49 protein-coding genes, 1 tRNA gene and 1 pseudogene (2 of these 51 cut by a window edge) are annotated in these 57,671 nt (G+C 60.7%); 31 read left to right on the forward strand and 20 right to left on the reverse strand.

The features are described 5' to 3' along the window. Positions 1-1,015, reverse strand: the 5' portion of a protein-coding gene (gene murA / locus NZ960_02360) for a UDP-N-acetylglucosamine 1-carboxyvinyltransferase (GenBank protein MCS7176459.1). It extends 251 nt beyond the left edge of the window; the window shows 1,015 of its 1,266 coding nt (coding positions 1-1,015); its start codon is at positions 1,013-1,015; its stop codon lies off the left edge, out of view. 116 nt (positions 1,016-1,131) lie between these two features. Between murA and accC the strand changes: the two genes are divergently transcribed. From accC to NZ960_02445, 17 genes and pseudogenes are all read left to right on the forward strand, one after another. Next, complete coding sequence (accC, locus tag NZ960_02365) at positions 1,132-2,490, forward strand: acetyl-CoA carboxylase biotin carboxylase subunit (protein MCS7176460.1); 1,359 nt, start codon at positions 1,132-1,134, stop codon at positions 2,488-2,490. Between the two features lie 24 nt (positions 2,491-2,514). Beyond that, positions 2,515-2,904, forward strand: a complete 390-nt coding sequence (gcvH, locus tag NZ960_02370; GenBank protein ID MCS7176461.1) for a glycine cleavage system protein GcvH — start codon at positions 2,515-2,517, stop codon at positions 2,902-2,904. Positions 2,905-3,162: 258 nt separating this feature from the next. Next, entirely contained in the window at positions 3,163-3,840 is a 678-nt protein-coding gene (locus tag NZ960_02375; protein ID MCS7176462.1) for a hypothetical protein, read from the forward strand. 470 nt (positions 3,841-4,310) lie between these two features. Continuing rightward, positions 4,311-4,553 (forward strand): annotated as a pseudogene (locus NZ960_02380) (septal ring lytic transglycosylase RlpA family protein). Positions 4,554-4,929: 376 nt separating this feature from the next. Beyond that, on the forward strand, positions 4,930-5,826 hold the full coding sequence (gene dapA, locus NZ960_02385) for a 4-hydroxy-tetrahydrodipicolinate synthase (GenBank protein ID MCS7176463.1): 897 nt from the start codon (positions 4,930-4,932) through the stop codon (positions 5,824-5,826). After that, positions 5,823-6,410, forward strand: coding sequence for a hypothetical protein (locus NZ960_02390; GenBank protein MCS7176464.1), 588 nt, complete (start codon positions 5,823-5,825; stop codon positions 6,408-6,410). The genes dapA and NZ960_02390 overlap by 4 nt, the downstream gene beginning before the upstream one ends. Beyond that, complete coding sequence (locus tag NZ960_02395) at positions 6,407-6,907, forward strand: hypothetical protein (GenBank protein MCS7176465.1); 501 nt, start codon at positions 6,407-6,409, stop codon at positions 6,905-6,907. Before NZ960_02390 ends, NZ960_02395 begins: the two co-directional genes overlap by 4 nt. Positions 6,908-7,010: 103 nt before the next feature. Continuing rightward, complete coding sequence (gene purB, locus NZ960_02400) at positions 7,011-8,330, forward strand: adenylosuccinate lyase (protein MCS7176466.1); 1,320 nt, start codon at positions 7,011-7,013, stop codon at positions 8,328-8,330. Continuing rightward, complete coding sequence (locus NZ960_02405) at positions 8,327-9,454, forward strand: glycosyltransferase (GenBank protein ID MCS7176467.1); 1,128 nt, start codon at positions 8,327-8,329, stop codon at positions 9,452-9,454. Before purB ends, NZ960_02405 begins: the two co-directional genes overlap by 4 nt. A gap of 66 nt (positions 9,455-9,520) precedes the next feature. Further along, complete coding sequence (locus tag NZ960_02410; GenBank protein MCS7176468.1) at positions 9,521-11,968, forward strand: thiamine pyrophosphate-dependent enzyme; 2,448 nt, start codon at positions 9,521-9,523, stop codon at positions 11,966-11,968. A 33-nt stretch (positions 11,969-12,001) separates the two neighbouring features. Beyond that, a complete protein-coding gene (gene nhaA, locus NZ960_02415; GenBank protein ID MCS7176469.1) occupies positions 12,002-13,381 on the forward strand; it encodes a Na+/H+ antiporter NhaA in 1,380 nt (459 codons plus the stop codon). Beyond that, positions 13,368-14,894 carry a flippase gene (locus NZ960_02420; protein ID MCS7176470.1) on the forward strand — a complete coding sequence of 509 codons (1,527 nt, stop codon included), beginning with the start codon at positions 13,368-13,370 and terminating at the stop codon, positions 14,892-14,894. The genes nhaA and NZ960_02420 overlap by 14 nt, the downstream gene beginning before the upstream one ends. Next, positions 14,836-15,612: a class I SAM-dependent methyltransferase gene (locus NZ960_02425; GenBank protein ID MCS7176471.1), complete on the forward strand. Its 777-nt coding sequence runs from the start codon at positions 14,836-14,838 to the stop codon at positions 15,610-15,612. Before NZ960_02420 ends, NZ960_02425 begins: the two co-directional genes overlap by 59 nt. A 2-nt stretch (positions 15,613-15,614) precedes the next feature. Next, entirely contained in the window at positions 15,615-16,682 is a 1,068-nt protein-coding gene (locus NZ960_02430; GenBank protein MCS7176472.1) for a GNAT family N-acetyltransferase, read from the forward strand. Further along, complete coding sequence (locus NZ960_02435) at positions 16,646-17,284, forward strand: GNAT family N-acetyltransferase (protein ID MCS7176473.1); 639 nt, start codon at positions 16,646-16,648, stop codon at positions 17,282-17,284. The genes NZ960_02430 and NZ960_02435 overlap by 37 nt, the downstream gene beginning before the upstream one ends. Next, complete coding sequence (locus NZ960_02440) at positions 17,274-18,290, forward strand: hypothetical protein (GenBank protein MCS7176474.1); 1,017 nt, start codon at positions 17,274-17,276, stop codon at positions 18,288-18,290. Before NZ960_02435 ends, NZ960_02440 begins: the two co-directional genes overlap by 11 nt. 3 nt (positions 18,291-18,293) lie before the next feature. Continuing rightward, positions 18,294-20,249 (forward strand): TonB-dependent receptor, encoded by a 1,956-nt coding sequence (locus NZ960_02445; GenBank protein ID MCS7176475.1) that lies wholly within the window; start codon positions 18,294-18,296, stop codon positions 20,247-20,249. On the opposite strand, the gene NZ960_02450 is transcribed toward NZ960_02445, so the two are convergent. From NZ960_02450 to glgP, 11 genes are all read right to left on the reverse strand, one after another. Next, complete coding sequence (locus NZ960_02450) at positions 20,216-22,444, reverse strand: hypothetical protein (GenBank protein MCS7176476.1); 2,229 nt, start codon at positions 22,442-22,444, stop codon at positions 20,216-20,218. The two genes, NZ960_02445 and NZ960_02450, sit on opposite strands and share 34 nt — an antisense overlap. Next, positions 22,384-24,510, reverse strand: a complete 2,127-nt coding sequence (locus NZ960_02455; protein ID MCS7176477.1) for a sodium:solute symporter family protein — start codon at positions 24,508-24,510, stop codon at positions 22,384-22,386. Before NZ960_02455 ends, NZ960_02450 begins: the two co-directional genes overlap by 61 nt. Beyond that, positions 24,489-25,529, reverse strand: a complete 1,041-nt coding sequence (gene rsgA, locus NZ960_02460; protein ID MCS7176478.1) for a ribosome small subunit-dependent GTPase A — start codon at positions 25,527-25,529, stop codon at positions 24,489-24,491. Before rsgA ends, NZ960_02455 begins: the two co-directional genes overlap by 22 nt. Before the next feature lie 9 nt (positions 25,530-25,538). Continuing rightward, positions 25,539-26,264 (reverse strand): LysE family transporter, encoded by a 726-nt coding sequence (locus NZ960_02465; protein MCS7176479.1) that lies wholly within the window; start codon positions 26,262-26,264, stop codon positions 25,539-25,541. Between the two features lie 52 nt (positions 26,265-26,316). Next, positions 26,317-27,996 (reverse strand): DUF4397 domain-containing protein, encoded by a 1,680-nt coding sequence (locus NZ960_02470; protein MCS7176480.1) that lies wholly within the window; start codon positions 27,994-27,996, stop codon positions 26,317-26,319. Positions 27,997-28,176: 180 nt separating this feature from the next. Further along, positions 28,177-28,305, reverse strand: a complete 129-nt coding sequence (locus NZ960_02475; GenBank protein MCS7176481.1) for a hypothetical protein — start codon at positions 28,303-28,305, stop codon at positions 28,177-28,179. 128 nt (positions 28,306-28,433) lie between these two features. Then, a complete protein-coding gene (locus NZ960_02480; GenBank protein MCS7176482.1) occupies positions 28,434-28,580 on the reverse strand; it encodes a hypothetical protein in 147 nt (48 codons plus the stop codon). Between the two features lie 154 nt (positions 28,581-28,734). Beyond that, complete coding sequence (locus NZ960_02485; protein MCS7176483.1) at positions 28,735-32,181, reverse strand: hypothetical protein; 3,447 nt, start codon at positions 32,179-32,181, stop codon at positions 28,735-28,737. 66 nt (positions 32,182-32,247) lie between these two features. Then, positions 32,248-32,424: a hypothetical protein gene (locus NZ960_02490; GenBank protein MCS7176484.1), complete on the reverse strand. Its 177-nt coding sequence runs from the start codon at positions 32,422-32,424 to the stop codon at positions 32,248-32,250. A gap of 8 nt (positions 32,425-32,432) precedes the next feature. After that, a complete protein-coding gene (hflX, locus tag NZ960_02495) occupies positions 32,433-33,722 on the reverse strand; it encodes a GTPase HflX (GenBank protein MCS7176485.1) in 1,290 nt (429 codons plus the stop codon). Further along, positions 33,709-36,321: an alpha-glucan family phosphorylase gene (gene glgP, locus NZ960_02500; GenBank protein ID MCS7176486.1), complete on the reverse strand. Its 2,613-nt coding sequence runs from the start codon at positions 36,319-36,321 to the stop codon at positions 33,709-33,711. Before glgP ends, hflX begins: the two co-directional genes overlap by 14 nt. Positions 36,322-36,635: 314 nt before the next feature. Between glgP and NZ960_02505 the strand changes: the two genes are divergently transcribed. The 5 genes from NZ960_02505 to NZ960_02525 are packed head-to-tail and all read left to right on the forward strand — an operon-like array spanning position 36,636 to position 40,400. Continuing rightward, positions 36,636-36,977 carry a MerR family transcriptional regulator gene (locus tag NZ960_02505; GenBank protein ID MCS7176487.1) on the forward strand — a complete coding sequence of 114 codons (342 nt, stop codon included), beginning with the start codon at positions 36,636-36,638 and terminating at the stop codon, positions 36,975-36,977. Between the two features lie 55 nt (positions 36,978-37,032). Then, a complete protein-coding gene (gene ssb / locus NZ960_02510; GenBank protein ID MCS7176488.1) occupies positions 37,033-37,479 on the forward strand; it encodes a single-stranded DNA-binding protein in 447 nt (148 codons plus the stop codon). A gap of 15 nt (positions 37,480-37,494) precedes the next feature. Continuing rightward, positions 37,495-38,430 (forward strand): MlaD family protein, encoded by a 936-nt coding sequence (locus NZ960_02515; protein MCS7176489.1) that lies wholly within the window; start codon positions 37,495-37,497, stop codon positions 38,428-38,430. Continuing rightward, positions 38,431-39,090: an O-methyltransferase gene (locus NZ960_02520; GenBank protein MCS7176490.1), complete on the forward strand. Its 660-nt coding sequence runs from the start codon at positions 38,431-38,433 to the stop codon at positions 39,088-39,090. It begins immediately after the preceding gene. After that, entirely contained in the window at positions 39,087-40,400 is a 1,314-nt protein-coding gene (locus NZ960_02525; GenBank protein ID MCS7176491.1) for an OmpA family protein, read from the forward strand. The genes NZ960_02520 and NZ960_02525 overlap by 4 nt, the downstream gene beginning before the upstream one ends. Positions 40,401-40,402: 2 nt before the next feature. Here the strand turns inward: NZ960_02525 and NZ960_02530 are convergent, their stop codons facing one another. The 4 genes from NZ960_02530 to NZ960_02545 form a co-directional block, all read right to left on the reverse strand. Further along, entirely contained in the window at positions 40,403-41,746 is a 1,344-nt protein-coding gene (locus NZ960_02530; protein MCS7176492.1) for an FG-GAP repeat protein, read from the reverse strand. After that, positions 41,701-42,729, reverse strand: coding sequence for a D-alanine--D-alanine ligase (locus NZ960_02535; GenBank protein MCS7176493.1), 1,029 nt, complete (start codon positions 42,727-42,729; stop codon positions 41,701-41,703). The genes NZ960_02530 and NZ960_02535 overlap by 46 nt, the downstream gene beginning before the upstream one ends. 63 nt (positions 42,730-42,792) lie before the next feature. Then, positions 42,793-44,946, reverse strand: coding sequence for a BamA/TamA family outer membrane protein (locus NZ960_02540; GenBank protein ID MCS7176494.1), 2,154 nt, complete (start codon positions 44,944-44,946; stop codon positions 42,793-42,795). 62 nt (positions 44,947-45,008) lie between these two features. After that, positions 45,009-45,248, reverse strand: a complete 240-nt coding sequence (locus tag NZ960_02545; protein ID MCS7176495.1) for a DUF2795 domain-containing protein — start codon at positions 45,246-45,248, stop codon at positions 45,009-45,011. Between the two features lie 105 nt (positions 45,249-45,353). Between NZ960_02545 and NZ960_02550 the strand changes: the two genes are divergently transcribed. The 4 genes from NZ960_02550 to trxB all read left to right on the forward strand — a co-directional run bounded on the left by NZ960_02550 (position 45,354) and on the right by trxB (position 49,551). After that, positions 45,354-46,607 (forward strand): insulinase family protein, encoded by a 1,254-nt coding sequence (locus NZ960_02550; protein MCS7176496.1) that lies wholly within the window; start codon positions 45,354-45,356, stop codon positions 46,605-46,607. 65 nt (positions 46,608-46,672) lie between these two features. Further along, on the forward strand, positions 46,673-47,386 hold the full coding sequence (locus NZ960_02555) for a PASTA domain-containing protein (protein MCS7176497.1): 714 nt from the start codon (positions 46,673-46,675) through the stop codon (positions 47,384-47,386). A 208-nt stretch (positions 47,387-47,594) separates the two neighbouring features. Continuing rightward, positions 47,595-48,593 (forward strand): tRNA epoxyqueuosine(34) reductase QueG, encoded by a 999-nt coding sequence (gene queG, locus NZ960_02560; GenBank protein MCS7176498.1) that lies wholly within the window; start codon positions 47,595-47,597, stop codon positions 48,591-48,593. Continuing rightward, complete coding sequence (gene trxB / locus NZ960_02565) at positions 48,574-49,551, forward strand: thioredoxin-disulfide reductase (protein MCS7176499.1); 978 nt, start codon at positions 48,574-48,576, stop codon at positions 49,549-49,551. The genes queG and trxB overlap by 20 nt, the downstream gene beginning before the upstream one ends. A gap of 33 nt (positions 49,552-49,584) precedes the next feature. Here trxB and NZ960_02570 read toward each other — a convergent pair whose 3' ends face one another. Genes NZ960_02570 through NZ960_02580 form a run of 3 tightly spaced genes read right to left on the reverse strand, consistent with a single transcriptional unit; the run spans position 49,585 to position 52,596 of the window. Beyond that, positions 49,585-50,469, reverse strand: a complete 885-nt coding sequence (locus tag NZ960_02570) for an ROK family protein (GenBank protein ID MCS7176500.1) — start codon at positions 50,467-50,469, stop codon at positions 49,585-49,587. Beyond that, positions 50,454-52,331, reverse strand: a complete 1,878-nt coding sequence (feoB, locus tag NZ960_02575) for a ferrous iron transport protein B (protein ID MCS7176501.1) — start codon at positions 52,329-52,331, stop codon at positions 50,454-50,456. The genes NZ960_02570 and feoB overlap by 16 nt, the downstream gene beginning before the upstream one ends. After that, complete coding sequence (locus NZ960_02580; GenBank protein MCS7176502.1) at positions 52,315-52,596, reverse strand: ferrous iron transport protein A; 282 nt, start codon at positions 52,594-52,596, stop codon at positions 52,315-52,317. The genes feoB and NZ960_02580 overlap by 17 nt, the downstream gene beginning before the upstream one ends. Before the next feature lie 107 nt (positions 52,597-52,703). Between NZ960_02580 and NZ960_02585 the strand changes: the two genes are divergently transcribed. Together NZ960_02585 and NZ960_02590 are read left to right on the forward strand one after the other, a co-directional pair. Further along, positions 52,704-52,776 (forward strand) — tRNA-Lys (locus NZ960_02585). Between the two features lie 22 nt (positions 52,777-52,798). Then, the gene (locus tag NZ960_02590; GenBank protein ID MCS7176503.1) at positions 52,799-53,065 is read left to right on the forward strand and encodes a DUF3098 domain-containing protein; all 267 of its coding nucleotides are present in this window, start codon (positions 52,799-52,801) and stop codon (positions 53,063-53,065) included. Here NZ960_02590 and NZ960_02595 read toward each other — a convergent pair. Beyond that, a complete protein-coding gene (locus NZ960_02595; protein MCS7176504.1) occupies positions 53,028-53,915 on the reverse strand; it encodes a polyphenol oxidase family protein in 888 nt (295 codons plus the stop codon). The genes NZ960_02590 and NZ960_02595 overlap by 38 nt on opposite strands. Here NZ960_02595 and NZ960_02600 point away from each other — a divergent pair. The 3 genes in view from NZ960_02600 to NZ960_02610 are tightly spaced (at most 1 nt apart) and all read left to right on the forward strand, a layout consistent with a single transcriptional unit that may run on beyond the window. Then, on the forward strand, positions 53,890-55,344 hold the full coding sequence (locus NZ960_02600) for an aldehyde dehydrogenase (GenBank protein MCS7176505.1): 1,455 nt from the start codon (positions 53,890-53,892) through the stop codon (positions 55,342-55,344). The genes NZ960_02595 and NZ960_02600 overlap by 26 nt on opposite strands. A gap of 1 nt (position 55,345) precedes the next feature. Then, positions 55,346-55,768: a Rid family hydrolase gene (locus tag NZ960_02605; protein ID MCS7176506.1), complete on the forward strand. Its 423-nt coding sequence runs from the start codon at positions 55,346-55,348 to the stop codon at positions 55,766-55,768. Further along, positions 55,765-57,671 carry the beginning of a choice-of-anchor D domain-containing protein gene (locus tag NZ960_02610; protein MCS7176507.1) on the forward strand. Its footprint extends 2,788 nt past the window's final position, so only the first 1,907 of its 4,695 coding nucleotides appear in the window; it begins with the start codon at positions 55,765-55,767; its stop codon lies off the right edge, out of view. Before NZ960_02605 ends, NZ960_02610 begins: the two co-directional genes overlap by 4 nt.

The following is a 57,671-nucleotide window of genomic DNA, read 5'->3' on the forward strand; positions in this document are numbered from 1 at the left end:
GCTGGAGCTCGGCGACGTGCTTAAAGCGGTCGGGGTAGATGGTATCTGTAATCCTGGAGATGCCTGGTGCTTGGAGCATTAAGGCAGTCCACTGAGCTTGGAGATCTGTCGGGAAACCAGGGTATGGTGCTGTTTGGATAGTGCTTGCTCTCGGAGAATCCTCCATGCGGAGCGTGATGGTGTCGCGAGCAATGTGGAGGAGAGCTCCAACACGCTGGAGGGACTCTATTAGTGCTCGAATGTGCTCGGGATTAACGTGGGTCAACGTGACCTCGCCTCGTGTAGCAGCGGCGGCGATCAAGAACGTGCCGGCCTCTATTCGGTCCGGGATAACCTCAATGGCGGCGGGATGCAAGCTAGCAGAACCGACGATGCGCAGCGTTGGGGTCCCTATTCCTTCGATGTGGGCGCCCATCTGGCAGAGGAATTCTGCCAGCTGCGCAATCTCAGGCTCCATTGCAGCGTTGTGCAGGTAGGTTTCGCCTTCGGCTAACGCGGAGGCCATAAGGAGATTGCCCGTCGCTCCGACACTAGGAAAGCGCAGTCGGATGGTCGTCCCGCGTAACCGTTCTGCCCGCGCATACACGCAGTCGTCGCGTAGTTCTACCGTTGCCCCTAACTGCTGCAGGCCCCAGATATGGAGGTCTACAGGTCGAGGGCCCAACGCGCAGCCTCCAGGAAGAGCCACCTCGGCGTAACCGTATCGGGCAAGGAGAGGACCTAAGACGTAAAAGGAGGCTCGCATGCGGCTTACGATCTCCCGAGGCGCCCGGAAGGAGTGCACATTGCGAGTGTCGATCCAGAGCTCGTCTCCCTGCAAGCAGCAGGAGCAACCAAGGGCCTCAAGGAGCTCCATCATCGTGAAGACATCGGTTAGCCGGGGGACGTTCCGGAGAACGTGGATGCCAGGTGCCAGGAGGGTAGCAGGAGCCAAGGCTAGGACAGCATTCTTAGCTCCCGAGATGCGGACCTGTCCTCGTAGTTCCCGTCCACCAGTGATGACCAGCTTCTCCATCCCTGGGCTCCCCAGCAGGGCACCGTGGTGCGGGCAAAAGTAGGGCCTTCAAAGCAAACAGCAATGGGGTTGTAATTTCGTGCACGCGGAGTGTGGTATAGGGCTCCGGCGGTGCCGTGTTTCGCAAAGTTCTGATTGCAAACCGTGGGGAGATTGCCCTCCGCATTATCCGGGCATGCCGTGAGATGGGGATTCGGACGGTTGCCGTGTACTCAGAGGCAGACCGATACTCCCTCCACGTGCGCTTCGCCGATGAGGCAGTATGCATTGGGCCGCCGCCGAGCAAGCAGAGCTATCTCAATATCCCCGCCATCATCGCGGCAGCCGAGGTGACGAATGCTGATGCGATTCATCCAGGCTACGGCTTCTTGGCAGAGAATGAGGCCTTCGCCGAGATCTGCCGTGATTGTGGCTTTGTCTTCATCGGCCCCACCCCCGAAGCAATAGCGAAGATGGGGAATAAATCCGTAGCGAAGGAGACGGTCAAAGCTGCTGGCGTTCCCGTTGTCCCTGGCAGCGACGGGGTTGTTAGTACTCTTAAGGAGGCCAGGGAGGTTGCTCGGGAAATTGGGTATCCGATTATGCTGAAGGCAGCGGCTGGGGGCGGGGGAAAAGGGATGCGGCTTGTAGAGAGCGATGAGGGACTGGAACGAGCCTTCATTCTGGCGCGTAATGAGGCAGAGGCGGCCTTCGGCAATCCCGATGTGTATATAGAGAAGTTCATCGTGCAGCCCCGACACATCGAGTTTCAGGTCTTCGGGGACCACCACGGTACGGTGATCCATCTCAACGAGCGGGAGTGCTCCATCCAGCGCCGACACCAAAAGCTCATCGAAGAGGCTCCTTCCCCGATCATGACACCGGAGCTCCGGCAGGCAATGGGGGAGGCCGCTATCCGAGCAGCCCGCGCTGTAGGCTACGTCAACGCAGGGACGGTGGAGTTCCTAGTGGATAGGGACCGCAACTTCTACTTCATGGAGATGAACACCCGCATTCAAGTGGAGCACCCTGTCACAGAGGAGTCGATCGGTGGGATTGATCTCATCAAGGAGCAAATTCGGGTGGCAGCCGGCGAGCCACTATCGCTGCGTCCCACCCCTCCACGATTCCATGCCATAGAGTGCCGCATCAATGCCGAGGATCCCTTCAACGGCTACCGTCCCTCGCCTGGGGTGATTACAAGCCTTCACTTTCCGGGAGGCCTAGGGGTGCGGGTTGATTCTCACATCTACCAAGGTTACTCCATCCCGCCGTACTACGATTCGCTGATCGCTAAGCTCATTGCTGTAGCGCCAACTCGCGAGGAGGCGATTGCCCGTATGCGGCGGGCTCTAGAGGAGTTCGTTGTCGAAGGTATTGCGACGACGATTCCTTTCCACCTGGCGATGATGAACAACCCTGATTTCATTGCTGGGCAGTTTGATACGCGGTATCTGGAGGAACACGATTGGCGTCAGTATGCGCCTGTAGCGTAGTCAAACATCCGGTCAAGCTTAGCAATGCGCTTTCCCGAAGAGCTCTGGTACACGAAAGATCACGAGTGGCTGCGGGTCGTGGACGGCGTTGGTACAGTTGGCGTTACGGACCACGCCCAGCGTGAGCTTGGGGATATTGTGTTCGTCGATGTCACCGTCAACGTTGGGCAGGTAGTTGAGGCTGGCCAAGTTGTGGCCACGATTGAAGCAGTCAAGACCGTTGCCGATGTGTATTCCCCGGTCCGTGGGAAGGTGCTAGAAACGAACTCGCTGCTCTCAGAGAAGCCTGAGCTCATCAACCAGGATCCATACGGGGAGGGCTGGATCCTCCGGCTCCAGCTAGAAGAACCGCAGCAACTTGATCAGCTTCTAGATGCTGCGGCGTATAAGGCCCTCATCGGGTATGAAGAGTAGCGCATTGAGTGCGGGCACAGGGCTTCCGAAGGGGGATAGGTCATAGGGGTGGTTGTGTGGCCGCGACGACTCGAAGTGGGGGCTTCTTTGCGGGAGAAGGCAATAGGGCAGGGACGTAAGGGAACTGTGACGGCGGCGCTGCATGATTGGGTGAATGTTAGCCGGGCCAAGCCGCGTGTTGACATGCTTCTCTTAAGGGAACGCTACCGAATCCCCGTTCTACGTCTCCCGTCTAGCGAAAGAGCTGTGAGGATGCTGATGCGATGGGTAATACTCCTTGGCTGTGCGGCTGTGCTTACCCTCCAAGCGCAGATCGCAGGCGAGCAAACGGCAGAGATTCCGGATAGCCTTTTCGTCTTTGAGTCGCCTCACCCACTGATCTTGGCAGAGGAGGCTCTACCTGCCACGTGGGGACTCGTTGCGACGTTCTCTGGCAACGGGTTCGGTGGAGGTATCTACTACCAGCAGGCCCTCGGGAAGGAATGTGCCTGGTCAGCGGAACTGACGCTCTCCGGCGCTCGGAACTCTGACGAGTTTGAGGTCTACGATCCCTACTCCGGCACTGTGTACGTTCCGGGCAAGGTCAATCGGTTGTTCCTCATTCCGCTCTCCCTCAGCCTGTCATACTTTCCGTTCAGCGAGTCGCTGGATGAGAGCTTTGCACCGCTTGTCTCTGTGGGCATAGTGCCGACCCTCATCCTCTCTACGCCGTACGCGGAGGAGTTCTTCCGTTCGTTTCGCTATGCTCGATTCTTCCTGCGGCTGGGGGGACATGTGGGGATTGGTGCATATGTCCGCTACGGGAGTCGCGGATTCTTGGGGATTGGTCTGCGGTACTATGCCATCCCCTTCGGCGGTGCGGGTTTGGAGAGTGTTCGCGGACGGCCTATTCAGGATTTCGGGGGCTTCGTGCTGAGCTTGCGGCTGCCATTGTAGTGAGGGCGGGCTGGGTAGGGCGCTCCCGCAGGGGTTTGGAAGCAGCTTCGGCAATCTAGGCAGGAATACATCGACTCCTTGGTGCCGCCTTGTGGACGGAGGCGGGGACATGGGCGGGCTTCTGTGAATTTGCTGTCATTGCTCGTTTAGCAGAGTTTCAGCGGTTTCCGCCTTTTTTGCGGTTACCTCTGGGGCGTGACAAGACAGTCAAGAGTGAAGCAGCGTCCGCTGGACGCTGTTGTTAGCCAGGGAGGGTGGAAGAAGCTCGCAGTAGAAGCATGCTTGGTAACTGGTTCCGGCGATGGTCACCACTCGGGTGGCTTGTGTTCTGGGGTGTCTTCATCGTTGTGCTCTCGGTCACCATCCTCGTGCAGGCACAAGAGCGTGTGGAAAGGGAGGGAGGAGGGCTGACGTCAGACTCCAGCATGGCTGAGCAGCCAACGTTCGCGGAGTGGAGCCCGTTTGCGGTTCAGGAGGGGTTAGCGACGTGGTATGGGCCGGGGTTCCATGGTCGGCGGACAGCTTCTGGGAAGCGATACAACATGCACGAGCTCACCGCTGCTCATCGCTGGCTACCGTTTGGAGCGCTCGTTAAGGTGAGCCTTCCAGATGTGGATTCTGCCGTGGTGGTCCAGATCACTGACCGGGGACCGTTCGTGCGCCGGAGAATCATCGATCTCTCATGGGCTGCAGCAAACACCCTGGGAGTTCGATTGCATCCAGTACGGATTGCTGCATACCTACCGCCACGAGATTCGGCTCAGGTGCTGGGGTTTACTCCTGGCTGGGGAGTCTACGTTGGACGGCGGAGTGCCTTCGTGCTCGTGGATAGCCTGCGGGACTGGACGCAGGCTGTCCGGCGATGGGAGTGGTATCGGCAGGAGGTTCCCACCGCCTGGCTGTTGGCCACGTGGCTGCCGGGGGTCGATAGTGCGGAAGGGGGCGGGCCCGACGCGTTGTGCTTCTACATTGGGGTTCCTCGGGTAGGCGCTGCGAATAGCCTGCTGGGCTATCTGCGGTAAGTCCCAGGACAGAGCTCTGCCATCCCCTATTTTTGCCACTGTGTTGGGCAGGAGGAGGGAGTCAATGGTGCAGCTTCGTGGGACGTTGACGGCTCTGGTGACCCCATTCCAACGCGATGGTTCGGTTGACTGGGCTGCTCTGCGCCGGCTTGTGGAGTTCCAGCTCCAAGCAGGGGTCGAAGGCTTAGTCCCGGTCGGTTCTACAGGGGAGAGTGCAACGCTGAGCTTTGAGGAGAAGGTCGAGATAATTGCGCGGGTCGTTGAATGGGTAGGTGGGCGAGTGCCAGTGGTAGCGGGCACGGGGACAAACGACACTCGGACAACGATAGAGCTGACGCGGCAGGCTCATCGGGTAGGAGCTGATGCCGCGCTGATTGTCTGTCCGTACTACAACAAGCCGACCCAGCAGGGACTCTATGAGCATTTCCGAGCCGTGGCGGAAGCGGTCCCCATCCCGATCGTTCTCTACAACGTTCCAGGGCGGACCGCTGTCAATATGACGGCCGAGACGCAGCTCCGGCTGGCAGAGGAGTTCCCAACAGTTGTGGCTACCAAAGAGGCATCGGCCAATCTAGAGCAGGTGATGGAGATTCTCCGGAATGCCCCACCACACTTTGCCGTCTTGGCTGGGGACGATATGCTGGCGTTGCCGATGATTGTATGTGGGGGCGTTGGGGTGGTCTCTGTCATTGCAAACTATGCTCCGCAGCAGTTTGGAGAGTGCATTCGCTCGGCCCTTGCAGGAGAGTGGGAGCGTGCAAGGACGCTGCACTACGCGCTCTTCCCGCTCATGCGGCTCAACTTCATTGAATCCAATCCCATCCCGGTAAAGGCAGCGCTGGCGATGATGGGACTCATCGAGGAGGTCTACCGGCTACCGCTGACACCACTGCAGCCGCGCCATCGGGAGCTGCTAGAGCGTGCCCTGCGGGAGGCGGGGATACTACAGGGAGCTGCGGTATGAGCTGGCGAGTGCTGGTAGTGGTAGGGCTGGCGGGGTGTGGGCTGTTGAGTCCGCGGACACCACAGCCGCCAGAGTACGGGGGTGCCCAAGAGTACCAACAACCCACAACACCAGCGGCAGTGGTGGAAAACTTCCAGCATGCAGTTGCCCGCCAGGATGTGGTTGCTTTCCTGCGGTGTCTACTGGACAGCACCGAAGCGCCGGGAAGGAGCTACCGCTTTGAGCCTTCTGGGCAAGCATTAGCCCGGTATGGAGCCGTCTTTGCCCACTGGGATCGTGAAGCAGAGCGGCAGAGCTTCCTGGGAATGGTGAGCCGCGTACTGCCAGGAGCAGCGCCGGAGTTGATCCTCATCGCTCCGGTCTTCGAGCTGCAGACGCCGGATTCAGCGGTCTTCCGGGCGGAGTATCGGTTGTCGGTCCCCCATCGGGAGCCAGGAGTGCCGGGGACAGCACGTGGAATGCTACGGTGGACGCTCGTTCCTCTCCCTAACGGCTTCTGGGTTATTCAGCGGTGGACTGATTTGGACGCCGCAGATACGGCAGCGATTAGCTGGAGCGTGTTCAAAGCACTCTGGCGACTATGAGGGCGGCTGCTGTGGTAGCGCTGGCTGTAATGACTGGGGGATGCCTCAACCCGTTCGCGCCCCGACTCGCTGAGGAGGTGGCTGAACACGAGGCGATAGCGGACCAGCGGACGGTTACGGGGCTCTTCCAGAAGTTCCGCTATGCTTACGTCTTGCGCGATACCCTCCTCTACGGGCAGCTCCTGGATTCGGCCTTCACGTTCTCTTACCGCAACTACGAGCTGGGGGTGGACGTGGTGTGGGGTCGCCAAGAAGACATGCGGGCTACGGCAGGTCTGTTCCGTGCGGCGCAGCACATCGAGCTAGTCTGGCACGAGATTGTCGACTTCTACGGGGATTCGGTGCAGTGCGTCGTCTCGCGAGGCTTTGCTTTGGAGATTGCGTTCTCCCCAACGGATGTTGTCCGAATTGGCGGGCGAGCTACCTTCCGACTGCAACGCTCCCAGCCCGATCAGCCGTGGCGGATTGTGAGCTGGCGTGATGAGTCCATGGAGTAAGGTTACGTGACCTTCGCAGAACGTAGCGGGCTGCCGTGTCCTTCAGCGGTGCCCTTACGCTCTCCCCCTATTTTTGCGGCTGTGGAATTGGCGGTGCGCAGGCATGATTGCGCGGTACAGTAGACCGCAGATGGCAGCGGTCTGGGAGGAAGGAGAGAAGCTGCGCATCTGGCTGGAGATTGAGCTTCTGGTTTGTGAAGCGCTGGAGAAGTACGGGTGGGTCCCTGTGGGGGTTGCGGAGCGCATTCGGCAGAAGGTGCGTATCCTCCCCGAGCGGATTGCAGAGTGGGAGCGGAAGGTGAAGCACGATGTCATCGCTTTCCTCAGTAGCTTAACGGAGCAGCTCGACGAGGAGGGGCGATACCTCCACTTTGGGCTAACCTCCAGCGATATCGTGGACACAGCCCTAGCAGTCCAGTTGCGGAGGGCGGGGACTATCTTGCTGGCGGAGCTTGAGGAGCTAGAAGATGCGCTGTGGCAGCGGGCGCAGGAATTTCGGGAGACGCTCTGTGTCGGGCGGACGCACGGCGTCCATGCCGAGCCGATGACCTTTGGGCTGAAGTTTTTGAGCTGGTTTCAGGAGTGTCGCCGTAATTGGGAACGCCTTCGGATAGCTGTGGATGGTATCAGCTACGGGAAGCTCAGCGGCACGATTGGGACCTATACGCAGTTGCCTCCGGAGGTGGAGGCGTACGTCTGCGAGCGCCTGGGACTGAAGCCAGAACCGGTGGCGACGCAAGTCGTGCCCCGCGATCGCCATGCCCATTTCCTGGCTACCTTAGCCCTCATCGGCGGCATGTGCGAGCGGATTGCTACTGAAGTACGCCACTTGCAGCGTACAGAGGTGCGAGAAGCAGAAGAGCTCTTCTCTGAAGGCCAGCGCGGGAGCTCGGCCATGCCGCACAAGCGCAATCCGATTCATGCTGAGCGCGTCTGTGGCTTAGCTCGTCTGTTGCGCTCCTACGCGCTCGTAGGCTTTGAGAACATCGCGCTGTGGCATGAGCGAGATATCTCTCACAGTAGCACGGAGCGTGTCGTCCTGCCCGATGCTACGGTTGTGGCAGACTACATGCTGGGGCTCGTGACGGAGCTGGTGAAGACCCTCCAGGTCTATCCAGAGCGCATGCGGCAGAACTTGGAGTTGACGCAAGGGCTCATCTACTCGCAGACGGTCCTCCTGGAGTTAGTCCGACGGGGCATGAGTCGAGAGGAGGCGTACCGCGTAGTCCAGAGAGCGGCTATGGAAACCTGGCAGACTGGCCATCCCTTCTGGGAGACATTGTGGGAACAGCCCGAAGTTCGCGAACACTTGGGCTCTCGAGAAGCGCTTGCACAGTTGCTGGCGCCTGAAAGGCTGCTCCGCAATGTTGGTTACCTCTTCGAGCGTAGCGCTGTGTCCAGAGCTTCGGCACCATCGGCATGAGCTGGGTAGAGTGGCTCTGCCTCCTTGGTGTCGCAAGCTACGTCGTGCGGGGGAGTTTCTTCGTGCTCGGGGCTTGGCGGGAGTGGCGGCGGGACCGTGCCGCGAAGGGAGTAGCCCCCGAGGGGGAGTTACCGAGTGTTTCGGTCATCATCCCCGCCCGTAATGAAGAGCGGACCATAGCCCGCTGCGTTGAGTCGGTCATGGCCTCCGACTATCCTCAGTTCGAGGTCATCGTCGTGGATGACCGTTCAACTGACCGGACTGCGGAGGTGCTGCAGGAGCTGCAGCAGCAGTACGGAGAACGTCTCCGTGTCATCCATCGAAGGGAGGAACCGCGGGAACGGAACCTTCAAGGTAAGGCCGGGGCCCTGCATTGCGGAATGGAACAGGCCCGCGGCGAGGTTGCTGCCTTCACCGATGCTGATTGTGTCGTGCCGCCGACATGGCTGCGGGCCGTTGTTGCCCCATTCTGTCATCCAGAGGTTGGCTTTGTAGCTGGGCTGACGGTAGTCAGCGGCCGACGGCTCTTTGACCATATCCAAGCGGCGGAGTGGCTCCTCCTTGGAGCGGCTGGGGGCGCGGGAGTGGGGTGGGGACAAGCGCTGGGCTGTTACGGCAACAACATGGCAGTACGATGCCAGGCATACTGGGACGTTGGTGGGTATGCCCGTATTCCGTTCTCTGTCACCGAGGACCTTTCGCTGCAGCAGGCAATCCGCCGCCGTGGGTGGCGGATGCGCTTCCTCTTCAGCCCAGAGGGGATGGTCAGCACGCTGCCAGTTGCAACCGTTTGGGACCGGCTGCGCCAGCTCCAGCGGTGGGGGCGAGGGGGATTGCTATTAGGGGGGTGGGCAGTGGGGTTCGGGATGACAACGGTGCTGTTCTGGGGGGCAGTGTTTGCCGCCTTGCTGGTGGGGGAGTGGCTGTGGACTCTTGGGCTAGTAGGGTGTCGTCTGGTAGCCGATGGCGCGTTAGGGGTCTTGGCCACATGGACTCTGCGACGGTGGCAGCTTCTCTGGGCTCTCCCGCTGGGAATTCTGACATTAGCCGTCGTCGAGCTCGTGCTGCCCTTCCTCGTCTTCTTGCAGCCGCGCGTACGCTGGAAGGGGCGCACCCTATCGTAGGTACCGCCAGTAACGGCCCTTAGGGCTTTTCGTAATTTTGGCGCTGTATGCTCCCAAGGAGCTCCTATGGCGACGGTGCGACATCGCAAGGTTCGGCCGGTTTCGGCTGATGGACTATGGCGGTTGCCGGAGTGGGTGACACCGCAAGAGGTGCTCCGAGACTACCGCCTCTGTTGGGAGAGCCGCCATGCCAGTCTGCTAGGGAGGCGGGAGGTCCTGACGGGGAAAGCCAAGTTCGGCATCTTCGGCGATGGCAAAGAGGTCGCCCAGGTGGCGATGGCCAAGGCCTTTCGGCCTGGAGACTGGCGCTCAGGATACTACCGTGACCAGACGCTCCTGATGGCTCTGGGGCTATTGACGCTAGAACAGTTCTTCGCCCAGCTCTACGCCCATGCTGATGAAGAGGCTGAGCCCCATTCGGCAGGACGGCAGATGAACTGCCACTTCGGCGGGCGTCTCATTGACCGCAACGGTAACTGGCTGCCCCAGACTGTCCGCGTGAACATTGCCTCCGACATATCGCCGACGGGATCGCAGATGCCCCGCCTCGTAGGGCTGGCGTATGCATCGCGCCTCTATCGGGAGCTACCGGAGTTGCGGCAGTTCCGCGAGTTATCGGACAATGGGAATGAGATTGCCTGGGGCACGATTGGCAACGCTACGTGTGCCGAAGGGATGTTCTGGGAGGCGGTCAACGCAATCGGTGTGCTCAAAGCCCCGGCAATCATCTCTATCTGGGACGACGGCTACGGTATCTCCGTTCCGAACGAGCACCAAGTGACGAAGTCCAACATTTCGGCTCTGCTCGAGGGCTTCCGACGGACTCCAGGGCAGCGCGATGGGTTTGAGATCTACACAGTTCGTGGCTGGGACTATCCAGCACTGGTTGCAGTCTACCAGCACGCTGCCGAACTTGCGCGGCGCGAGCACATTCCTGCCATCATCCACGTCACAGAGCTGACGCAACCGCAGGGGCATTCCACTAGCGGCAGCCACGAGCGCTACAAGCCGCCAGAGCGGTTGCAGTGGGAGCGTGAGCACGACTGCCTGGTGCGGATGCGACAGTGGATCCTCCAGGAAGGGATAGCGACGGCAGAGGAGCTCGACGAAATTGAGCGGCAAGCTGCTGAGACTGTTCGGCAGGCGAAGGAGCGAGCTTGGCGAGCCTACCAGGAACCCATCTTGCGGGAGCGAGCGGAGCTTGCGGCCCTTCTGCAGGAGTTAGAGAGCGTTAGCTCACGCTCTGAGGAGATAGCCCAGGTGCGGGCGGAGCTGCTCGCTGTTCGAGAACCCGTCCGCAAGGACTTGATGGTGGCAGTCAACCGTGCCCTCATCGCTGTAGCTTTTGAGCCGAGCCCACAGCGGGACCGGATTGTGCGCTGGCGCTGGGCACTGGAGGAGCAGCAAGCGGAGCGCTATAGCTCGCACCTCTACAGTCAAACGCCGTTTTCAGCGCTGCGCGTGCCAGAGATTCCACCAGTGTACGCGGAGGACTCACCGCTGGTGAACGGGTTTGAGGTCATCAACGCCTGCTTCAACGAAGCGTTGCGACGTGATCCCCGTGTCATCATCTTTGGCGAGGACGTCGGGCGGTTGGGAGATGTCAACCAAGGATGTGCGGGACTGCAGGCGCGTTATGGAGAGCTTCGAGTCAGTGATACGGGCATCCGGGAGTGCACAATCGTAGGACAGGCCATCGGGATGGCATTGCGCGGCCTGCGCCCGATAGCGGAGATCCAATACCTGGACTACCTGCTCTACGCCCTGCAGATCATGTCCGATGACATCGCCACGATGCGGTGGCGGACGAAGGGGATGCAGCGGGCACCCGTCATCATCCGTACCCGCGGGCATCGGCTGGAGGGAATCTGGCACTCTGGTTCCCCGATGGCAGGGATTATCAACCTCGTGCGGGGGATGCTGGTGCTGGTTCCGCGCGACATGACGCGGGCGGCAGGATTCTACAACACGGTCCTCCGCTCCGATGATCCGGCGCTAATTGTGGAAGTCCTCAACGGCTATCGGCTTAAAGAACGGTTGCCAGCCAATATCGGCGAGTTCACTGTACCAGTCGGGGTCCCAGAGGTCCTGCGAGAGGGCACGGACATCACCATCGTGACCTATGGAGCCTGCTGTCGAATCGTGCTGGAAGCTGCCCAACTGCTGGAGCGAGTCGGGATTAGCGCGGAGGTGATCGACGTCCAGTCACTGGTGCCGTTCGACATCCACCATCGGATTGTGGAGTCGCTGAAGAAGACCAATCGCATTCTGTTCGTGGACGAGGACGTTCCTGGGGGAACCACGGCGTACATGATGCAGCAGGTCTTAGAGGTTCAAGGTGGTTACCGCTGGCTGGATTCGCCACCGAAGACCCTGCCGGCCCAGGAGCATCGGCCTGCGTACGGGACGGATGGTGACTACTGGTCCAAGCCGAACGTGGAGCAGGTTTTCGAGGCGGCGTACATGGTCCTGCATGAGGCTGATCCACGTCGCTATCCACTCTTCTTCCGATGAGCTTGTTGGGGAGTGTACTAAGGGGTGCAAACGATGCGAGTGGAGTTATTGGAGCGGTACTACGCCTGCGAGCTGACCCCAGTAGAGCGCTTCCAGCATGTGGTACGCTCGCTACTAGAGCGCCCTTATGTGGCAGGCATCGTGCTCGTGCTGTGCACGATCATCGCACTCGCGTGGGCCAATAGTCCTTGGGGAGACACATATGCGGCGCTCTTTTACACCCACTTCGTTGTGGGCTACGGTGACATAGCGCTCTCAAAGCCGCTGGTGTTCTGGATCAACGACGGCTTGATGGCAATCTTCTTCTTCCTCGTGGGGCTCGAGGTGAAGCGGGAGATTCTGGAGGGGGAGCTCTCGACTTGGCAGAAGGCCGCGCTACCAGTCGTTGCCGCGATTGGTGGAATGCTCTTTCCAGCCCTGATCTTCACTGCATTCAATTACGGGCAACCAACTCTACGTGGGTGGGCAATTCCCGCCGCTACAGACATTGCCTTCGCCGTAGGGATTCTCTCCCTTTTGGGGCATCGAGTCCCGCATAGTTTGAGGATCTTCCTGCTGAGCTTAGCAATTGCTGATGATATCGGAGCTGTACTCATCATCGCCGCGTTCTACACAGCGGACTTGTCGTTTGGTGCGTTAGCGGTCGGTGCGGTGGGATTAGGGGTGCTATGGGGGTTCAACCGGCTGCGGATTTACAACCTCGCCGTGTATGCCGTAGTTGGTGTGGTGATCTGGATGGCCTTCCTGAAGTCGGGTGTCCATCCGACAGTGGCAGGAGTTTTGACGGCGCTGACAGTTCCCCTCCAACCCCGGATGCCATGGGAGCGGTTCTGGAGGGGGACTCTCCAGTTGTTGTCTGAGTCCACCTATCAGGATGGGATGCCGAAGACGTACGTCATGACGCTCGTTGAGCACGTAGAGCGGGCGAGCATTCAGGCGATGTCCCCTCTGCAGCGTGCTATCCATGGGCTGCATATGTGGGTGACGTACGCCATCATGCCGCTGTTCGCGTTAGCGAATGCGGGGGTAAGGGTGGAGGTAGAACAGATTGGGATGCTGCTGGCTTCGCCGGTGCTCTGGGGTGTTGCGTTGGGGCTCTTCTTAGGCAAGCAGCTTGGTGTCTTCGGGTTTTCCTATCTCCTGACTCGCTTGGGGGTAGCGAAGCTTCCTACGGGGGTACGATGGAGCCACGTGTATGGAGTGTCGCTCTTGGCAGGGATTGGCTTTACGATGGCGCTGTTCATTGCTGGACTGGCCTACGGGGATTCGCTGCTGACCTTAGATGAGGCAAAGCTTGGGGTATTACTCGGCTCAGCACTCTCAGCGGTTGTCGGTACGGCTGTACTCTGGCGTGTGCTCCCGCGTCTGGAGGCAATCCAGGGAGAGGGCGCGCTAGAGAATGCAGTCAAGTGAGGAACGCAAGGCCGAAAGTTCTCGGGAGCAGTCTGCCGAGCACCTCTACCGGATCGTGCGGAATGCGGCGATTGCCGGCGGGGGCAACCTCTTTGGGCAGTTGCTAGGGCCTGTGATTGGGGTCATCACGACTCGGGCTTTGGGGGCGGAGCTCTATGGTCTGTACTCCCTACTGGTCCAGTGGGGTGCGTTGTTAGCAGAAGTCGTCAAGACAGGGTGGGCAGCGGCGATCGTACGGTTTGTCGGCGTCTATCGAGCGCAGGGGTGTCTTGAGTGGCTTAAAGGGGCAGTGTGGGTAGGGATTGGCTGGGTGGGGCTCATTGGCACGGTCGTCGTTGGGGTCGTCATCGCTGCGGCAGAGCCGCTGAGTTCTCTTCTGATGCCGAACCACCTGCAGGCAGCGGGAGCGTTGCGGTTCTATGCTCCTGCTGTCTTGCTGACGGCGCTCTACGGCATCACGCTGGCTGTACTCACGGGCTTCCAGCAGCAGCGGCTGGTACAGCTCAGTTATGCTGTCGTCGGCAACATTACCAAGCTGCTCGCGCTGCTGGTGTTCCTCGGGATGGGGTGGGGGATATACGCTGCTTTGGGGGCAAGTCTGCTGCAGGATGCTGTGGTGTTGGGGGTAAGCCTACTGTTCGTGCTGCGGGTCTTCCCGGAGCTACGCTTGCCGCAGGTTCGGCCGCGGGTAGCCTGGCGGGAGTTGCTCAGGTACGCTGCGACACTGCTGGCGACTAGCCTACTCTACCGGTACACGTTCCAACTGGACATCCTCGTACTAGGGCTCTTTCGGACGGCAGCAGAAGTCGGAATGTATGCAGCCGCGGTCCGTCTCCAGCCGCTCTTGGCATTGCCGACGTATGCGCTTGGGGAGACGTTCAACCCTGTGGTTGCGGGGCTCTATGCCCGTGGGGAGCGGGAGCAATTGCGGATCGTCTATAGCACTGTGGTCCGGTGGTCTCTCTTGCTGACGTTTCCGCTTGTGCTGCCCTGCGCTATCGTGCCCTCGGCGGTGTTGAGCGTGTTTGGAGCGGAATTCCAAGCAGCAGCGGCAATACTCCCGTTGCTCAGTGTGGGAACCTGGATCGGGGCTGCCTTCGGGGTTGCCGGTTATGTGCTGAATATGGCAGGTAAACCGCAGGTAAACCTGCTCAACGGCGTCATTACGGCTGTGCTCAATGTAGCGCTCTTCTGGTTCCTCATCCCTCCACTGGGGATGTGGGGAGCAGCGCTGACGTATGCGCTCGTCAATGTGGGGATGGCATTCATACGGGTGGGGCAGGTGTGGTGGATTCTGCGGCTCCATCCCTGCGAGGGGCTGCTTGGGCGGGCGGCAGCCGTTGTGGCGCTGGCTTTAGGTGCCGCCCTCCTCGGGAGCTCTGTAGAGCCCTGGCTGGGGGCTCTCCTAGGACTGGCTATTTTTGGGGTCATGGTTCGGATTGGGCTGGGCCCCTATGACCGAGCAGTTTGGGAGCAGTGGCGGGCTCGACGTGAATCCAGAGCAAGTGATTGAGGTCCGCTTCCGTGACCAGATGGCGGCGCAGTATGCCGCCCTCGTAGCCCAGCGGGGGGCGTACTGGTGGTATGCTGTGCGGTGCTTCCTGCTACACCGAATGGGGCTACAGCGGGGCGGATGGCTCTACGATGCCGGATGCGGGGTCGGACTCTACTCCCTGGCGATTGCCCAGCAATTTCCGTTTGTTCGTATCTTCGCTGTGGATTTTTCCGCTGAAAGCCTCCGCCTTCTGGAGGCTGCAGCCCGTGAGAGCGGAGTAGGGGAGCGGATTGTGTGCATCCAGGCTGACATCACCCGTTGGGTGCCCCCGCACCCTGTCCGGTGGGTGCTCTGTACGGAAGTTCTGCAGCACATTCCGACGGAGTCGCTGCGGCTGCAGGCTCTGTATCGCTTTGCAGAAAGCCTCCTGGCCGATGGAGAGCTGTGGCTCTTAGTGGCCCGCTATACGCTCCGAGACCGGTGGCGGGGAATCCCAAAATGCAGTGACGAGCGAGACCGTGGCGGTTCCTTCCGAATGCGCTTCACGCCCGAGGAGTTGCGCTGCCTCCTTTGGAGGGCAGGGTTCTCCTCGGTACGCCTCTTTGGGGCCCCTGTCCCGCCAAGTCGCGTGGGGAATCGTCTACCCCTGACCCTCTGGAAGGTAGCTTGGGGAGTGCAAGCGGTGCCGTGGAGCTACGCGTTGGGGCGTGTCATGCTTGCTCGGGCTTGCCGCTAGCGATGAAGCTGGAGGCCGTCGGGCTTGATGAGTTCAGGGCCTTACGGGAGGAGTGGAATGCCTTGGTGGCGCGCTCTGGGAGCAATACCCCGTTCCTCCGCCACGAGTGGCTCTGCGCTGTTGCAGAGACGCTCGCTGCTCCAGGATGGACGCCACTCATCCTACGCCTGCAGGATGGGAAGCAGAGCTTAGGCTACGTTCCACTGGTGCAGGTGAAGAGCCCAACCCGCTTTGCCATTCGGATGTCCCGACTTCACTTTCTAGGGGTGCAGTTGACAGAATTCGCCGATTTCGTCCTTCCGGCAGAGGAACAGGAGGTAGTAGAGGCAGCACTCTCCGCATTGCAGCAGTGGCATGGATGGGTAGAGTTTGTCGGGCACTACATCAGCGAGACTTCTCCGCGGATAGGTACCTACGCTAGGCTGGCCCAGCGATGGCCTGGGGGAGAGCTGGTTCCGTACGAGCCTTGCTGGTACATCCGAATTGCTGGGCGTACGTGGGAGGAGTACCTCTGCGAGGAGGCGGGGCGTGAGTTCGTCATCCGTGGGGTACAGCGCCGGGCTGCGGTGTACGAGCAGCTCGACTGGAGCGTTGAGGAGCTAAGAGTCCCATCGGCAGAGATCATCGGCGACGTCGTCCGACTCCATGCCGCTTCACAACGTCGGAAGGGCCGGACGTCCTTGTTCATATCTGACCGGCGCTATCGGGACTTCTTGGAGCGGATTCTTGCTGAGAGTGCTCGGTTGGGATGGCTCCGTGTGTTCGTGCTCTGGATTGAGCAGCAAACGGCGGCCTTCATTCTGGGCTTCCTGTACGGCGGGGTCTTCTACTGGTGGCTGCAGGGGTTTGATCCCAAGTACGAGCGACTAGCGCCGACGAAGGTGCTCTTGTGGCATGTCCTGCAGCGTGCCTTCAGCGAGCAGTGGCAGGAGTTCAACTTCATGGGGGGCGGCACGGAGTACAAGCGGCACTGGGCAAAACGATGGCGTCAGTTCTACCGTCTTCGGCTACCGAGGTGGCGCGGTCTGGCCCGATGGCTCAACCTTTGGCGGTTCCGGCGTCGGTGGTAGGATGGCTGCGAGGTGTGCGGCGGCTGTTGCGTGCTTATCGCCGTCAGCTGTTCTCGCGTGAAAGCTTCCTATGGTTGCAGCTATCACTTGCTGAGGTCCCTCGGCGGGCGGGGATGCCTGAGGGGATAAGGGTCTACACGTTCGACGAGCGCTGGGCCTTTTTGGATGCCCTACCGCAGGAGTTGGCCGAGCGATTAGAGAAGCTCTGGGTTGCTCTACCGAGATCGCTCGTCTTTGCTCACGCAGTCGAAGGGACGCCAGTAGCTTACTACTGCTTCGCGAGCAATGGGCTCCTGTGGGTAGAGGAGCTGGGAGTGCAGCGGTACTTTGCTCCGGACGAGGCGTACGTGCACACGTGCTACACCCTGCCACCATACCGGGGCAGGGGGCTGCACAGCCGGACGATTGCGGCTGCTTGTGGATGGCTAGCCTGCCACGGCTTCCGGCAAGCGTATGCATTGGTGGGAGAGCGGAATCTCCCGTCGTTGCGCGGTTTCCAGCGGGCAGGGTTTGCTAGTGTCAGCCGCGTTGTCACCTGGCGGCTGGGGGGGTATTTGGTGCGTGTCCGTTCTGGTAGAGGGATCTGGTGGGATGGTAGCTAAGCGGATGCAGGAGGCACGGCGCTTTCTGGCAATCACTGTGGATACGGAGTGCGACAAAGGACCGGGGTGGCGAACACAGCGCCCGATCCGGTGCCGCAATGTGGTGGAGGATATACCACGGTATTTCCATGAGCCCTTCTGGCACTTAGGTGTGCGGCCAACGTACCTACTGAGCCCAGAGGTCATCCGGGATGCGGAAGCATCGGAGGTGCTGCGTGGACTTCCTGGGGCACCGGAGTTGGGAACCCATCTCCACGGAGAATACGTAGAGCCCGAGCTGCAGTGGGATGCTGAGGGCACGTACACGATGCAGTGCACCTATCCGGCTGAGCTGGAGTGGGCAAAGCTTCGACGCTTGACAGAGCTCTTCCAGGAGCGTTTTGGGGTAGCTCCTCGGAGCTTCCGCGCAGGGCGCTACGGCATCGCTGCTCGTACCATCCCGATGCTGGCAGCACTGGGCTACACCGTTGACAGCAGCGTCACCCCGTACAAGTGGTGGGCTCCAGAAGTCCGCTTTATGACGGCTCCGCCGTTTCCATACTACCCTTCGCCACACGACATCTCAGAGCCGAGCCCGGAGGGGCAAGTCTTGGAAGTGCCAGTGAGCGTCTTACCGGGGATTTGGGACAAGATACCGGCAGCATGGCGGAAGCACTTCAATCCGTACCATCCGGTCGTAGCATGGCTATGGCGGCGGTGGAATCGCTACGTCTGGGATATGCGGCCCCGGCTCTTCTATGCTGCCTTCACACCGTTGCGGGACCTCTTGAGGACGGTGCAGTGGTATGTCCAACTGGCTGAACGTAGCGGACATGACGTCGTGCTTGTGATGACGCTCCATAGCTGTGAGCTCCGACCGGGTGCAAACCCGTACTTCACCACGCGGCAGCAGTGCCAGCTCTTCGTTGATAGGATGTTGCGGGTCACCAACTACGCTCTTCGGTGTGGCTTCGTCCCTGCGACGCTAGCAGAGATTGCCAGCCAGGTGCAGGCCTGGACAGGATAGCAGATGCGGGGCGAGAGCAGCCTACTGTGGCTCTGCTGCCTATGGAGTAGCGTGGCTGGGGTGGTTTCCCAGGACACCATACGTGTTGACACGGCTCGATACCGATTCCCGCCGTTCGCTGTGGAGGCACAGCGCCCTGCAGCCGAGCAGCTCGTGGCGGTGCCGATAACTGCCGTGTCGGCTCGAGAAATTGCCCGGCAGATCGTCTGGCAGGGCGCTGAGGCTTTGGTGGGGCTCCCGGGGGTTTTCATCCGGGATTACGGCGGACTCGGTGGACTGAAGACTATCTCCGTCCGTGGGCTTGGGGCCACGCAGACACTGGTCTTGCTGGATGGCGTCCGCCTGAATACGGCGCTACACGGCGTCTACGACGTGGGGAATCTCCCTACGTCCTTCGCCGAAGAGCTCGTGCTCGTTGCTGGCGGAGCCTCTGCACTGGTGGGAGCGTATGCCGGTTCGGGGGTCGTCTCGGTGCACACACTTCCGAGACAACCGTTCCCTTACCTCCGGGCGCTCTTGGGGGTGGCCTCGTTTGGCGAGTGGCGGGCGGCATTCCAAGGGGTAGTGGCGGGGGAGACAGCGGTGACAAAGGTCGGGCTCCAGTATTTGAGGTCGCGCGGGGATTACCCCTTCCAGACCCACCAGTTCGGGGAGCTGCGGACGGAACGGCGGCAGAATGGGGACTACGAGGCATTGACGGGACTCTTCGCCGTGGAGCATTCGTTGCCCGATGTCCGAGCGTCGCTGCAAGGGTTCTGGCTACGCGCTCTCCGAGGGGTCCCAGGTGCGGTCGTCCAGGGCCGAATAGAGTTCGCCCAGGCCCGTTTGGAAGAGGCAGACGGCTTCGTTGCAGCTCGGTTCTCCCTGCCGCGGGTTGGACTGGAGTGGCTTTCGGCTGTACGGCATGGCTTCCTGCAGTATCGAGACCCTGAGGCGCGGGTTTGGGGGCCACGCGGGGCTTACGACGATGCGGTTGCCTGGGAGGCCGTCACGACGATCCGATGGCACAGGACGGTTCTGCCCCCGACGTCGGGCTGGCTCCAGGCTGAGCTCCGCCGAGAGATGGTTGAGGGAACGCTGCTGCGCCCGCAGGGACGGTCAGAAGCGAGGCGCTGGAGCGCTACGCTGGCAGCGTCGCTGCTTCAGCGTCTCTGGGGTGGCGAGCTCGTGACCGCTCTTCGCTGGGAGGCGTACCGGCAGTATGCTCCAGCATTCTGCCCGCTGGTAGGGCTGCAGTACGCTTGGCAGGCCCTTCGCCTGCGTGTCCAGTGGAGCCACAACTTCCGTCCCCCGAGCTTTGCTGAGCTGTACTACTTCAACTTCGGCTCCCCTGACCTACGGCCGGAGCGCACGGAGTCCTGGAACGTTGGGGTGGAGTGGGCTGTTGCCGACTGGATGAGGCTGCGGGCGGATGCCTTCACGATGTGGGTGCGGGACCAGATTGTGGCGGTTCCGAGGAGCCCTGTCTTCTGGAGTGCTCGGAATGTTGGGCTTGTCTGGAGCCGTGGCGTAGAGGTTGCTGCTTCTGTACAGGGCGGCAACTGGCTGCGGCTTGCGGCTCACATGACGTGGCAGCGTGTCACTGACCAGACCGACAATCCGTACACGCGTGGGCATCAGCTCCCGTACGTCCCGATGCTGCTGGGGGCAGCGAAGGCCGAACTGCTCTGGTCTCCTGTGGAAGTCACGCTCCAACTCTTGGTGACAGGGCAGCGCTGGAGCCAGCCGGATAATGCTCCGGAGAGCACCATGCCGCCATATGGGCTCCTAGACTGTGCCCTCAGCTATCAATGGCCTCTTGCAGCGGCGACCGCTACTTTCCGAGTAGCGTTGCGGAATGCAGGGGACGTGCGCTATGAAGTCATCCGGAACTACCCGTTGCCCGGCCGTTCCGTGCGGGCGGAAGTGGAGTTGCGTTGGTCGCCTCATGGGAAACTCCCTTCCCATGCACGCCATTGAAGGCGTGCCGTCCGCGGTGGACTGCCATCGAGCTGGAGAGGGAAGAGGTTGGGTGGAGCCTGGAAGAGTTGCCGGCCGTTCGCGGTGAGGAAGGTCCCGTAGGTGAAGCCACACTGGATACCGGTTGCGGTTTGCTGCAGGAAGGCGAAATCGGCGTCGGTAGCGAAGGTACCAAGGGCAAGTGTCCGGAGGCTGCTCTCGTACTGTGGGCGACGTCCGTCTCCGACGCTGCCGGCCCGAACGTCCCACAACGCCGTGAAGAGCCACGAGGTGTCGTCCTGGGTAAGTCGGACGCCGATTCCGGTTGGTAGCACGACGAGGCTGTCCTGACCAGGCGGCGGTGTCTGCATGGTCCGTGGGACTGGGAGGAGGCGGGTTGCACAGACAACGCGCTCTCCAGCCCTAAACCAGCCGCTCAGCCACCGGACATAGGCGACTGCTGGGATTCCATGACGTGGCAGCGATATCACGGTATCCCGCATCCCGGGCTGACCGAGTCCCAGCACTGCTAATCCCCATGCCGTGTTTCCCCGGAGGCCCGGAATGGAGTCCGTAGCCAGGAGGCACCATCCTCTTCCAGAACGGAGCACCGTTCCGCCGTGCCAGAACTGGGCGAGCGTAAAGGCGCCGTCCCGTAGGAACTGCACGATGTCTAGCACCAAGAGCTGGGCAGAGGAGCGCAGGAAGACCCAGAGCCGTTCCCATACGTACCCAGCCACTTCCTCTACCAGCCGGAGCCGTGCGTAGCTGAGGCTGCGGAAGTCCCAGACGTCCACCCGAGTGGTCTGGACGGGTCGGTGGGTGCCCGCATGGCGGAGGAACTCCCAGAGCGATTGCCCAGCAGAGGGCTTGGCTGCACGCACGATGAGGCGGTTGTGGAAGTATTCGGCCCGGTATGCCCCGTAAGGCCCTGAGGGGACGGCGTCCCGGTAGCCCGGCGGCGTCAGTAGCAAAGCCCCTTGGTGGAGGAACCAGGCAATGGAGAGCTCATCGGAGTGGCCGTGCGAGCCCTTCTCCTCTTCGATTGGCAGCGACTGTTGCAGAAAAGTCTGGGCCCTCCAGCCGAATGGGGGCGCATCACGGTAGTTGAGCAGAACGAACGTTGCCGCTGTGTCCCACCCTGTTCGGAAGACCAGCTTCTTGGACAAGGCGTCTTCGGACCACGATAGCGTGGGTTCCGGCGGGAGCGGTAGCAATGTGGTATCAGCCCATCGGGCAGCATCCCAGAGGATAAGGGCACGGTACGGCGGAAGCGGCGCTTGGGGCATGACCCAGCGGCGGAAGATCTGCAGCGCTGCCCAACGATACTGCGGCCTGCGGAGGCGAGTGGCCGCCCACTCAAACGCAGCAATGAATTCGGCAGCGTTCTCCCCGGGGGTTCGGGTGTCGCCGAAAGGGGCCACAGTGCCAAAGGGTGCCAGGAGCTGGAGTGCGGCTTCAACGTAGAGCGACACCTGTGGGAGGCGCCAGGTTGCGGAGTCGGTACACTCCCCGTAGAGTAGCAGCGCGTGCAGCCAGATGCCCCAGTAGAGCTGGGCATCCTCCAATAGCCAGCTCTGCTGGCTCTCTGCTACTAGGGTGCGGGCAGTAGTGCGCCAGAGGTGTGCCCGAGGTCGATCTGGACACGCCTGGGCCGCCAACTCTAGGCCGAGCGCCCGCAGAACGGCGCGGTTCATAGCACCGACTTCGGCGAAGTGGAGGGCATGGTCGGCGCTTTCGGCGATGAACTGTTGCATGTAGGCCTGCTGCGCTGCCGAGAGTGCTTCTCGAATGCGGAGATAGGCCCTGCAGAAGATGGGGAGAGCGAAGAAGCTCGTCACTGGCGGGACGCTGTGGGCGTACTGCGGTATGCGGTGTCGGAGCTCCTCAGGGTAGAGGCGTCGGAGTGTATCGTAGAGGACGAGCCACCGGAACGCCGTAAGAGCATAGGAAGGCTCGCGGGTCTGTTCGTAGAGGGCCGCTGCCAGTCCTGCTACGGCTACAGGCTCAATCGGAGGGTGGAACTCTTGGAACTCTCTGGGAGCAAAACCGGCACGCCAGCGGGCGATCTGGACTGGCAGTTGATGGAGAGCAGCCTGATAGCTCTGCCAGACTACCTCCTGGTACGTCGCCGCGGTGCTGCTCCACAGGAGCCCTACCGTCCCAAGGCAGCAAGCCCCCAGAGAGCTGCCAAGAGGAGTCCGACGACGAGCCATGCTCCACCGAATCCGAGGACATCTTCCCAAGATGGCTTCCCGATCTCCCATGCTGAACCTGGGAACAGCTTCTGTGCCTCCCATCGCTCAGGACGCTGGGCGGCGTCTTCCAGCGCTTGCCGATCTGCTTCCGGTGTTGGCTGGACGGGCACGCGGAGCCGGAGGAAGAACTGCCGCACAGCTGCATCGGAGGAAGGGCGGGTCAGGAGGCTGAAGAGGAACAGGAGCACGAACGGGAAGAGTGCGTCGAAGGCGAAACGGGCAGCGTTCAGCTCAGCTTTGCTCCACTGCTGCAAGTCCAGTCCGAACCACGATAGCACCCACAGCTCGGCATGGAAGCGCCCCTGTCCGATGCGGCGGGAGTTGGGATCGGCTGGATTCTCCTGGACGACGGTCTCAAAGAAGACTCCAGTCGGCGGGATGAGCACAGTCTGGGCAAGCCGCTCTCCAATCCGCTGTGCTCGCCCCTGCTGGACATCCTCTGCCGTTGCCGGACGGTGAACAACGGCGGTGCGTGCGGCCGTCTCCACTGTCAATGCCGGATGCGCTCGGGTCCAGGGGAGCACAGGGAAGAGGTGGGGGATGCCGATGTACAGCACCAGGCAGACGAGCACCTGGATGATCACCGCCGTTCGCGTCAGCCGTCGCCAGAGGAAGCCAAGCCAAATCGGGGCTCCGAAGATGGCCGGGAGGGTGATGAAGTACTTGAACAGGTCCAGCACGTTGTTGACCCAGATTGCGACACCAGCCGCGCCGAAGAGAGTGAGTAGCACCACGATTCGCCCGACGAGGACGTAGTGGCGCTCCGAGCGCTTCGGTACCAAGGGTGCGTAGAGGTTGCGCACGAAGAGAGCAGCGTAGGTGAGTGCGTTGGTGTCCATCGTTGACATATTCGCAGCTACCATCCCTATGAGCATCAGTCCCAGGAGGCCGGGGGCGAGGAACTCCCGCATGAGCAGCCCCCAGAGGAGCTCTGGATCGTGGATGCGGCCAGCGAAGAGCGCCGCTCCAATGAGTCCGACGAGGGCCCAGAAGAGCATGATCAGGCGCTTGGCGAACATGCCTCCGAGAAGCCCCAATCGCGCAGCCCGCTCATCTTGGGCTGAGCCAGCAATTGTCACTAGCGGAGCCGCCGCAATGATGGAGACAAGGTTCGCCACAGACATGGCGAGCACGGTGAGCGGACCGTAGTCCGTCAGCGTCGCCTCTCCAAACACGGCAAAGAAATGCTCGGGTAGCCGCTGACGGAGACCTGTAAAGCCGCCAACTGCAGCAAGTCCAGCAGGCACCAGGAGGACGGAGAAGGCGATGATGAGCAGCCCCTGCAGTACGTTCGTCCAAGCGGCAGCGGCAAATCCTCCGAGGAGCGTGTAGAGTGCAACAATAGCAGCAAACGAGAGGTAGATCGTGGATGGCTCTACCCACGAGATGACCCCTCGGAGTTGACCGCTCTCCGCTAGCTCGTGGAGCTCCTCTAAGCGCTGGCGTTCGGCCGCGGAGAGCTCCTCCAATGGCCGCTGGCGTAAGCGTTGATATTCCGTGAAGAGTTCCACCTGTCGGCGTTCTTCGGCCGTCCAAGCAGCCTCAGGCTTCAGCAGGAGCGCCGCTATCGTCTTGCCAGTGATGACGAAGCTCACGGCTCCGCCAACGATGGCCATCACGAGCGTAAATGAGGCAAAGAGGGCGGCCAGGAAAGGGCTTCGGAAGCGCTCGACGAAGAAGTCGCTGAGCGTCACAATCCGCGCCCGACGGTAGAGGGTGGCGATGAACCAGTAGAACGGGGTGAGGAAGAGCACCAGATACTGGATCCACATGCCGCCAAGACCCTGGCGGTAGACTTCACGGCTGATAGCGATGGCTTGGTCTGCATTCGTCGCATTGCCGAAGCTGAGGAAGAACTGGACTATCGTCCGGAGGCGACGCCCTGCCAAGAAGAATTCCTCCTGGCTCCGCTGCCGCCTCCTTAAGCGATATCCGATCCAGAGCACCGAGAAGATGTAGATGCCGATGACCAAGAGGTCCAACCAGTGAAGCCCAAGTAGCATCAGCGTCGTCCTCGACGCCACTCATACTCGTACTTAGGGAGGCTCTGCCACAGGCGGCAGTAGTGTTCATAACGCCATGCTGGTATCTCTCCCCGCTCAACAGCGGCTCGCACTGCGCACTGAGGTTCGTGGGTGTGACTGCAGGGCTGGTAGGTGCATTCCTGTGCCCATAGGGAGAAATCGTCGAAGTAGGCTGGCAGTTCGTCGCGCGTCAGTTCCCAGATTGTCAGGTCCTGAATACCTGGCGTGTCGACGATGTAACCGCCCTGAGGGAGCCGAAACATGCGCGCCATGGTGGTGACATGGCGACCGCGCTGCAGCTTGTGGCTGATTTTGCCAACGACTTGCTCTTCCATGCCCAGGAGCAGGTTCGTGAGCGTGGATTTGCCAACTCCGGAAGGACCTGAGAAGACGGAGATCTTGTCTTGAAGCACTTCTCTCAGGCGGTCAATTCCAGCCCCAGTTCGCGCACTGCAGAGGATGAGCTGCACACCAAGCCGTTCGCTGTAGTACCGTAGGTCCTCTGAGAGCTGTTCCAGCGAGCCCAGATCCAGCTTGTTGATGCAGAGAATTGGGGTTAGCTCGCCCCGCTGCGCGGCAATGAGGTAACGGTCAATGAGGAAGCGATCGTATCTCGGTTCGGCCGCAGCGTGGAGGATGACGAGCTGGTCAACGTTGCTGGTGATGACCTGTTCTTGTCCCTCGCGGCGGCGGTACCGGGTCAGCTTTGTACGGCGATTGTGGATGGAGACGATCATGCCCTGTGGCAGCCCACTAGGGGCTTGCTTGTCGGTGAGGATGAACTCTACGAGATCACCGACGGCAACGAGTGTTGAGTCTCCATGGTGCACCACGACGGTTCCGGCGATGCTACATTCCACTAGCGTCTCTGGTGCTTGTTCTGGCTCCACTAGCCACCATCGTCCTGTCCCCTCCATGACACGGCCCTGCTGTGGTGGGTGAGAGAGAGGCTTTTGCTTGACGGGTTTAATGGCGGTTCGGTGTCGGCCCTTTGAGTGCTCGTCCCATCGGGCTGCCATGGGGCGGCTCTAAAAGGCGGGGAGCAAGCGGAAGATGTCGTGCCACCGGGTTGTTGCCAGCACTCGAATTCCCAACATCGTGCCGACACCGATGAGGACGACTCCGACCAACCGGTAGAGGCGCTCCAATGCTTCCTGATTCAACCGCTGGCGAAAGTGGTGGATACCGGAAGCCAGAAGCTGTAGCCAGAGGAAGTTCCCCAATCCAAAGCCGAGGGCGAAAGCACCGATGCTCCAAGGGTCGCCTGGGGAGACAAGCCTGAACTCATGGGCCAGGAGGCCAACGTACGCCAGCGTAGAAGTGAAGGTAGGGCTGGCGATGTTCATGAGTGCCATGCCGGCGCCGACAAAGAACGCTCCGCGCTGCTGCAACGACCAGACGGCAGCCGGCGGTGCCGGAATAGCTCGAGGCCACGTAACCGGTCGAGGCTGCTGGAGTTGAATAACGCCGTAGACGACGATGACAGCAACGAACAGAAGCTGGAGCGAGAGTGAGAAGATGGGATGCGCTCCCAGGAAGTTCAGCATGTTGCTGATAGCACCCGTTGCAAGGAGGGCCACAAAGCAGAGCAGGGCATCCACCAAGCCTGCTCCAGCCGCAGTATGCAATCCAGCTTGGCGGCCTCGGAGCAGACTATTCTGCACAACGGTAATCGTTACTGGTCCAACAGCCGGTAACGCCACCAAGACTCCAACAACAACCCCAGCGAGGCTTGAGACGACCGCTGTGACCATCGACTACAGCTCCAGGCTATGGGGTACCTCGTGCATAGCGCTGGTTGCCGTCTCAGTAGACGAGCACCGTAGAGTGCCAGACTCGGGCCAGCGCAGGGGAGGCAATCCGACACAGGTAGACGCCTCTGGCCAATGAGGAGCCAAGTGGGAGAGCATGCCACCTCGCTCCCAGTTGGGGGAGCATCCACTCTGCAACACGCTCTCCGGTCGGAGAGAAGAGTTCAACTGAGGCAGTCGTAATTCCCTCTTGCGGTAAGGAGAGCCATAGATGCCCCTCACTGTAGCGTACTGTCGGTGAAAGGTTCGGTGAGCTCGGGACACTTGCTGGCGGGGTTAGGGGGATGACGGTGCCGTCGGGTAGGACTAGAATCGGCTGGAGGTCTGGACCGTTGCCATTGGCAGCTGGGTTGGCAAAGCCTGTGACGACCAGGACTGCAGCTCTGCCGTTGTGGGGTGAGAGGTTGAGGACGTATTCGGAAGGTAGCCCGCGGAGGGTGTCGGCAGAAGCTGGGAGCTCCCGATAGGGTGCAGTGCTAGCGAAGGATAGCCCTTCTGCAATGGTCTGTCCTCCAACTCTGAGGGTGACAGCTGGTGCATCGGTGACCGCGTGTACTGCACTGAGGGCAACTGTGCCAGGCGAGCTCTGAAGTTGGAGCGGGAAGGTGACAATCGTGAGGTCTGTTGGGCGACCTTCAGGGTTCGGAGCAAAGTTCTGTGGCGATAGGACACCGCAGACCACAGCGCCGATCTGCACACCGGAGGGGAGGATGACCGTGAAACTGCGCAGAGTGTCTCGGACGTCGCGGCTGTTGCTCGGGGCGAGACCTATTGTCAGTGGCCTCTCTGCAGGGAGCTCCATGACGGGTGTGGTGCTCCGGAAACCGAAGTCGTCGACTCGTGTCCCGTTGAGGTACACGTCCACAAGGCGGAGCTGTGGGTCTGGGCTAGCATGAATAATCTGGACCTGAGCCGTCGGGTTGGCCGCATCCAGCCGTTGGAATTCGATGATTGTACCGTCCAAGAAGACTGCATGGAGCCCTAAACTAGCCCCGTTCTGGTTGCGTGCTGGTTGGGCGAAGCCAGAGAGCACTAGGAGTCCGGAGCTCCCCTCAAAAGGGCGGAGGTCGCCACGGAAACGAGCTATAGGAGAGCCGTCCGAGCTCACGAGTTCCACTGTCAGCGTGTCGGCAGGCAGCAACCCTTGGACGATGGTGCCGTAGCTAGCGCTTCCAGTGTAGAGGGGCTGCCCGTTTCCCCTTAGAATGCGGAGTCGTGGGACATCGGTTGCAGCATGGGTGAAGGCAAGCCAGACACGATCTGTGTCACTCATGATGGGGACCTCTTGGATGAGGAGCCGTGCTGCTGTGCTGAGCCCATCAGGGTTTGGGGCAAACCGCTGGGGAACTCGGAGACCTAGGAAGACCAGGATGTAATCCCGTTCCGGCTGAGGGGCAAGGGTGATAGTGGCTACAGCATTCGATGCCCCAGTGCTACCTTCTGGCAGTACAGAGATACGGTATGACAAGCCTGGACCGGCTAGGACTTCCCTCCGAAAGCTGAGCTGACGGAAAGGCAGTCCAAGCTGCAGCCAGTCGCCGTCGTAGTAGACATCTACTCGCTCCAGCTCCGGATCTGCAGTGGCGTGCAGCACAGAGAAGCTGGCAATCTGGGCATATGCCGAGACTATAGCCACACTCGTCGCGATGCCAATCCACCCGATGCGCTGCAGCATGTGCGGCCTCACGGAGAGAGGTACGACTAACCGCGCTGCAAATTAAGAGACAGCCGGGATTGCTAGAACAGAGCTCGTCAGAGGTCTGCGAAGAAAGCAGGGAAAGGCGCGCGGGAGCGGCTCTTTGCCTCTACGCTGGGGGCGAGGTAGTACGTCGATTGATGTCGGTGGAGGGCCCCGTCAGGCTGGATGCTGGAACGCTCCTCGGCAAGAGGGGGAGTTGTAGATGAGGTCTCGCCAAAAGAGGCGTACGTACCGTTCTGTGCTGCTATCGGCAATTGAAGGGTACTGGAGTGTGGACAAGCTCATCTCCGGGCACTTTGCGCTTCTCTGGGAGGGCGCGAGTGAATGGCTTGGTGAAGCCCCTTGACGGCTAATCCTAGGTTTCCCGTCCCAGGTATAGCGGTAACCGTGCGCAAGGGTAGCGCTGGTCACCTTTAGCAGTTTGAGAAGCTTCGGGGGTCTGGTGCCCGCTCAGGTCTGGAGACCCGCTCTGGAGCTAGCGTTACGGCGTCATAGCCCTCGGAGGCGACGGTTGGCTTCAGCCCCATGCTCTCCGCAATCCGTAAGGGAATGCACTGCATCCGGCATATCGTCCACAGAGGACAGGAGCATAGCCAGGTTTGGTATGCGTGATGCGCTGTTCAGTGGTGGGATGTTCCTCGTTCGCTGTGGGAAGATGCCGTGCCGCGCGGTAGTCTGTGTTGGGACTTGCTGCGCAAGGTGCAGGTAGCACGGTCACGGCAGATAGATCAGGGGATGGCTCTCCAGGACTGTTCCATCGGCCCAAAGGAGGCAGTAGTAGGTACCAGCGCTAAGGTGTGCCAAGGGGATTTGCCAGGGATGGCCACAGAGGCGAGCAGCTTCGCCTTCTGCAATCCGCAGGAGCCGACGCCCAAGGGCGTCGTAGAGCTCGATCCGGACGTACCGAGGAAGCTGGTGGCCGCAGTGGAGCCAGACGTGGACGCCGTCACCCGTTGCTGGCTGCAGGGTGATGGTAAGGAGGCGGTCTGTGGGGATCGGAGAAGGTTTTCCTACAGAGGTAGGGATGTGGAAGCCGGCAATCTTGTAGATGTTGCCGGAGAAGTCTGTGACCCAAAAGCCTCGGTCAGTGGGATCGTACTCCACGCCTCTAGCATTGATGTTGGCCCCGCGGCGCGTGAATAGCGTTAGGCTGTCGGTCGGTCCTGCGGGCAGAGGGAGCGGAATCCGGAAGAGGTAAGAGGCCGCCAATGAACCGCCAGAGAAGTCCGTGACAACGTGGTAGAGCTCGTTGTCAGCTTCACTCACAGCGAGTCCGCGTGGTCCGCTAGGTAGCCGGGAAGGATTAGGATGAGTGGATTCTACAGCACCCGTTACAGGATTGACGACGTAGAGGCGCTGTTGCCCATCGCGCTCTGCGACGATTAGCTTGCTGTTGTAGAAGCAGAGTCCTGTTGGGTAGCTGGCAGGGCTAGGATACTGCCGCACTAGCCTGCCTGTGGTGTCCAAAACAAGGATGAGGCCAGAGCTTCCTTGGGCCGTGCTGTTGAGTTTGTGGACGTAGAGCAGTCCATTGGCTCGGTCTATGGTAAGGTCCGTGTAGAGGCTGTCTCCACCAGGGATGCGCACTTCCTTCTCCACTTGGAGAGTTGCTACGTTGAGCTTGTACAGGTATGGTGTGTAGAAGCTTGTCGTCCACAGGCCTCCACGCCCGTCGGAGGCAATACCATACGGGACATGCGCAGTGCTCGCATCGACCAGCACAGCGCCGCGATGTCGCTCCAGGAGTGTGAAGGTTGGGGTAATGCGTACTTGGCTGGGATCAGCCGTTGATGTGACCCGGACTCGCACCCAGATACTCGGGCGGTTGGGGGAGAGCCACCGTAAGGAGGTCGAAGTAACCCCGTCGGCAATGAGCTCCCAGCTGCGTCCATCGTCCAGAGAGAATTCTACCCGAACGGGTGGGGTGAAGCCGTACCAGGAGATAGTTACCGGCGAGCCGGCAACGAAAACCTCTCCGCCGGCTGGGGCTGTGATGGCTGGTTCGGCAATGGGTCCTGTCGGTAGCGGGATTTCCCACATGGAGCGGCCATGAGTGGCTGCCCGTAGGACTCGACGACGGTGGTGGATTGCCAGATCCACCACGGGCGAGCGTGGGAGCCCTACGCCATAGGGAAACCACGTCGCTCCCCCATCGAGGGAAGCAAACACCCCAATATCTGTGCCGACGAAGATGTGGCGTTCGTTGAGCGGGTCTATGACAATAGCGTTGACTGGGATATCGGGCAGCCCAGAACTAATGTCATGCCAGCTCTGCCCCCCATCAGTGCTGCGCCATACGTGGCCGCTACCAAACCCTGAGACGGTGACGTAGACTGTCTGGGGATCGGCCTCAGAGAGGGCAAAGTCCGTGACGAAGCGATTGGGAAGCCCGTTCCGTCCGACGTCAGTCCAGTTCTGGCCACCATCGGTCGTGCGCCAGACTTCTCCGCGCATGTTGCCGATGAAGATGACCGAGGGGTCAGCAGGTGAGATTCCGATCGCAGTTATGGAGGCGCTCATTGGCGGGGAGATAGGTTCCCAAGAGTCTCCGCCGTTATACGTAGCATAGAGGCGCCGCCGTCCGTGGTAGAGCGTCTGCGAGTTAGTGGGGTCCATCACGAGCGGGGCTGACCAGTAGCCAGGATCATTCGGGTCGATCCCACGGGTGATGCGCTGGAAGCTGCCAGTGGCTAGGTTCCGTTTCCAGAGATCACCGTTCGGGAATTCGCCGTAGAGGATGTCGGGATTGTCGTGGTCAACGACGACGAAGAAGCCGTCCCCGCCAGCTACCATGCTCCAGTTGCCCCCACGGTTCCCCAGAGTTCCGTTGTCTTGTGTCCCCCCGTAGTTGACGTCGTCTCGGGACTGGTCAATTGCCATCGCGTAGAACTGAGTGACGGCAAGCCCGTTGTTGATCGCCGTCCACGTCGCCCCAGCATCCGTGCTGCGGTACATGCCGCCGTCATTGCCAGCGTAGACGATGTTAGGATTGAGCGGGTTAAAGGCAGCAGCGTGCTGGTCTACGTGGACGTGTCCACCGGAGTAGCCGTGCGTGACGTTGGTCCAAGTAGTACCCCCATCAGTGGTGCGGTAGATGTCGATCCCACCTGCCAACACTATGTTGGGGTTGGTCGGGTGGATGACGACGTACGCATTGTACCATCCCTGACCGTTGAAGAAGCTTTCTTGGCCTTGGTAGACGAGCTGCCACTGGCGCCCGCGGTTGGTGGATTTGTAGATGGCCCCGATCCCACCGCTACCGTTCTGCTCCACGAGGGCATAGAGGATCTCCGGAGCTGAGGGTGCCTGCTGGACGCACACACGCCCGAGTGCGCTTGGTAGCCCGTTGCTCCGGAAGGTCCAGGTGATGCCGCCATCAGTGGAGTGATAGACGCCGCGGCCGGCGACACCGATGAAGAACTCCGCCGTGTCGTTGGGGTTGATGCTAATGTCGGTAACGCTGCCAACGAAGGTCCGGCTCCACGTCTGCCCAGCATCGGTAGAGCGCCAGAAGCCAGCGTAGTTCTTCGTTGCCCCAGCTACGATGAGGCGGGGATTGCGAGGATGCACCTCAATTTTGGAGAATGCTCCAACGTGCGTTAGACCAATCGGTGTCCAGCTTTCACCCCCATCAGTGGATTTGAAGATGCCAGCTCCGAAGTAGGAGTCAATGTTGTTGCTCATCTCGCCGGTAGCAGCGTAGATGATATTGGGTGCCGTTGGGTCGATGGCGAGGGCGCCAAATGAGAGTGAGTTCCCGTCGTCGAAGAGGGGCTGCCACGTCTGTCCGCCATCGGTGGTGCGCCAGATGCCTCCTGCTGCAGCGCCAATGTATACCCAGCCCTCCTTCGTTGGATGGTGAACGACAGTCCGGATGCGCCCGCCGATATGGAAAGGTCCGATCGGCTGCCAGCGAGGCTGGAGTGATTGGAAACCGACCTTGCCCATAGTCCGTTCCAAGGACCGGGCCTGTTCTAACGCCCTTAGCCGAGCCCCTTCTGGGATACGCTCGAACGGGTAAGCACGGGGAAAGCGGAAGGCCTCTTCACGTACACGCGGATTCTCTTTGCCGCGGATTTGCAGATACTCCTCAGTTGCACTACTCCCGGCGGGGAGTAGCAGGAGGCATACGAATGACAGCAAGCTGCACAGGTGTACCATAGTGGTTCGCACTGTTGTTGGTTCGCCACAAACTTAGCGTTTGTTAAAGGAAGTTCTGCAGTCAGCTCACAGTCGGACGAGCCGCTCGTAGATGAGCTTGAAGGCAGCGAAAGCAAGGAGGAGGAAGAGCAGGAGTCCAACCCACCACCCGTATTCCTCCCCGATGACGACGATCGCAATGGAGAGGAAGAAGACCGTGACGGAGGTTAGCAGGAAGATGCCTACCATGCGCAGCAGTTCCATTGCTGAGCTCAGGCGTGGTGTGGGATCACAGTGTGGAGGTACAAGGCGTACTGTTGGCGTAGTCGCTCGCCGACAGCGGTGGGGCACCGAATCTGGAGTAGCATGCCCTGCTCTAGAGCTTCTTGCCGTACGAGCTCACCAGCAGTGCGGAGTCCGTAGAGTGTCCGAGCTTCCGTGTACGGGATCAGGAAGGTCATCAGCTCCGTCTGCCCTTCGTATGCCTGCTGGAGTGCTAGGAGGAGGCGGCGGAGGTTGATGCCGCGTTCAGCCGAAATGAAGACTGCTGAGCTGAACTCCACCTCTAGCTCTCGAAGGCGTTCCCGGTCGTGGATTAAGCGGTCAACTTTGTTGAACACTAGGACAGTAGGCTTGTCGTGGGCTCCCAGCGTGCGGAGTGTTTCGTCAACGACGCGGATATGCTCTCGGAAGTGGGGATGAGAGGCGTCAACGACATGGATCAGGATGTCGGCTTCCTGGACTTCAGCCAAAGTGCTGTGGAAGGCAGCGATGAGCTGAGGTGGAAGCTTGCGCAGGAAGCCGACCGTATCGGAGAGAAGGGCTATTTGCCCATTGGGTAGTCGGAAGCGGCGGACAGTAGTGTCGAGTGTTGCGAAGAGGCGATCGGCAACGAGGACAGGGGCTCCTGTCAGGGCCCGCATGAGAGTAGATTTGCCAGCATTTGTGTATCCGACGAGGGCAAACCGTGGCAGTGCCTCCCGCCCTTTACGTCGTTGGGCACGCTGCTGGGCTATCTGCTGTAGCTTGCGCTGGAGGACCTGAATCCGGCGCCGGATGAGACGACGGTCAGTCTCCAGCTGAGTTTCACCAGGTCCCCGGGTACCAATCCCACCAGCCTGTCGTGAGAGGTGGGTCCAGAGTCGGCTTAGGCGAGGCAGGAGGTATTGGAGTTGGGCTAACTCTACTTGGAGCTGCGCCTCTTGGGTGCGGGCTTGCATGGCGAAGATCTGCAGAATGACCCCGGGCCGATCCAGCACCTTCACGCCCCATGCCCGCTCCAGGTTGCGGACCTGCACCGGCGAAAGTTCATCGTCGAAGACGACGGCGGAGACTCCGGAGTGATGGATGAGGGGCTTCAGCTCTTCAACCTTCCCACGCCCGATGAAAGTCGCGACGTCTGGAGCAGAGCGTTCTTGCCAAAATACCCCAACCACTTCGCCTCCGGCGCTGTGGACCAATGCTTCCAGTTCCTGCAGGTGATCGAGGAATTCCGACCGTGGTAGCGGGCGGCGAAGGAGACCTACGAGGAAGACGCGCTCTCGTGTCTCAGGTGTCTGCACGCTCCTTCCTGCTTTGACTGTCAGAGCTACCACCTGCAGCTAGGGACGAAGGGGCAGCGTCTTCTATTACGTGCGTCCAGGGTTGAGCCCAGCAGCAGAGCCGTAGCTCAGCAGAGCTTGGCAGGGCTGGATGCCAGGGGACGATTCGGACAGTGTAACCGAACTGACCACTCTCTTCCAGGGAGAGGTGCCCTGCGAACCAGTGAATGCTTCCATTGCTGCTCACGTGTTCCAAGGGGATGACCCATGGCTCGGTCATCTCGCCTTCGGGCTGTACGCGTCCAGCATAGAGTTCTACGCGGACGTCTTCGGGGGAGAGTCCTCCAAGCTCGGCCTCTACACGGACGTGGAGGAGAGCACCGGTGCTCAGTTCCGTGTCGGCGGAGCTAATGACGCGGAGGATACGCACGTTTGGCCACTGTTCCTGGACGCGCTGGCGCCAGTGGGTTATGGAGTGGACAAGGCTTGCCTGGGAATCGAGGAGCATGGAACGAGCACGATGTGCAGGGAGATAGCACTCTGCAGCGTACTGTCGCACCATGCGCGTACAAGAATACTGGGCCGCAGCAGTGCGGATGGCATTCTTCATCATCGTTACCCATCGTTCCGGGATGCCTTCGGGGTTGCGTTCGTAGAAGAGCGGAATGATGCGGTACTCTAGCAAGTCATAGAGCTGCTCCGCCTCAGCAGCATCCTGTTCTTCCTCGGAAGTGTACTCTTCCCCCTGCCCGATTGCGAAGCCGTTCATTCCTGTATAGGCTTCATCCCACCAGCCATCGAGAGTGCTGCAGTGGAGGACACCGTTGAGGGCAGCCTTCATCCCACTGGTGCCGCTAGCCTCCTGCGGGCGGCGGGGAGTGTTGAGCCAGAGGTCACAGCCTTGGACGAGCAGGCGGGCTAGCTCTAAAGAGTAGTTCTCCACGAAGACGACGTGGCGCTCTAATCCGGCATCTACGATCGCACGGATGATGCTGTGGATAGTTTCCTTGGCAGGGATGTCCTGCGGATGCGCCTTGCCAGCCAAGATGAGCTGCACTGGGCGCTCGGACGAACAGAGGAGGCGACGCAAACGCTTCGGGTCTCGGAAGAGGAGTCCCGGGCGTTTGTAGAGGGCAATTCGGCGGGCGAATCCAATCGTTAGGGCGTCGGGATTGAGGAGCAAAGAAGGTGTTGCTGGAAAGGTTCGGTATCGTTCCTGTAGGGCACTGATGAGGCGCTTGCGGAGGGTCTCATGGACTCTCCACAGCTCTTGCGGTGGGATAGCTTCAACGGCGTCCCAGAGGACTGGGTCAGCATTCTCACTACGCCATCGCTTGCCGATATAGCGATCAAAGAGGTGGGCAATCTCAGGAGCAACCCATGTCGGCAGATGTACCCCGTTGTTGATAGAGCCGATGGGGACCTCATCCTCAGGGAATGAGGGCCAGAGAGCATGCCACATGTGACGTGCTGTCTTACCGTGGAGACGACTGACGCCGCGGCGGTGCCATGCGACGTTGAGTCCGAATACCGTCGGGCTGAAAGCCGCAGGGTCGGAAGGGAGCTGTCCAAGCTGGAGGAGCTGCTCTGGCCTTACCCCGATCTCGGCAGCGTACGGTTCCAAGTAGTGGCGCAGTAAGTCGGCCCGGAAGACTTCATTCCCTGCGGGGACAGGGGTATGAGTGACGAAGACTGTAGAGGCTCGCACGATCTCCAGAGCTTCCGAGAATCCCACAGAGTGCTCTTCCATGGTCTGCCGTATCCATTCTGCGGCGGCAAGCACGGAGTGCCCTTCGTTGAGGTGGCAGACGGCCGGTCTGATACCCATAGCACGGAGTGCCCGCATGCCACCAATTCCTAGCACGAGCTCTTGCTGGATTCGGGTTTCTATCGTCCCGCCGTAGAGGCGGTCAGTGATGTCCCGATACTCCACGAGTGAATTGTACTCGTGGTTGGTGTCCAAGAGGTAGAGTGGCACGCGTCCGACGAGCATCCGCCAAATCCGGATGTAGAGTGGGCCTTTTGGGAAGGGGAGCGAGATCAGCAACGGTCGACCAGTCTCGTCGCGCACCAAGGTGAGCGGTAGGAGGGAGATATCATTGGCTGGGTAGAGTTCGTACTGCCAGCCGCTCTCGGCCAAACGCTGCTGGAAGTATCCCTGCTGGTACAACAGTCCAAGGGCCACCAGTGGGATGCCGATATCGCTAGCGGTCTTCAGGAAGTCACCTGATAACACCCCGAGGCCACCGGCGTAGTTCGGAAAGCTCTCGTGGATGCCGTATTCAGCACAGAAGTACGCTACCGTTCCCAGTATCGTGCCAGAGGGCGCCGAAAAGCGAATAGGGGCTTCCAGGTAGGTGCGGAAGCGCTGGTAGATGTACTGGAGGACCGCCAAGAAGTCTGGGTCTCGTGCCGCCTCACTAAGACGGGCTTGAGAGATACGCTGCAGGAGCGCAAGGGGGTTGTGGTGGACCTCATCCCAGAGCTTTGGGTCTAAGCGGGCAAAGAGGCTCTGTGCCTCACTGTCCCAGCACCACCAGTAGTTGTACGCCAACTCCCGTAAAGGGGTCAGTGGAGCTGGCAGGGTTGGAGTCACAACGACGATCCGCAGGGGGAGCATCTATGCTCAAGCCTCGTCGCTCAACGGCATGCAAACTTAGGGCCTGGAAATAGCTCCCTGCTGGATGGGGGCATGGTTTGCTCAGGGTGCGGGGTGCAGGACATTCTACCACTGCTCGCAAAGGTTCGGGGGCTGCTGGCGTGCTTGGACATCAGCCGTTCCTCATGCCTCCTCAATGATGCGGCCCACGGGATCCACAGAGCGGCTAGCACGCGGTCATACTGGATGTCTGCGTAGAGATTGAGCTTCCGGGCCGCTTGGTTGGCAGACCCTATTTTTGTGTCGTCAATCCCCCGTCAGCTCAAGAGGAGGTAATGGAGCGCTACTATCGGATCGGGGAGGTCGCGCGCCTTTTGGGGGAGCAGCCCCACACGCTGCGGCATTGGGAGCGTAGCTTTCGCCAGCCGCGCCCTCGCCGAGGTCCGATGGGGGAACGCCTCTACTCTGAAGCGGATATTGCCGTGCTGCGCCGTATTCAGCATCTACTCCGCGTGGAGCGTTACACTCTGCCGCAGGCTCTGCGTATTGTGGCTGAGCAGCCGATAGAGCTTACGGGACGGTCTCACAGTCCATTCCCTCGTGAGGTTCTTCTTACTCTTCACGCGACACTGGCGCTCTTCCTCCGTCTGCTGCAGCGTGGGGCAGTGGGAGGATGAGAGCGTTGTGCGTATTTTTACGCCACGTTAGTGCTATTCGCTGAGGGTTGGGAGGATGGCAATGCGCTCGCTCAACAAGGTCATGCTCATCGGTAACGTGGGACGGGAGCCAGAGCTCCGCTATACTCCGGAAGGGGTTCCGGTCGTTACCTTTCGGCTGGCGATGACGGAGGTCCGGCGCGGGCGGGATGGAAGTGTCCGCGAGCATACGGAGTGGCATACGATCGTAGCTTGGCGGGAGCTGGCGGAGGTGGTACACCGGATTGTCCAAAAGGGCTCTCGAGTCTACGTTGAAGGGCGGCTCCACACTCGGGAGTTTGAGGACCGCAATGGCAACCGACGGCGAGAGGTGGAGATTTGGGCTGACACGATGCTGCTCCTCGACCGTCGTCCCCGCGATAGCGGAGAGGGAGCTTCAACGCCCGAGAGCTCGTCTTCAAACATCGCCCAAGACTACGACCCAGATACCTCGGCTGTACCGGATGATGAAGTGCCGTTCTGAGACCTTGGTGGTGCTGTGAGCGAGCAGCAGCGATTAGAGCTTAAGGTAGGCCTGATTACACTGGGTGCGATCGCGCTCTTCCTGTTAGGCATCACGTGGGCGCGGGGTGTTCGTGTTGGGGGTGCGGAACGGGAGCTGCGCATCCGCTTTCCACAAGCAGCGGGGTTGGAGGTAGGGGCTCCCGTGTTCGTCAATGGGGTGCGGCAGGGTAGCGTCGTTGGCATAGAACTCCAGGGTGCGACGGTGCTTGTAGATGTGCGATTGGCAGGGAATGTCCGACTGGCCCGCGATGCCTCAGCTCGAATTGGGCTCCAAGAGCTCACAGGCGGTCGCAAGATCGACATCTTCCCTGGAACGGCATCGGAAGCTCTGCCTCCAGGAGCGGAGATCCCTGGCACTGCGGCTCCAGATGTCGCGGAGCTCTTGGTTACGCTTGGGCGCCTGAGCGAGGAGTTGCAGCGCTTCACTGCTCGGCTAGACACAGCCGTTGCGCGGTTGTTGACAACAGAGGCACAGCAGCAGTTACGGCAGACCATCGCCGATGTAGCAGTCACAGCCCGTCTGCTGCGGGAGTTCAGTGAACGGTACCGCGAGACCTTAGGGCAAGGGGTTGAGGATGTCACAGCGATAGCGGCGGAGTTGCGGGAACTTCTGAGCCGGAACCGACTTGCCGTGGAGTCAACCCTCGCGAATCTCCAGCAGCTCTCAGCAGCAGCAGGCCGCACGCTGGGCAATGCGGATACTCTAATAGCGGAACTGCGGTCTACTTCGGCTCGGCTGGCGGCGCTCTTAGATCGCCTCTCTGAGGGTAGGAGCATTGCCTCTCGGCTGCTCTACGACGAGGAGTTTGCCCGTCAGGCGGATTCCGCGCTTGCTCTTATCCGAAGCTTCCTTGGGCAGATTCAGCAGCACGGTGTCAACGTCAACGTGCGCTTGGGGACCCGGCCGTAGATGGCTCAAGCGTCGCAATCAACACCCACAACCCCAGAGATTCTGGCGTACATCCAGCGCCACTTCTCAGCGGAGGATGAGTTCCTAGCTCGGCTTCGTCAGGAGGCCAAAGCAAGGGGGTTCCCCGAAATCTGGATTGCTCCTGAGCAAGGAGCATTTCTGCAGGTGCTGCTACGTGCTGTGGGAGCACGGCGGGTACTGGAGATCGGCACTCTGGTGGGCTATTCGGCTATCATGATGGCACGCGCACTACCCCCAGACGGGGAGCTAGTGACACTAGAGTGGGACCCTGAACGAGCAGCCTTCGCCCGCCAAGCGATTCAGCGGGCGGGCTTGGCGGGGAAGGTACGGGTTGAATGCGCCGATGCCCGCGAATGGCTCCGAAGCTTCAGTCCGCCGGAGCCACTGGATTTCGTCTTCATTGACGCGGACAAGGAGAGCTACACGCTGTACGTAGAGCTTTGCTTGCCGCTCCTGCGAGTCGGTGGTATCATCTGCGGAGACAACGCGTGTGCATGGGGGCAGATCGCATCCGAGTCCGATGCACCGGAAGTCCAGGCGCTACGCGAGTTCAACCTTCGAATGGCGACGCATCCGCAGCTCCAAAGCTGCTTTGTGCCGTTGGGCGATGGCATGGTGTTAGGACTGCGGCGCTGGTGAGCCTCTCGTTGCTCTGGGGAGGCCTGCTACAGAGTGTGGGCCAGAACTGGAGCCGTCCGGCCTCTAGCCTCCGTCCAGGGGAACCTGTCTTCGCCGATGTCTGGCGGATTGATGCCCGCTTGTACCCGGAGGAGGTGCGACTCTTTGTGCGGGTCCGGGATAATGCGGGGGCCCCGATCACGCACTTAGCCCCGCCTCATGCCGGACCGGAGTGGCGCCAATACTGGGCAGACCTGCGCGAACAATTAGGACTGTCGCAAGTCCCAATCGACAGCTTCAGCGTGCGGGAATTCAACGAGTGGGATACGCTCAGCTACGCGTTCGTGCTAGCGTTGGACCGCAGCGGTTCCATGAGTTCGGTACTCCCAGCGCTTCAGGCAGCGGCTGAAGGATTCATCCACGGCAAGCGCTCCACCGACCTCTTGACCTTGGCTTTCTTCGGGGAGCGAATGGAAGTCCTCAGTCCCTTCGAACGGGACGCTGGGCGCCTCGTTGCACAGCTTCGGCGGTCGAAGCTCCTCGACGTGGGGGTCTACACGGCCGTCTACGACGCGCTCTTACAGGGCGTTCGCCTGCTGCAGGCAGTAGAGGCGCCTCTGCGGGTGCTAGTGCTCTTCTCTGATGGGGACGACAACAGCTCCCAGGCGACGGCACTCCAGGTCTACGAAGCAGCCCGTGCGGCGGATGTGCGAATCTTCACGCTCGGCTTCGGATACACGCAGGATTCCCTTTTAGCGGCTCTTGCCGCGTATACCGGGGGACGGTACTATGCACTCACCCGTCCAGAGGAGCTCCAGGCAGCGCTGAGCGATATCTACCGCAGTCTGCGGAACTTCTACCTTGTGCGCTACCGTCCGCCAGTGTACGCGGGACTCCATCGGGTAGCGGTGACCCTCCACATCGGCGGGGATACGGTACAGGCTCACGGTGAGTACGACACAGCCCCGATTACGCCGTTCGACACCGTCGGGAAGCAGTTCGAGCGCATCATCCTCTTTGACTACGACAAGGCCACCCTGCGTCCGGAGGCAATCCCGATTATCGATGAGCTGGCAGAGCTATTGCGGCGCTATCCTCGGGTGCGGCTGGAAGTGCAGGGCCACACCGATAACATTGGCACACCAGAGTACAACCAACGTCTCTCCGAGGCCCGAGCACAAGCAGTCGTGGAGGCGCTTGTAGAACGCGGCATTGATCGCCGCCGCCTGCGGCCCCGTGGCTTCGGGATGACGATGCCAGTGGCGCCTAACGATACGGAGGAGAATCGCCAGCGAAATCGGCGGACGGTCTTCAAGATCATTGCCAAGTGAGGCTAAAAGCCGAGTCGAAGCAGCTCATCCACGATGGCATCGGCCCACACGTTGACACTCTCCCCGTAGACCTGTCCTGGCGGCAGGAAGAGCAGCTCGGCGTATGTAGTGGGGTCCTGCGGGGAGAAGTCCGATGAGGTACAGAGCCATGAGCTCTCCTCAGGGCGGAACTCGTTGTCGACATCAGTGAGCTCTACAGCAAACCGAAGTGTGAGCTGGCTGCTACCGAACGCGTCCAGCGAGTCCGACAGAAGGAGGAGTGGCAGCCGGAGCTTAGCGACGTATCCTTCTGGGCGTCGGGAGACGATGGCCTTCGCGCGGCGCCACAGGTCAGCCTGGAAAGGAGTTTGGGATGGGGTATGGAGGAAGAGCTGGGGCGGGGTATCGGCGAAGTCCCCGAGTCGTAGGCTGATCTCAAGGGTTTCCCAGCGTTCTACGGGGCGGGAAGGACGCCGTCGTCGGCCGACCGAAGGGGTAGCGGATGTGTCAACGTAGCTGCGGGCGAACCAGAGGCGGAGCATATCGGCAGGGCAGGTGTCGCAGCGGGCAAGTGTCAACTCACTGTCCGCCACCCAGACGGCGAGGTAGAGGTAGTACTCGTCGTAAGTGGCACGTAGCCGTAGAGCAGCGTCCTCTGGACCGTGCCAGTAGTAGGCTCCTCGTGGGACGTAGTCCACGACTCCGCAGGTAGCGTCGGTGAAGGTAACTCCCAGAGGGCGTTGTCGGCGTGGGTATGCTGGAAGCACGATGGCACGGCGTTCTGCAACCTTACGTCCGCCTTGGAAGCGGCGATGGATGCGTTCCAAGGAGCGGTAGTAAGTGAGCTGCTCCGAAGAGCGCTCGCCCGCGGTCTCCAAGGTTAGCTCCTCCCACAGCAGGAAGTGTCCGAGCCAGTAGCGGTAGCCTCGCAGGCTCCAGCGGTTGTTCTGGAACTTCTGCGTGATGTAGCAGATGGTGTCTCGGATGGCTATGCCGACCTCCAGCGGGAGACTGATGAAGGGTACGATGAACTGTGCGACGTTCAGCAAGAAGCCATCCTGGTCAACGAATGCATAGACACGGACGCGCTGCTGCCGCTCCTTGGGGATGAAGACCGTTAGGGCGAGATCCGGATAGCCGTCGCCGGAAAAATCTCCGGCATCCCAGCCCCAGATTTCATATGAGGCCCCAAGTGGTAGCTGGGTACGGATGTCGGCAATGAGGGCATGGTCGAAGTACGGTTCCAGTAACCGGGCGAGCTCATCGAACGAAAGCCCTCGTTGAGCGGCCGCTGGCAGCACGACCCCAGTGCAGAAGAGCGCTACCGCCGCGAATCTTCTAAAGCCATCTGGACTAAGCGCTCGCATAGCTCTGGGAACTCTATCCCCGCAGCCTGTGCCGCTCTCGGGACCAGGCTCATGGACGTCATGCCTGGGATTGTGTTGAGCTCCAAGCAGAAGAGCTGTCCATCGGCGTCGAGCCGGAAGTCTACTCGGCTGAAATGCCGGCAGCCGATGATACGGTGGGCCGATAGGGCTAAGTTCTGCGTAAACTCTGCGATGTCCTCCGGTAGCTCTGCGGGACAGATATAGCCCGTCTTCCCGGGTGTGTACTTGTGCTCGTAGTCGTAGACGCCAGAGCTGGGTAGGATTTCGACAATTGGGAGCGCCTCCTCTCCAAGGATAGCAACGGTGAGTTCTCGGCCTTCGATGTACCGCTCCACGATGACCAAGTCCGAGTAGCGAGCAGCATGTTGGAGGGCTGCTTCCAATTCCTCCTCCGTTGGGTCGTGGAGGAAAGTGGTTCCCACGGTGGAGCCTTGGTCGTTGGGCTTCACTACCAGATGGGCTCCCAGCTCTGACCGGATGTCTTCCAGAATACCAGGCTGCTGGAGCTGTTCGGGGGCTAATGCTATCCAACGTGGTGTGGGGATACCGGCAGCGACGAAGAGGAGTTTTGCTAAATGCTTGTCTGCCGCTACCGCACTGGCGGTTGAGGTGCTGCCGACGTACGGGATGCCGCGGAGTTCTAGCAGGACCTGTAGCCGACCATCCTCACCGTACGGACCATGCAGCACGGGGAAGACGACATCAACATCGTCGAGCAGAGGAGAGCTAATGCACTCGGCTAACGCCCAAGGGGAGAACGCTCGGAGTTCTTCCTCTGACGGCAGGTGGGAGCTGAGGTTTTCTAGCTCTGCATCGCTCAGCAGGGCATGAGCGCCTCGCGCTGGGTCTAACGGGAGCACTTCATGGCCGCGTTCCCGCAGTGCAGCTGTGACCCATCGTCCGCTGAGGAGCGAGATGTTGCGTTCTGGGGATATCCCGCCTAAGAGCACAGCGACGCGCACGCTCGTTCTCCTACGCTGTACAACTGCCGTGGCACGAATGCGGCCGCAAAAATACAGGCGCTCTCAGAAGGCATGTCCTAAGCCCAAGTGGAGCGCCCACCGGCTCTTTGAGAAGGGGCGCTGGGAGAACCATGGTGCAGTTGGGTGCAGGGGATCGTGGAGCCGTAGGGCGACGTCCAGTCGGATTGGTCCAACATCGGTTAGGTAGCCAATCCCAATCCCAGCAGAGAGGGCCAGCCTGCGGAAGAGATCCTTAGGCCGAAGAGTCCCGTAGAGGGACGGGGTCAGACGGTTGTAGGCATTGCCCCAATCCAAGAAGCCAGTCACAAGCAGTTGTTGAAGGATTGGGCTTAGGAACCCAGCCCGTGCAGCGGGCGGACGCCATCGTAGCTCGCAGGAGCCTTCTACCAAGAGCGCGGCGCCGATGTACGAGGCCAATGTTCCGCCAACGCCTGTAGAGAGTCCACCCGAGACCGGGTCCCAGAGGCTTCGGGAAGCCCAGCCGCGGACACTGTTGGCGCCACCGGCAAAGAAATGTCGATCGTACGGCACGTACGACCATGTTCGGTTGCGCCACCAGATGTGACCGAAGCGCAACTTGCCAGCAAGCACTGTTCGTGGATTGACTGGAAGGAAGCCCAACAGCAGGAGCTGTAGTCGCACGTACTGGGCTAAGCCTACGGCACCAAGCCCACCAAGCTCGACTGTGCTGAATGCAACATGCCCTCTGGTCGGATTGGTAGGATTATCGCGGTGTTCAGCCCCAAGGGTGAGGCTGAGGGTGATGTCAGAAGGCGGCAGCAGGCGTTGTCCGTTGCGGGTGTACGTGTAGAGCCGCTCGTACTGTCGCAGGAACGCTGCTAAAGCCGGCACCGTATCAACGGCTGCAACAGCACGCAAGTAGTTGATGGGCCGCTCTGCGCGAACGTCTACTGCCAGCTCAGAGGTAGTCATCCACGTCCATGGGGCGAATTCCACCGGTAACCGGAGCTGGAGGCTCAGTGCCTCAAGCCGGAGCGGTGAGGCTAAGACACGGATCCCATAGCTGAGGCGCGAACTCATGCCGATGCGGCGTGCAGCGTAGGGGAGCCATACCCCAGCTCCAAGCTGGAATTCGTACTCCAAGTAGCCGCGCTCCAACGCTCCGAAGGGATCACGCAGCCCCAGTTGTCCCCAGAGATGCCCACGCTCAGCCCCACCGAAGAGATTGGCGTCGGTTACTTGTGCCTCCAATCCGATGTTCGGGGCGCTCTCTAAGGCTGTGCGGTAGATGCTGGTGCTAATGGAGGCTTCGCGTGGGCGCCGGTAGCGTGTTGAAATGAGGAGGTCAACCGTCCCAGCCGTTGGATTGGTGGCGAAGGTGTCGATCCGGACGGTCTCGAAGACGCCAAGGCGTAGGAGGCGCAGTCGAGTCCGTTCTACAGCACGGATGTCGTACCACTGCCCTGGTCGGAACTCGAGGCTATAGCGGCGGGCCCGCTCAGTGAGTGGAGGGGCATGGGTGGTGCTCTCCCAGAAATGTACCTCTCCGAAGCGCAATCGTGGCCCCGGTACGAAGCGGATAACGATGCTGTCAGTATTCTGCTCTGGTGCGATGAAGATCTGTGGACGTTCGTAGGTGGCCGCTGGGAAGCCATGCTCTTGGAGGAAGCGCTGGATGGCTTCAGCCTCCTCTATCAGGGTTGCCTGTCGAAAGCGGCTACCTCTGCGTAGACGACGGAAGCGCCGAAGCTCTCGCTGGAGTTCTGTCGGAAGCCCTTCTAAGCCGGTGTAGACCACTGTATCTATTCGGGCGGCTGGCCCTTCCGTGATGAGGAACCGCAACGTTTGGGTGCCATCGGGGGCATCAGAGAGGTGGAAGCTCACCTTCGCCTGGTGGAAGCCCTGCTGGAAGTAGAAGAGGCGTAAGGCTTCGGCATCGGCTTGGATGGTGCGCAGATCAGCCGTTGGGAGCTCTGCTGCCATGCTGCTGAGGGCATTCCGGAGCTCACGTACAAGAGCTGGCGGTGTAGCAGGGTTTCGTTGGAGCTGGGAGGCGTAGAGGCTCAGTATTCGGTACAGCACCCCTGGTATAGCTACCCGTGTCCGTAAGAGTCCTTGGAGCTCGCCGGTAGGAAAGGCGGTATTGCCGTAGAACTCAATCCGGCCAATAGTCTTTGGAGGTGGTGCAGCAGAAAGAGGCTGGGGAGTGAGGGGATGGGAAGAAAGCAACCACATACTTACCAATACGCAGCAGCGCGCTGGCGGCAATCTGCCGCTGGCTGCGGTGGGATGGAGCATCAGTACTCTTCCCCTTCCTCCTCGTCCTCGTCCAGGTAGTCGGGCGACTGGAAGTCCTCCCACTCCGGCCAGATGTCCTCAATACCTTCGTAGACTGTGCCGTCGTCTGGGAGTTCCTTGAGGTTCTCCAGCACCTGCCACGGAGCACCGCTCCGCTCGGCGTAATCGAGGAGCTCTTCCTTCGTTGCCGGCCAAGGAGCATCCTCCAGCCACGCTGCCAATTCAGGAGTCCAGAACATGTCCGCTCAGTAGAGCTGCCAGACATACTGTGTGAATGGCGGCGAGTTTAGTCGGACAATCGGCCGGCCTTATTGTACCTTTGTAGTTTCGTAGCTGACGGCCAAATGAGGGTGCGTCTTGAGACATCTCGTCTTGCCAACGGATTAGAAGTGCTCGCGGTAGAGCACCGGCGGGCTCCAATCGTTGCCATCGCGGTCCTCTACCACGTTGGGTCCCAGGACGAGCTTCCGTCGCAAGCGGGACTAGCCCACGTTGTTGAGCACTTAGCCTTCGGTACCTCGGCATACCTTGCTCGTGAGGAGTTTGACCAGTACTGCACCGATGCCGGTGGTACCAACAACGCGATGACGACATACAGTTACACGCTCTACCACATGGTGGTTCCCGCTTACCAGCTGCCGCTCGGGCTATGGTTGGAAGCTAGCCGCTTGCGCGGATTGCTCTTCACCGACGAAGAGTTTGCAACGCAGCAGAGCGTCATCTTAGAGGAGCTCAACGAGACCGTTTACAACCAACCCTACGGGCAGTGGCGCGATGTCCAGGCACAACAAGGCTTTGCGCCGGAGTGCTCGTACCACTGGGAAGTCCACGGCGTTCCGGAGTCGGTTGCAGCGCTAACACCGAACGACGCCCGTGCCTTCGTTCGCCACTACTACAGACCCGACAATGCGGTGTTGGTCATTTGTGGCGACGTAGAAGCTGACTACGCCTTGGAATTGGCGCAGGAGGCCTTCGCAGAGATTGAGGCTTGTAGGGAGCCGATTCCCCGTCCCGAATGGAGGGAGTCGTGCCGTCGGAGTGGAGTCCGTGCAGTGGTGGAGGATGCAGTGCCGCTACCGGCAGTCTTCCTCTCGTTCCACTGTGGCGGCTACAGCGCATCGGGGTTCCTCCATCAGCAGGCGCTGGCTGAGGTACTCGGCGGTGGGCGCAGCAGCCGCCTGTACCGCCGACTCCTCCTCGGAGGGGTAGCTGCAGAGACTTCCGCCTTCCTGGATGCCCGCGAGTGGAGTTCGTTGCTGACCTGCTACGGAGTTGCGGCAGGCCCTGAAGTGTCTGCAGAGCAGCTGGAAGAAGCATTATGGCAGACTCTGCATGAGCTCATTGCTCAGGGGATAGCAGAATCTGAGCTGGAGAAGGTGCGCCATCGGCTAATGACAGCCTCTGCGGTCTTACTGCAGAGCCCGTTGGGGATTGCTGAGGAAGTCGCTCTCGGAGCCATGTTCTGGGGCGATCCGGAGCGACCATTCCGGATACTGGACGAGTATGCTCGCATCACTGTAGAGGAGCTGACCGAGGTCGGCCGCAGTATCTTCCGGCCCGATAACGCTGTCACGACAATAGTCCTCCCGCGGGCATAGTCGCGTTCGCTTGTGGGGGACCATTTCGTCTATTTCCGGCAACGGAGTGAGCACTTGGGAGTGGTATGAGGCGACGCATCCTCGTTGGCGCCGCGGTGGGAGTCCTTGGAATAGGAGGGGTCGTCCTTCTGGACCAGCTCGTCGTTCCGGCACTGGTCCACTCCCAGCCGGTGGTTCGAATGCCGTCGGTCGTCGGGATGGCGCTGGAACGGGCGGTGGAGTCCTTAGTGTCACAAGGGCTTGTTGTCCACGAAGTGCGGTATGAGCCTAGTCCGACAGTGCCCGAAGGACGGGTCATCCGCCAAGTCCCATACGCTGGTGCGGAGGTACGACGAGGACGCCGAGTCTACCTGACGGTGAGCACTGGTCAAAAGCAGGTTGTTATGCCGGCACTGGTGGGCCTAAGTGCACGGGATGCACAGGTCCGCTTGCTCAGCTCTGGGCTGCGGCTGGGGGAGATGTTCTACGAGTACAGCGACAGTGTCCCTGCTGGGGCTGTCTTCTGGCAGAGTATTCCGCCAGAGAGTCAAGTTCCAGCGGGGACGAGTGTAGAATTGGGGATCAGTCAAGGGCCACGACCGTCGGTTGCTGTCCCCTCGCTTGTCTCCCTCTCACTGGAAGAGGCGGAACAGATGCTCGTTGAGGCAGGACTGCAGGTAGGGGCGATTCGACTCGTTCCAGACCCAACCTTCCTACCTAACACCGTCGTCGGGCAGGAACCTGCAGCTGGTGTGCTCGTTCCGCCGGGGACAGCTATCTCCTTGACAGTGGCGCGATGAGAAGCCTTCGGCAGATTCGGCCTTCTGTCGTAGAAAGCTCTGTCCGTGAGGCAGCGGGCAGAGTAGAGTCCGTTCTCCCCCGGCTGCAATGGCTGGGTATGGCTGTCGCGGGCTGGCCTTGGAAGACCGAACACGGGGCCAGGTCCTCTCTAGTGGGAGCGGTGCACTGCGCTTCAGAAACATGTGGGCAGGGCCCTGAATGGGTGGGATGGATCTGACTGAACGGCGACAACGGACGGAGCACATCAAGGAAGCAGCTCGACGTCTGGGGTTCTGCGAGGTCGGCGTTGCTCGGGCGGAGCCGCTGGAGGAGGAGTTTGGACGCTACCTTGCTTGGCTTGAGCGTGGGTACCACGCTACGATGGCATACTTGGAGCGTAACGTGGAGCGACGACAGGACGTGCGGCAGATCCTGCTGTCGGCTCAGAGTGTTGTCGTGGTGGCCTACAACTACTATGTTCCGGCACGCCACAAGGAGTGGGAGCATACGCCAAACCGCTTCGGCAAGATTTCGCGGTATGCATGGGGGGAGGACTACCACGACGTGCTCCTCCCCAAGCTGCGAGCTCTTGCGGCGGAGATAGAGCGAGTCTTTCCTGGGGCTGAAAGTCGCGTCTACGTAGACACGGGTCCCGTCCTAGAGAAGGCTTGGGCAGTGCGTGCCGGCATCGGCTGGCAAGGGAAGAACACGATGGTCATTTCTCGCCGCTATGGTTCATGGATCTTCCTGGGAGTGGTGATCACATCCGCCGAGCTAGAGCCAGACGAGCCTATGCGTGACTACTGCGGCACCTGTACGGCGTGCCTTCAGGCCTGCCCTACGGGAGCCTTAGTACAGCCGTACATTCTAGATGCCAGCCGATGCCTTTCGTACTGGACCATTGAGACGAAGCGGGAGCCAGACATCCCTCCGGAGATTGCTGAGCGCATGGAAGGGTGGATCTTCGGCTGCGACATCTGCCAGGAGGTGTGTCCGTGGAATCGCTTCCAGAAGCCGACAGATGACCCTGCGTTTCTACCACGATACGGGCAAACCTGCCTAGAACTAGACGCTGTGCTGTCTATGAGTCCGGAGGAGTTCCAGCAGCGCTTCCGAAGGAGTCCGCTCAAACGTCCTCAGTACGCTGGTATACAGCGCAACGCCCGTGCGTGGAAAGAGGTTGTCTCACAGAGTAGTGAAGTAACCCATGCAAGCGCAGCACCATGAGGTTGCTATCATCGGGGCAGGACCCGCAGGCCTTACAGCAGCAATCTACGCTGCCCGCGCCCGCCTAGACACTGTCGTCTTCGAGGGTCCCCAGCCAGGCGGGCAGCTAACGATCACGACAGAGGTGGAGAACTTCCCAGGCTTCGAGCACGGGATTCTGGGGCCAGAGCTCATGGACATCTTCCGCCGCCAAGCCCATCGCTTCGGTGCGCGGTCTGTGTACGAGACGATCGTTCGGGTGGATTTCCATCGGTATCCGTTCGCTTTGTGGTCGGATGCTGGCAAGGAATACAGTGCCGAGGCGGTCATCGTCGCCACTGGGGCATCGGCCAAGCGGCTTGGCGTTCCAGGGGAGGCAGAGTACATGGGGTATGGGATCTCTGCCTGCGCAACCTGCGATGGGTTTTTCTTCCGTGACCAGCATGTCTACGTCGTGGGAGGCGGTGACACGGCGATGGAGGAGGCACTCTTTCTGACGCGCTTTGCTCGGCAGGTGACGATCATCCATCGCCGGCTCGAATTCCGGGCCTCCAAGATCATGCAGGAGCGAGCGCGGAGCAATCCCAAGATTGACTTCCTCTTGGAGACGGTCGTGGAGGAATTCCTTGGTGAGCAGCGCGATGGGGTGCGTCGCCTGACAGCCATCCGGGTCCGGAATGTCCGGACTGGAGAAGCGCAAGTGCTGCCTGCCGACGGAGTCTTCGTCGCTATCGGACACCAGCCGAACACGGAGATTTTCCGCGGCTTTCTGGAGATGGATGAGCGGGGCTACATCCTAACGCAGCCTGGAAGCACCTACACCAACATCCCCGGAGTCTTCGCCTGTGGCGATGTACAGGACAAAGTCTACCGGCAGGCCGTCACTGCTGCTGGCAGCGGGTGTATGGCAGCTATAGACGCCGAGCGCTGGTTAGAGGCACGCCGCCACGCCACTGTTGCTGCGCAGGCAGCGGTTTAGTGAGTGGTAGCGTTGCAAGTGGTACGCAGGACCTCACGCTCCAGGAGGAGCGGTGTTGTAGCCCATGGCGACAGCAACGGCTCCCCAGAGCGCCGTTTCGTAGTCCAAGCGACTTACGGATACCTCTGGTTGCGGCACAATGCGCAGGTCTTCCTGGAGCGTCGCCTGAGCGACGGGTAGTAGATAGGCTGCTGCGTGCACGGTGATACCGCCTCCGAGTACGATGCGCTTTGGGGCGTAGAGAGCAGCAATGTTTCGTAGTCCGTGTCCTAGAATGCGCCCGACGGTGTTCCAGACTTCTTTTGGAAGCTGGGCAGGTGTACATCCGAAGCGCTGCTGGAGGGCACGTCCAGAGATGAGCGCTTCTAAGCAGTTGGTAGCTCCGCAGGAGCACGTGACCGGATGGGGATCTCCAAATTCGTTGGGCACAACCTGGTGTCCCAACTCCGGGTGGTATCCATCAGCCCCGCGATAGAGCGATCCCTCAAGGAGCAGGGCCCCGCCGACGCCCGTACTGAGGGTCACATATACTAGTGGGCTGTCTCGGACACCACCGAAGTACCACTCGCCGAGGGCAGCAGCGTCTGTGTCGACTTCGATCCGGCAGGGACAGCGGAAGCGCTCTTGGAGTAGCTGACGCAGCGGGACGTCCCGCCATTCGGGCTGGTGGAGGGGTGAGACGGTGTCGCGCTCTCGATCGATTGGGCCACCGATGCTGATGCCAATTGCGGCGATTGGGGCTCCAGCAGAGACCCGCTCGATTGCCTCCATGAGTTGCTTCAGGCCAGTAGCGAGCGACTGTGGGGTGGGAAAACCCTCTCGGTGTATCTCCGCGCCGTCGGCATCGCAGGCGAGAACGAGGGTCTTCGTGCCTCCAATATCCGCCCCGATGTAAACCGGGCCTACGTCAGCAGCCATTGTGCGATCTGGTGGACTGCGAAGCTTAGGCCATATGCGAGCGCGAACGTGTAGACAAATGCCAGTGCTACCCACCACCAGGAGCCGCTCTCCTTGCGGATCACTGCCATAGTGGAGATGCACTGAAGGGCGTAGACGTAGAAGACCAGGACGCTGAGCGCTGTCGGCAGCGGCACCTGCGTAGCGATGATGTGGCGCAGGGTTGTGTCCGCGGCTTCTACGTCGATTGCGTAGAGCTGCCCTAGGAAGGAGATGAAGACCTCGCGAGCGGCGAAGCTGCCGATGGTGGCCACCGTTATCTTCCAGTCGAATCCTAAGGGAGCGAAGAGGGGTTGCAGTGCATGCCCAAGCTGTCCAGCTAACGAGCCCTCCAATTGCAGGCGTTGAGCTTCCAAGACTGGAGTTCCTGGCGGGACATCCACGCGCGGGATTTCTGTGAGGGCCCAAAGGACGAGCGACAAGAGGAAGATAACTGTCCCAGCGGTGCGGAGGAACTCCCGCCCACTGGACCATGTGCGGAGCAGGACAGTGCGCCAGGCAGGCAGCCGGTAAGGCGGAAGCTCCACGAAGAAGGGTGTTTGCATGCCCCGTAGCACCGTGCGTCGTAGTACCCATGCGACGAGGAGCCCAGAGCCAGCTCCCAGCAGATAGAGGCCCATCATGACGAGCGCTTGCAGCGATAGGATGCCGCCGAGGTAGACCGGCGGAATTGCGGCGGCAACGAGCAGAGTGTAGACAGGGAGACGTGCCGAACAGGTCATCAGCGGAATGATGAGCATAGTCGTCAGCCTCTCCTGCCAGGAAGGGATGACGCGCGTGGAGAGGATGGCCGGAATGGCGCAGGCAAAGCCGCCCAGGATAGGGATGAAGGCCCGTCCCTGGAGCCCGAAGAGGCTGAGGAAACGGTCAATGAGGAAGGCTGCCCGAGGGAAGTAGCCGGAGTCTTCCAGCACGGTCAGCACTAGGTACAGCAGCATGATCTGGGGAAGGAACACGACTACTGCCCCCACCCCTCCAAGGAAGCCGCTGGATAAGAAGTTCCGCACAACACCTTCGGGTAGCCAGGCGTTCACCAGGTCTTGCAGCCATCCAATCCCACCTTCTATGGCGTTCATCAAGGGTTGCGCGGCGGTGAAGATAGTTTGGAAGAAGAGCAGCATCACCGCTGCAAAGATGAGCAGCCCCATGACTGGGTGGAGAGCATACTGATCAATTCGCTCAGAGAGGGAGTCGGGCCGTGGGGACTTCAGCACCCGTTGCACAACCTCTCGGGCCCAGCGATGGCGATCCTCCAACGATGCTGTCGGGGCAAATGGTATCAGTGGAATTCCCCACGGTTCCCAGTGCAGCAATGAGCGGCGGATTGCGTCCACACCGATGCCTCGGCGGCCTATGACAGGGAAGACGGGGATGCCCAAGATGTGCTCCAGTTCTTCAGTATCCATCACGCCGCCACGCGCTGCAAGTTCGTCAACCATTGTAACAGCCACAGCAATCGGTCGATGGAGGTGAGCCATCCAGGAGGTCAGCACTAGTCCCCTCTCTAGCTGAGAGGCTTCCACGACAATGAGGAGTCGCTCAGGAGTAGGAGCCTCTGGTACCTCTCCGCGCAGGAGGGCTAAGGCCAGGCGTTCGTCTTCCGTCTTCGGCGAGAGGCTGTAGATGCCGGGAAGGTCTACGATCGTTACCGATTGCCCATCGAGTCGTAGCTGTCCCACCAACGGTTCTACCGTAACCCCTGGATAGTTCGCCGTCCGCTGGCGTAGGCCTGTCAGGGCATTGAAGAGCGTTGACTTCCCGCTGTTGGGTAGTCCTACGAGGGCGACGGTGTGATCTGGGGAAGGTTCAGTTTGCGATGTCATCCGCTGCATCGGGGGTGATAGGGCGGACGTAAATCATAGCTGCTTCATGGAGGCGAAGCCCGAGACGAATACCGCCAACCTCCACCTCAATGCTCCTGCCCAATGGAGCTCTACGCCGTAGGATAACCCGAGCGCCGTAGATGAAGCCCAACTCCCGGAAGCGCTCAACGAACGGCTTAGTACCACTGTATCCACAGACCACCAGAGGTCGGCAGAGGGGAGCGTGGCTGAGTGGAATCTCTGAAGCTGGCATACGCAGTAGCATTGACTTAGACTACAGGCAAAATTAGGAGTGGAGCTGCCAAATGGTAGCTAGCAGTACAGCAGGAGGCGATGGGAAGCCGGCTTGCGTGTGCGTCGTAATTTTGCAGTGCTCCCTTAGCTCAGCTGGTAGAGCAGCGGACTCTTAATCCGCGGGCCGGGGGTTCGAATCCCCCAGGGAGCACGGAGTTGCAAAGGCAGGCTGAATGGCAAAGGCAAGGCGTCCAACACCATCAACTGCGCGAGGGGTACAGTGGTCCTATCCATTGGAGCGTCGCAACTGGCTCATCATCGGGGTGGGGATTGCGCTGATAGTCTTGGGCTACTTGCTGATGTCGGTGGGCATCTTCACCCGCTATGATCACCCGCTGGCGATGGTGGTTGCTCCCATTGTGTTGGTGATTGCCTACCTGGTCGTTATCCCGTACGGCATCCTCAAGCGCTGGTCGAAGCCCCCAAGCGCATCCCAATGAATGCAACCATTCGCCCGGCGGCGGTGCCGTCGCGACGGAAAGAGTGGTAGCGGGTGTCACCGATGGTACAGCCCGGCGAGCTCTCAATCTGTGACTCGGGAATCCCAAGGAGCTGGAGGCGACGGCGAATCTCCCCACGCAAGTCAAGCCGGTAGTACTCTGAACCCACACGCTCTATGCTCTCGGGGAAAAGCGCAGCGACATCGCTACGGACAATGTACCGCTCAGCGGAAGCGCAGGGCGAAAGGTAGATCCGGATCCCAGCGGGAGAACAGCCAGTGCTGAAGAGAGTGCGAAGGCCTTCTTCCACAATCCCTTGGGCGATTCCGCGCCATCCGGCATGGAGAGCGGCCACGACGGGCGGATCTAGGGAGGCCAGCAGTACTGCGCAGCAGTCGGCAATACGCACGCAGAGGAAGAGTCCGGGCTCAGCCGTCACCATCCCATCGCTTTCTGCTATGGGGCTATCGGCTTGGATCCAGCGAACGCTGGCGCCGTGGACTTGCCGCTGAAACTTCAACTGCTCCCAGGTGGCTCCCAGAGTCTCTGCCAGCAGCAGGCCTTCGGGAGAAGGGGTGCTGATAACGTCCACAGAGAAGCCGCGTGGAGGGAAGAGATCGGCCGCTCGGAGTGTGACGCCAGCAACGATGCTCTCCGGGAAGATGGTCGGCTGCTCCAACGGAAGAGAGAGCTGCATAGTAGCTTCGGTGAGGATTGGACAGTTGTAGCAGACGGAAATCGTTGCCGAACGCAGGTAAGCAGAGGCGTTCTGGACGAAGCTCTTATTTTCGCTGTGGTTGAGTCCCGCCGCACGGGTGGGAGTAATGGCAGAGCGGATTCTCAACTTCATTGGCGGGCAGTTCGCGGAGCCTCTCAGTGGGCAGTACTTGGAAAAGTACGAGCCAGCGACGGGCCAGGTGATTGCGCTCGTTCCGGCGTCGGGTGCACAGGATGTTGAGGCGGCTGTCGCAGCTGCACAGCGAGCATTCCCTCAGTGGGCTGCGATGCCGGCGGAGGAGCGGGCGCGATTGCTACTCCGGATTGCTGAGCGTCTGGAGGAGCGGTTGTCAGAGCTAGCCTTGGCGGAGTCCCGCGATACTGGGAAGCCGCTGTGGTTGGCGCAAAGCGTAGACATCCCGCGAGCGGTTCGCAACTTCCGCTTCTTTGCAACGGGGTTGCTCCATGTCAGCACAGAAGCCTACCAGATGGGGCCCGAGGTCCTCAGCTATACGTTGCGTCAGCCCTTGGGGGTGGTGGGCTGCATTGCCCCGTGGAATTTGCCGCTCTACCTGCTGAGCTGGAAGGTGGCTCCAGCCCTGGCAGCAGGGAACTGCGTCGTTGCTAAACCGTCGGAGCTAACTCCGACGACTGCGACTCTGCTGGCCGAAATCTGCCACGAAGTGGGAATGCCTCCCGGTGTGCTGAACATCGTCCATGGTGAAGGGCCGGTAGCAGGAGCGGCCCTGGTAGCGCATCCGGCCGTGAGGGCTATTTCGTTCACTGGGGGGACCCGAACGGGCATGGAGATTGCTCGAGTTGCAGCGCCGATGTTCAAGAAGCTCACGCTGGAGCTCGGGGGCAAGAACCCAACGATCATCTTCGAGGACTGCGCTTTCGAGCGTGCCGTGGCAGAAGCAGTGCGGGCAGCCTTTTCCAATCAGGGTGAAATCTGTCTCTGCGGCTCTCGCATCTTGGTGCAGCGCTCCATCTACTCCCGCTTCCGGCAGGAGTTCGTGGCTCGCGTCCAGGCTTTACGTGTTGGGGATCCTCTGGAGCCGACAACGCAGCAAGGGGCGGTCATCTCTGAGGCGCACCTGCAGAAGGTCCTCTCCTACGTTGAGCTGGCGCGACACGATGGAGGGGTAGTCTTGTGTGGCGGTCATCGGGTGCAGCTCGATGGGCGGTGCCGCGATGGCTACTTCGTTGCGCCGACGGTCGTGGAGGGGCTCAGTCCGCAGTGCCGGGTCAACCAAGAGGAGATCTTCGGCCCGGTGGCGACGCTCATCCCGTTCGACACGGAGGACGAGGCCATCGCCATAGCAAACGCTACCCCGTACGGTTTGGCAGCCGGTGTGTGGACGGAGAACCTGTCGCGGGCCCACCGCGTGGCCGAGGCCCTTGAGGCAGGCGTAGTCTGGATCAACTGCTGGATGGTGCGGGATTTGCGGACTCCGTTCGGCGGGATGAAGCAATCCGGAGTGGGACGTGAGGGCGGGTGGGAGGCATTCCACTTCTTCATGGAGCCCAAGAGCGTTACTGTTGCCCTCTGGCGGGATTGAGATGCGGCAGATCATTATCGCAGAAGATGCTGCGGAACCTGTAGGGCCATACCCGCATGCGGTGCGTGTGGGCAACTGGCTCTTCCTGTCGGGTATTGGACCTCGACAGCGAGGGAGCTCGGAAATCCCGGGGGTTGTGCAGGATGCGGAGGGACGGGTGGTTGACTATGACTTTGAGGTGCAATGCCATGCCGTCTTCCAGAACGTCCACCGCATTCTCCGTGCTGCTGGGGCACGGCTGGAAGATCTCGTGGACGTGACGGCCTTTTTGACGGACATCCGTCGTGACTTTGCAACCTTCAACCGCGTGTACGCTCAGTACCTGGGGCATGTCCAGGCGTGTCGAACTACGGTTGAAGTGCGGGCTCTACCGACTCCGATTGCGATTGAGCTGAAGTGTATCGCCTATCTGGGGGACACATGAGGTGGCTCGGACACGGAGTGCTATGGGCGGCAAGTGCTATTGCGGTCTTAGCTCAACCGCAGGTGGCGTACATGGTGCCGGATATTGGGGCTCCAGGCATGGCGGTGGCCGTAGAGATCGTGGCCTACCATTCGGCTGTCGGGACCCTGGGTCCTGATGGAGTCTACAGCAACAATCCTGGGGATGCACTCCGAGTTGAATGTGCCCGTCCAGCGGACACCGCGCTGCTGACCATAGGTCCTGTGGTAGTGAGTTGGCAGGGGCGGCTGCTGAGCACGGTCATCTTCGTCCACCCGTGGGTTCAGCCGAATAGTTGGCGGTGGGACGAGCTGCGACCGGAGTTCCGCGTCCCGATTCGAGTCACGTACAACGGACGCAGCACTATCGTGGACACCTTCTACGTTGTCCGGCCAACGCCGGTAGGGGTGTACACTGGGACGGAGCGGGTGCTTGGAGAAGGGGGCTTAGGGATTCGCTCTCGACGGGGGGCACTCCTCGTTGATAGTCTCGTCCTGCCAGCAGGCGCAACGTTCCGAGTGTCCGTTGCCGACTGCGATCCCTATACTCCGGGCAACCAAGGCTACTTGCCGTGTGTCCTCATGGCGGTAGGGAGCGTTCGGGGTAGTGGAGGGACGACCATCAGTGTCAGCGCGGAAGGGCCGAACGCTGGACCTGGCGGAGGTGGTGGAGGGGGAGCATTCTGTGATGTGCTCACAGGGACAGCTCGGGGAAGCGACGGAGGCAATGGTTTCACCAGCGGCGGTCGCGGTGGGAAGAATGGGATTGGGGTGGGCCTCAACGAGTACCGCAACTATGGGCAGAGCACGGGTGAGAATGGGGCCAGCCTCAACGGTGTCCCTCCCGGAACGTCGCCGCAGTACGAGTCTGCTGGTGGGGGGACGGGGCATCCATTTGGGCGCTCTGGGGAAGGGTGCCGGGACGGCGGTTCATGCAATCCTAGCGGTGGATATGGTGGCGGGAGCGGCTATCAACAGCGGCAGGCTGGAGGTGCCGGAGGCTATGCTGTCCGAGGCCAGAGCTCTGGCGGAAACAATGGCGGCTACGAGCATGGAAATGCCTGCCTCGTCCCGCTTGCGGGGGGCTCTGGTGGCGCCAGTGGGAATCCCCAAGGGGTGAATGTGTGCTCGGGGACGGGTGGTGGAGGTGGTGGAGCCTTGTGTGTCGTGGCACCGAGTATCCAGGGGGTTCGGTTTACTGCCGACGGGGCTCCTGGGGCGCTGACGGGATCATCGGCCGCTGGGCCGGGGGGTGGTGGATCGGGAGGAGCTATCCACCTCTGTGCGCCTAGGGGTTTTTCAGACGTTGCGATTAGTGTTGCAGGTGGGGCCGTGACTGGAGCTCCAGCTGGTGGGGCTGGCCGGGTGCGGCTGGATGGTAGGGCGAGCACAACGGTTTTGACTACCCCAGCAGCCGCCACGCGGTTTGTCGGTCCGAGCATCTTCCCGCCACCACCGCAGCCTCGGCAAGCGGCACGCGTCAATGGTACGGGTAACGGCAACGACATTGTGCTCTACCGCAGGTCTCTCCGGGGGACATGGGAACCTGTCGATACGCTGACCGGCTACGGGGAGCAGTGGAGCGCTAGTCTCTCTCTGCCAGAGCCGGACACGCTCTTCTTCCTCGTAGCGCTCCAGCGGATTCCTAACCCTTCGTCGGCACAGTATGCTGCAGAGCCGTCGTGGGTACTGTCGCCGAGCAGCGCTTGCCTGGTAACGGTGGCCCGTCTGCCGCGGCTTGTGGCGCCAGCAGTTCGACAACTGGACACAGCGCTCTGCGTAGGCCAAGAGGTGTGGGATACTGTACGAATCGTCAACGCGGGCGAAGGGCCGATAGAGCTCACGGCGGCATTCTTTGCTCGTGGAGACCAGGGATTCCGTCTGGT

The sequence above is a fragment of the Candidatus Kapaibacterium sp. genome (assembly GCA_025059875.1).
In the GTDB taxonomy this organism is placed as follows: domain Bacteria; phylum Bacteroidota; class Ignavibacteria; order Kapaibacteriales; family HRBIN21; genus HRBIN21.

Bases quoted from the DNA above. Each gene is read 5' to 3' on its own strand.
- gcvH (MCS7176461.1), top strand. From the start codon at position 2,515: ATGCGCTTTCCCGAAGAGCTCTGGTACACGAAAGATCACGAGTGGCTG.
- NZ960_02375 (MCS7176462.1), top strand. From the start codon at position 3,163: ATGCGATGGGTAATACTCCTTGGCTGTGCGGCTGTGCTTACCCTCCAA.
- NZ960_02390 (MCS7176464.1), top strand. From the start codon at position 5,823: ATGAGCTGGCGAGTGCTGGTAGTGGTAGGGCTGGCGGGGTGTGGGCTG.
- NZ960_02395 (MCS7176465.1), top strand. From the start codon at position 6,407: ATGAGGGCGGCTGCTGTGGTAGCGCTGGCTGTAATGACTGGGGGATGC.
- purB (MCS7176466.1), top strand. From the start codon at position 7,011: ATGATTGCGCGGTACAGTAGACCGCAGATGGCAGCGGTCTGGGAGGAA.
- NZ960_02405 (MCS7176467.1), top strand. From the start codon at position 8,327: ATGAGCTGGGTAGAGTGGCTCTGCCTCCTTGGTGTCGCAAGCTACGTC.
- NZ960_02410 (MCS7176468.1), top strand. From the start codon at position 9,521: ATGGCGACGGTGCGACATCGCAAGGTTCGGCCGGTTTCGGCTGATGGA.
- nhaA (MCS7176469.1), top strand. From the start codon at position 12,002: ATGCGAGTGGAGTTATTGGAGCGGTACTACGCCTGCGAGCTGACCCCA.
- NZ960_02420 (MCS7176470.1), top strand. From the start codon at position 13,368: ATGCAGTCAAGTGAGGAACGCAAGGCCGAAAGTTCTCGGGAGCAGTCT.
- NZ960_02425 (MCS7176471.1), top strand. From the start codon at position 14,836: ATGACCGAGCAGTTTGGGAGCAGTGGCGGGCTCGACGTGAATCCAGAG.
- NZ960_02430 (MCS7176472.1), top strand. From the start codon at position 15,615: ATGAAGCTGGAGGCCGTCGGGCTTGATGAGTTCAGGGCCTTACGGGAG.
- NZ960_02435 (MCS7176473.1), top strand. From the start codon at position 16,646: ATGGCTCAACCTTTGGCGGTTCCGGCGTCGGTGGTAGGATGGCTGCGA.
- NZ960_02440 (MCS7176474.1), top strand. From the start codon at position 17,274: ATGGTAGCTAAGCGGATGCAGGAGGCACGGCGCTTTCTGGCAATCACT.
- NZ960_02445 (MCS7176475.1), top strand. From the start codon at position 18,294: ATGCGGGGCGAGAGCAGCCTACTGTGGCTCTGCTGCCTATGGAGTAGC.
- NZ960_02450 (MCS7176476.1), bottom strand. From the start codon at position 22,444: ATGGCTCGTCGTCGGACTCCTCTTGGCAGCTCTCTGGGGGCTTGCTGC.
- rsgA (MCS7176478.1), bottom strand. From the start codon at position 25,529: ATGGCAGCCCGATGGGACGAGCACTCAAAGGGCCGACACCGAACCGCC.
- NZ960_02465 (MCS7176479.1), bottom strand. From the start codon at position 26,264: ATGGTCACAGCGGTCGTCTCAAGCCTCGCTGGGGTTGTTGTTGGAGTC.
- NZ960_02470 (MCS7176480.1), bottom strand. From the start codon at position 27,996: ATGCTGCAGCGCATCGGGTGGATTGGCATCGCGACGAGTGTGGCTATA.
- NZ960_02475 (MCS7176481.1), bottom strand. From the start codon at position 28,305: ATGAGCTTGTCCACACTCCAGTACCCTTCAATTGCCGATAGCAGCACA.
- NZ960_02480 (MCS7176482.1), bottom strand. From the start codon at position 28,580: ATGCAGTGCATTCCCTTACGGATTGCGGAGAGCATGGGGCTGAAGCCA.
- NZ960_02485 (MCS7176483.1), bottom strand. From the start codon at position 32,181: ATGGTACACCTGTGCAGCTTGCTGTCATTCGTATGCCTCCTGCTACTC.
- NZ960_02490 (MCS7176484.1), bottom strand. From the start codon at position 32,424: ATGGAACTGCTGCGCATGGTAGGCATCTTCCTGCTAACCTCCGTCACG.
- glgP (MCS7176486.1), bottom strand. From the start codon at position 36,321: ATGCTCCCCCTGCGGATCGTCGTTGTGACTCCAACCCTGCCAGCTCCA.
- NZ960_02505 (MCS7176487.1), top strand. From the start codon at position 36,636: ATGGAGCGCTACTATCGGATCGGGGAGGTCGCGCGCCTTTTGGGGGAG.
- ssb (MCS7176488.1), top strand. From the start codon at position 37,033: ATGGCAATGCGCTCGCTCAACAAGGTCATGCTCATCGGTAACGTGGGA.
- NZ960_02520 (MCS7176490.1), top strand. From the start codon at position 38,431: ATGGCTCAAGCGTCGCAATCAACACCCACAACCCCAGAGATTCTGGCG.
- NZ960_02530 (MCS7176492.1), bottom strand. From the start codon at position 41,746: ATGCGAGCGCTTAGTCCAGATGGCTTTAGAAGATTCGCGGCGGTAGCG.
- NZ960_02540 (MCS7176494.1), bottom strand. From the start codon at position 44,946: ATGTGGTTGCTTTCTTCCCATCCCCTCACTCCCCAGCCTCTTTCTGCT.
- NZ960_02545 (MCS7176495.1), bottom strand. From the start codon at position 45,248: ATGTTCTGGACTCCTGAATTGGCAGCGTGGCTGGAGGATGCTCCTTGG.
- NZ960_02550 (MCS7176496.1), top strand. From the start codon at position 45,354: ATGAGGGTGCGTCTTGAGACATCTCGTCTTGCCAACGGATTAGAAGTG.
- NZ960_02555 (MCS7176497.1), top strand. From the start codon at position 46,673: ATGAGGCGACGCATCCTCGTTGGCGCCGCGGTGGGAGTCCTTGGAATA.
- queG (MCS7176498.1), top strand. From the start codon at position 47,595: ATGGATCTGACTGAACGGCGACAACGGACGGAGCACATCAAGGAAGCA.
- trxB (MCS7176499.1), top strand. From the start codon at position 48,574: ATGCAAGCGCAGCACCATGAGGTTGCTATCATCGGGGCAGGACCCGCA.
- NZ960_02570 (MCS7176500.1), bottom strand. From the start codon at position 50,469: ATGGCTGCTGACGTAGGCCCGGTTTACATCGGGGCGGATATTGGAGGC.
- feoB (MCS7176501.1), bottom strand. From the start codon at position 52,331: ATGACATCGCAAACTGAACCTTCCCCAGATCACACCGTCGCCCTCGTA.
- NZ960_02580 (MCS7176502.1), bottom strand. From the start codon at position 52,596: ATGCTACTGCGTATGCCAGCTTCAGAGATTCCACTCAGCCACGCTCCC.
- NZ960_02590 (MCS7176503.1), top strand. From the start codon at position 52,799: ATGGCAAAGGCAAGGCGTCCAACACCATCAACTGCGCGAGGGGTACAG.
- NZ960_02600 (MCS7176505.1), top strand. From the start codon at position 53,890: ATGGCAGAGCGGATTCTCAACTTCATTGGCGGGCAGTTCGCGGAGCCT.
- NZ960_02595 (MCS7176504.1), bottom strand. From the start codon at position 53,915: ATGAAGTTGAGAATCCGCTCTGCCATTACTCCCACCCGTGCGGCGGGA.
- NZ960_02605 (MCS7176506.1), top strand. From the start codon at position 55,346: ATGCGGCAGATCATTATCGCAGAAGATGCTGCGGAACCTGTAGGGCCA.